Origin of the sequence: Streptomyces sp. NPDC058092 (genome assembly GCF_042884935.1) — a bacterium.
Taxonomy (GTDB): domain Bacteria; phylum Actinomycetota; class Actinomycetes; order Streptomycetales; family Streptomycetaceae; genus Streptomyces.
The window spans coordinates 268,848-319,727 of sequence record NZ_JBHVSY010000009.1 but is presented as its reverse complement, the minus strand read 5'-3'; the positions used below and the strand labels follow the sequence as shown (position 1 = coordinate 319,727).

Sequence of the window (50,880 nt, the reverse complement as noted above, 5' to 3'; positions counted from 1 at the left end):
TCGTGGGCTCGTATATGTGTATAAGAGACCGCTCCTCAATCGCCGGAGGGGCTCGGATGTGCCGGAGGCCCGCCCGGAACGTGGGTTCCGGGCGGGCCTCCGACGGGCTTGGGCTACCGCTCCGTCTTGCGGAGGCGGAACGTCAGGGACAGGCCCTCGTCCTCGAACGGGGCGCCGTACGCCGTGTCCGCCTCGCCCTGCGCGTAGTCCAGGGCCAGGACCTCGTCCGCGATCAGGGTCGCGTGCTCGGTCAGGGCCTCCACCGTGGCGGGGGAGGCCGACGTCCAGCGGACGGCGATGCGGTCCGCGACGTCCAGGCCGCTGTTCTTGCGGGCCTCCTGGATGAGGCGGATCGCGTCACGGGCGAGGCCCGCGCGGCGCAGCTCCGGGGTGATCTCCAGGTCCAGGGCGACCGTCGCGCCCGAGTCGGACGCCACCGACCAGCCCTCGCGCGGCGTCTCGGTGATGATCACCTCGTCGGGGGAGAGGGCGACCGTCTCGCCGTCCACCTCGACCGACGCCGTGCCCTCGCGCAGGGCCAGCGACAGGGCCGCCGCGTCCGCGTTCGCGACCGCCTTGGCCACCGCCTGGACGCCCTTGCCGAACCGCTTGCCGAGCGCACGGAAGTTCGCCTTCGCGGTCGTGTCGACCAGCGAGCCGCCGACTTCGGAGAGCGAGGCCAGCGAGGAGACGTTCAGCTCCTCCGTGATCTGGGCGTGCAGCTCGGGGGAGAGGGACTCGAAGCCCGCCGCCGCGACCAGGGCCCGCGACAGCGGTTGACGGGTCTTGACGCCCGACTCGGCACGGGTGGCCCGGCCCAGCTCGACCAGGCGGCGCACCAGCGCCATCTGGGTGGAGAGTGCCGGGTCGATCGCCGCGAGGTCCGCCTTGGGCCAGGCGGAGAGGTGGACCGACTCGGGGGCGTCCGGAGCGACCGGAACGACCAGGTCCTGCCAGACCCGCTCGGTGATGAACGGGGTGAGCGGGGCCATCAGCCGGGTCACCGTCTCGACGACCTCGTGCAGCGTGCGCAGCGCCGCCTTGTCGCCCTGCCAGAAGCGGCGGCGCGAGCGGCGTACGTACCAGTTGGACAGGTCGTCGACGAACGACGACAGCAGCTTGCCGGCGCGCTGGGTGTCGTACCCCTCCAGCGCCTGCGTGACCTGGTCCACCAGGGCGTTCAGCTCGCTCAGCAGCCAGCGGTCCAGGACCGTGCGGTCCGCCGGGGCCGGATCGGCCGCGGACGGCGCCCAGGAGGACGTGCGGGCGTACAGGGCCTGGAAGGCGACCGTGTTCCAGTACGTCAGGAGGGTCTTGCGGACGACCTCCTGGATCGTGGTGTGGCCGACGCGGCGCGCCGCCCACGGGGAGCCGCCCGCCGCCATGAACCAGCGCACCGCGTCCGCGCCGTGCTGATCCATGAGGGGGATCGGCTGCAGGATGTTCCCGAGGTGCTTGGACATCTTGCGGCCGTCCTCGGCGAGGATGTGGCCCAGGCAGACCACGTTCTCGTACGACGACTTGTCGAAGACCAGCGTGCCGACCGCCATCAGCGTGTAGAACCAGCCGCGGGTCTGGTCGATGGCCTCCGAGATGAACTGCGCCGGGTAGCGGCTCTCGAAGATCTCCTTGTTCTTGTACGGGTAGCCCCACTGCGCGAACGGCATCGAGCCCGAGTCGTACCAGGCGTCGATGACCTCGGGGACGCGGTACGCCTCCAGCTGGCAGTTCTCGTGCGAGCACGTGAACGTGATCTCGTCGATGAACGGGCGGTGCGGGTCGAGACCGGAGAGATCGGTGCCCGTGAGCTCGCTCAGCTCGGCGCGCGAGCCTACGCAGGTGAGGTGGCTGTCCTCGCAGCGCCAGATCGGCAGCGGGGTGCCCCAGTAGCGGTTGCGGGACAGCGCCCAGTCGACGTTGTTGTTCAGCCAGTCACCGAAGCGACCGTGCTTGACCGAGTCCGGGAACCAGTTCGTCTTCTCGTTCTCTTCGAGGAGCCGGCCCTTGATGGCGGTCGTACGGATGTACCAGGACGGCTGCGCGTAGTAGAGCAGCGCGGTGTGGCAGCGCCAGCAGTGCGGGTAGCTGTGCTCGTACGGGACGTGCCGGAAGAGCTTGCCGCGGGCGGCCAGGTCCTCGGTGAGCGCCTCATCGGCCTTCTTGAAGAAGACGCCGCCGACCAGCGGCAGCTCCTCCTCGAAGGTGCCGTCGGGGCGGACCGGGTTCACGACCGGGAGGCCGTACGCCTTGCAGACGACGAGGTCGTCGGCGCCGAAGGCGGGGGACTGGTGGACCAGACCCGTACCGTCCTCGGTCGTCACGTACTCGGCGTTGACCACGTAATGCGCCTCGGCCGGGAAGTCCACCAGGGTGAACGGCCGCTCGTACGTCCAGCGCTCCATCTCGCGGCCGGTGAAGGTCCGACCGGTGGGCTCCCAGCCCTCGCCCAGCGCCTTCTCGACGAGCGGCTGCGCGACGACGAGCTTCTCCTCGCCGTTCGTCGCGACGACATAGGTGACGTCGGGGTGCGCGGCGACGGCGGTGTTGGAGACCAGGGTCCAGGGCGTGGTCGTCCAGACGAGGAGCGAGGCGTCGCCGGCCAACGGGCCGGAGGTGAGGGGGAAGCGTACGAAGACCGACGGGTCGACGACTGTCTCGTACCCCTGCGCCAGCTCGTGGTCGGAGAGGCCGGTGCCGCAGCGGGGGCACCAGGGGGCGACGCGGTGGTCCTGGACCAGCAGGCCCCTGTTGAAGATCTCCTTCAGCGACCACCACACCGACTCGACGTACTCGGGGTCCATCGTGCGGTACGCGTCGTCGAGGTCGACCCAGTAGCCCATCCGGGTCGTGAGTTCGGTGAACGCGTCCGTGTGGCGGGTCACGGACTCGCGGCACTTGGCGTTGAACTCGGCGATGCCGTACGCCTCGATGTCCTTCTTGCCGTTGAAGCCCAGCTCCTTCTCGACCGCGAGCTCGACCGGCAGTCCGTGGCAGTCCCAGCCGGCCTTGCGGCCGACGTGGTAGCCCTGCATGGTGCGGAAGCGGGGAAAGACGTCCTTGAAGACGCGGGCCTCGATGTGGTGGGCGCCGGGCATGCCGTTGGCGGTGGGCGGGCCCTCGTAGAAGACCCACTCGGGACGGCCCTCGGACTGTTCGAGGCTCTTGGCGAAGACCTTGCTCTCGCGCCAGAAATCGAGCACGGCGTGCTCCAGCGCGGGCAGGTCGACCTGGGCGGGTACCTGGCGGTACTGCGGCGATGTCATGGGCGGACTTCCTCCGGCGGACGTTTTCCACTTCCGTCGGAGGGACGAGAGCCTCATCGACTCCCGCGGTACCACCCTCCTTGGCCCCGGGCGTGCGCCCGTGGCCCCCTCATTGGGGTCGCGATGCCGGTTCTACTTGCCTTGCGGCGTTCTTCCGACGGCTCCGGGTGATCTTCACGACGCGCTCGCCCCCGGGCTCCCACCGTCCCCGGGTCGCTCCTGGCTGCGTACGACGCTACTCGTCCCATCCACGCCTCTCGCTCAAGCCAGTGTACGGGCCCGTACGGGCGACGGCCGACCGGTTTAATCCGTGGGGCGGGGCGTGACCCGATTGGGCAGACGTGTACGTACGGACTCCGGGCGGGCGGCCGGGAGGCGGATTACCCGGCGGGGAGCTGGGCACAACGGATTCAGGCGCGTCGGTATCCGGACACGGGGAGGGGCGATCCGGCGGCGTGCCCCGTTGCCGCGGCGCTGGGGTCGATTTATCGTCCCAGCACGATTCGCGTGCAAGATCACAATATGTGAAGGGGCCGCGGCCATGGTGGTGAAGAAGACCGCCGAGAAGAAGTCGGCGTCAGCGGGATCCACGGGTGCGGCGGCCGGGAAGAAGGCGGCCGTGAAGGAAACGGCCGTGATGAAGGCTGCGAAGAAGGCTGCTGTGAAGAAAGTGGCTGAGAAGAAGGTGCCGGCCAGGAAAGCCCCGGCAGGCAAGGACGCGGGGAAGAAGACCGCGGCCGAGAAGAATGCGGTGCCTGCCGCACACGCGGGCGCCGGGCATGCGGCGCCGGCCAAGAAGACAGCTGCGAAGAAGACCGCGGCCCAGAAGGCCGCCGCAGCGGTCATGGTGGCGGCCGAGGCCGCCGAGCAGACGGGAGCCCACACGGTGGTAGCCAAGAAGAGCGCGGCCCGGACCCGCACGGCCGGCAAGGGCGCGGCGCCCGTGCCCCCGGCCCGTGGAGTCGTCACGACAGCCCCCGGCGAGCTGGCGGTCCGGCCGGGCGAGGATCCCTGGACGCCGCAGGAGGTCGAGGAGGCGCGGGCCCTGCTGAGCAGCGAGATCATGCGGCTGCGCAGCGAGCTGGAGGCCGCGAGCGCCGCACTCGCCGGGCTGATGCGCGACTCCGGCGACGGAGCGGGTGACGACGAGGCGGACACCGGCACCAAGAACATCACCCGCGAGCACGAGATGTCGCTCGCCGCCAATGCCCAGGAGATGCTCGACCAGACCGAGCGGGCGCTGGCCCGCCTCGACGCCGGGACGTACGGACTGTGCGAGGTCTGCGGCAATCCGATCGGCAAAGCACGGATGCAGGCGTTCCCCCGCGCGACGCTCTGTGTCGAGGACAAGCAGAAGCAGGAGCGCCGCGGTTGATCCGGGGCCGTGTGTCGTACCCTCGTCCTCAGTCAGGAACCTAGGTTGAGGGACTCACGTGGCAGAGGCGGAGCGCATCATCGGTACGCCGGACATCCCCGATGCTGAGGGGACCGAAGGAGACGAGGCCGAGGACCGGGGCGAGGAGACGGCCCCGAGCAGGGGCAAGCGGAAGATCATGGTGCTCTTCGGCGTGGCCGTCTTCGCCTATCTGCTCGACCTGATCAGCAAGATGATCGTGGTCGCGAAGCTGGAGCACCACCCGCCGGTCGAGATCATCGGCGACTGGCTGAGGCTCGACGCGATCCGCAACGCGGGCGCCGCGTTCGGCATCGGCGAGGCCTACACGATCATCTTCACCTTCGTCGCGGCGACGGTCATCGTGGTGATCACACGTCTCGCCCGCAAGCTCTACAGCCTGCCGTGGGCCATCGCGCTCGGCCTGCTGCTCGGCGGTGCGCTCGGCAACCTCACCGACCGTGTCTTCCGCGCTCCCGGCACCTTCCAGGGCGCGGTGGTGGACTTCATCGCGCCCGCGCACTTCGCCGTCTTCAACCTTGCCGACTCCGCGATCGTCTGCGGCGGCATCCTGATCGTGATCCTTTCCTTCAAGGGCCTGGACCCCGACGGCACCGTGCACAAGGACTAGCGGGCGCAAGGCATACTCGACAGGTGAGTACGTATCCCGAGGTCCGCACCCTGCCCGTACCCGACGGTCTGGAGGGCGAGCGTGTCGACGCCGCCATTTCCCGGATGTTCGGTTTCTCCCGCACCAAGGCCGCCGACCTGGCCGCTGCCGGGAAGGTACAGGTGGACGGTGCGGTGGTCGGGAAGTCCGAGCGGGTACGGGGCGGCGCCTGGCTGGAAGTCGAGATGCCACAGGCGGCCGCTCCGGTGCAGATCGTCGCCGAGCCCGTCGAGGGCATGGAGATCGTGCACGACGACGACGACATCGTCGTGATCGTGAAGCCGGTCGGGGTCGCCGCCCACCCGAGTCCCGGCTGGACCGGCACGACCGTCATCGGCGGTCTCGCCGCGGCCGGGTACCGGATTTCGACGTCCGGCGCCGCCGAGCGCCAGGGCATCGTCCACCGCCTCGACGTCGGCACCTCCGGCCTGATGGTCGTCGCCAAGTCCGAGCGGGCCTACACCCTGCTGAAGGCGCAGTTCCGCGACCGGGTCGTCGAGAAGAAGTACCACGCGCTGGTGCAGGGCCACCCGGACCCGATGAGCGGCACCATCGACGCCCCCATCGGACGCCACCCCATCCACGACTACAAGTGGGCCGTCACGGCCGAGGGCAAGCCCTCCGTGACGCACTACGACCTCATCGAGGCCTACCGCTCAGCCAGCCTCCTGGACATCAAGCTGGAGACGGGGCGCACGCACCAGATCCGGGTGCACATGTCCGCGCACCGTCACCCCTGTGTCGGTGACCTCACCTACGGCGCCGACCCGACGATCGCCAAGCGCCTCGGCCTGACGCGGCAGTGGCTGCACGCCGTCCGGCTCGGCTTCGAGCACCCGTCCGACGGCAGCTGGGTGGAGTTCGCCAGCGTGTACCCGGACGATCTCCAGCACGCCCTGGACACGATCGCGGCGGAGAGCGAATGACCGGCACGCCCGCTCCGTACACCACCCGTACCGTCGTCGACGAACAGGACCGCGCCGCCTGTTTCCAGGTCCGCAAGGACGTCTTCGTCGGTGAGCAGAACGTGCCCGAGGAGATCGAGTACGACGCCCACGACGCGGACGCGGTGCATGTGATCGCCGTCGCGGCGGACGGCTCGGCGCTCGGCACCGGGCGGCTGCTGCACGGTCCGGCCGCCGCCAGGACCGGCGGCGATCCCACCGTCGGCTCGCTCGGCCGGCTGGCGGTGATCAAGCGGGCGCGCGGTCTCGGCGTCGGCGTGGCGCTGGTCCGGGCCATCGAGGACGCGGCCCGGGACCTCGGCCTGGCGGCCGTCGACCTGCACGCCCAGACCCATGCGCTCGGCTTCTACGAGCGGCTCGGGTACGCGGCGTACGGCCCCGAGTTCCCGGACGCGGGGATTTCGCACCGGGCGATGCGGCGCGCCCTGTAGTCGACGGCCCGTACCCGTATAGTCGGGCGGACCGGTTCGGTCCGGCAGGCCCCAGCGCGTCCACGTCCCGTTCGACGGCACGTCGTGCGGGCCCGTCCCGGGGTGGCGCGTGCCGTGCGGGGTGACCACCGCCGTGCCACCGCGCGGCGGAGCGACCGTGATCCGGCCGGGTCCGGTCTCCCGCCGGCGCGGCGGGCGCCCGTGCGCGTCCTGTACGTCGATCCGGCCCGCGATGGAGTGGTCCAGGGGCAGCGGGGCGCCCGCCTCGCTGTGCACCCGTACCCAGCGCGTGGCACCGCCGGAGCGGTCCGCGTCACGAGGAAGGCGCCCTGGACGCGCAGCGACGCGATCGACGCGTCCGCCCAGCGGTCCGAGACGGACGGGAAAGTACCCGATGGGGAGGCGGGAGAAGCCGATGCAGCCGCGCCACTGGCCGCGCTGGCCCTGCGCCTGACTGTGACTGAGCATCAGTTTCAGGGTGTTCGCGGTCGTTCCCGCGTACAGCTGGGCACCGAGGTGGCCGTTGGCGAGGAAGGGGGCCTGCTGCCGGCCGGTGGGGAGCGTGCGCCAGGTCATGGCGGCGTCGCGGACGGTCCTCTCGTACAGGTCGGCGCCCGGCCGGCCGGGCGTTACGGGGGAGGAGGCGGCCGATGCGGTACGGGAGCCGGCGAGTTGGAGCGCGGATGTTCCGGCAGCGGCGGCGCCGACGAAATGCCTTCGGGAGAACGCGGTCACGTGGTTTCTCCTGCCAGTCATGTATGGGGCGTGGGTTCCTGTCCCTGAATGACGCACGCCGCGTTACTGCCCGCCCCGGGAAGGCCGCGGAAGGGGGCTGACCGTCAAACATCGGAGGAATGGCCGGTCAGGGGGCGGTACAGAGGGGTGTGTTGTCTGGATTGCGGGCCTTGCGTGGCAGGCTTGAAGTCCAGATCGGCCGGCCAAAGAGGTCGGCTCACCGTGTTCCGGAAGGCACCTCGTGGACCAAATGGCGCTGCTCCTCCTGCTGTTGCTCGGAGCTGTGGTCACGGTGCCACTGGGGGAGCGTCTCGGACTGCCCGCGCCGGTGCTGATGACGCTCGCCGGAGTCGGCATGGCGTTCCTCAGCTTCGTGCCGAATGTGGACATCCCGCCCGAGATCATTCTTCCCGCGCTGCTGCCGCCGCTGCTCTACGCCTCCGTGCAGCGCACCTCCTGGCGGCAGTTCGCCGCCAATAAACGACCGATCTTTCTACTGGCCGTCGCGCTGGTCTTCATCACGACGGCCGCCGTCGCCGCGGTGGCCAACGCGATCGTTCCCGGGCTGCCCATCGCCGCCGCCGTGGCGCTCGGCGCGCTCGTCGCCCCGCCCGACCCGGTCGCGGCGACGGCCGTCGCGGGCTCGGTCGGGCTGCCGCGCAGGCTCGTCTCCATCCTGGAGGGCGAGGGGCTGTTCAACGACGTGACCGCGATCGTGCTGTACCACGTGGCGATCGCCGCCGCGGTGAGCGGCACGTTCTCGCTGCCGAAGGCGTTCGGGCTGCTGATCCTCTCCGCCGTCGTCGCCGTGGTGGTGGGTCTCGTGCTCGGCTGGATCACCATCAAACTCATGGGCCTGCTCGGCGATGCCACCCTCCAGGTCGGCCTCACCCTGCTGGTGCCGTTCGTGAGTTACGTGCTCGCGGAGGAGCTGATGGGGTCGGGTGTTCTCGCCGTCCTGACCACCGCGCTCTTCCTCGCCGAGCACACCGCCGACGCCGACGACGTCCTCGGCCGCCTCACGGGCCGTTCCTTCTGGGAGATCGTCGACACCCTCGTCACCGGGGTGGCCTTCGGGCTGATCGGCCTCGAACTGCACAACGTCTTCGGCACGGCCGGCGGCCGCGAACTCCGGATGTTCGGCTGGGGGCTGGCCGTCGTGGCGGTCGTCGTCGGCGTGCGCCTGCTGTATCTGCTGCCCGCGACCTGGCTCGCCAAGCGGCTGCACACCCGGCGCGACGTCAGCGAGGAGATCCCCACCAGCTGGCGGGAGACCGTCGTCATGTGGTGGTCCGGGATGCGCGGAGTGGCCTCGGTCGCGCTGGCGCTCGCGATTCCGCTGAAGACGGATGACGGGAAGCCGTTCCCGGGGCGCGACGAGATCATCTTCATCGCCTTCGCCGTGATCATGGCCACGCTCGTCGTCCAGGGGCTCACCCTGCCGTGGCTGGTCCGCAAGCTCCGGGTCAAGGCGGACACCGACGCCGAGGAGGCCCTGGAGAAGGACCTCGCGATCCGAGCCGCGAAGGCCGCGAAGCAGCGGCTCAAGGAGATCGAGGCGGTCGAGGAGTTCCCGGACGAGGTATCGGAGCGGCTGCAGCGGCTCGCGTACGACGTGGGGGCGCGGATCAGCCCCGACATGGTCGACGACGAGCGCCGCGAGGCGTACGCGAAACGCGCCGAGCGCTTCAAGGCGGTCAGCCGCGTCCAGCGCGAGATGATGTCGGCCGCCCGTCACGCGGTGCTCTCGGCCCGCAACGAGGCGGGTACGGACCCGGAGGTCGTCGACCGGGTGCTGCGACAGCTGGACGTACGCAGCCTGCGGTGAGGCGGGGCCCCGCCGGGCGGCGCCCCGCGCCCGGTCAGCCGCGCCCGGTGCGGGGGGACCTGTCCCAGCCCGCCGGACCCCCGTCCGCCGGTTTCCCGTCCGCCGGGCCGGGTGGGTCCGGCCACTCGTCGCCCGGCGGAAGCGCCGCGGGAGCCGTCGCGATCCGCGGCAGCGCGTACGGGTGGTGATCGCGCAGCCAGCCGATGAGCTGCTCCCGTACGGCACAGCGCACCGTCCAGATGTCGTCCGCGTCCTTCGCCGTGACCACCGCGCGGACCTGGATCGTCGACGGAGTGGTGTCCGTGACCGCCAGGGACCAGTCGCGTCCGTCCCAGGCGGCACACTCGCCCAGGATGTCCCGCAGCTGCTTGCGCATCGCGGCGACCGGGGCCGAGTGGTCGAGGTGGAAGAAGACCGAGCCGGTCATCTGCGCGCCGCCGCGCGACCAGTTCTCGAACGGTTTGCTGGTGAAGTACGAGACGGGCATCGTGATCCGCCGCTCGTCCCAGGTCCGTACCGCGAGGAAGGTCAGGGTGATCTCCTCGATCGTGCCCCACTCGCCGTCCACCACCACCGTGTCGCCGATCCGCACCATGTCGCCGAACGCGATCTGCAGCCCCGCGAAGAGATTGCCGAGCGTCGACTGGGCCGCGATGCCCGCGACGATGCCCAGCACACCGGCCGAGGCCAGCATCGAGGCGCCGAACGTCCGCATCGCGGGGAACGTCAGCAGCATCGCGCCGACGGCGACCGTCGCCACGATCGCGGTGACCACCCGCTGGATCAGCGTCACCTGCGTACGGACCCGCCGCACCCGCGCCGGATCGCGGGTGTTCGCCGCGTACCGGGCGTAGACGGAGTCGACGACGGCCGTCGCGATCCGTACCACCAGCCAGGCCGACGTCCCGATCAGCACCAGCGTCAGGAACTGGCCGACCCCCGCCCGGTGGTCCTTGACCACATCGAGCCGGGTCCGGGTGTACGTGCCCCGCAGCAGCGCCGTGCACAGAGTCAGCTGGAGCGGGATCCGGCAGCGCCGCAGCAGACCCCACAACGGTGTCTCGTGGTGCCGGCCGTCGGTCCGTCTGAGCAGCAGATCGACCAGCCAGCCGACCAGCAGCGTGATCACGACCGAGCCGCCGACGACGACCAGCGGACGCAGCACGCTCTCCATCCCGTCGTTTGCCATGCTTCCGACCGTAACTGGCACCATGGGCCTCATGAACATCATGCTTTTCCACTCGACGTACGGTCTGCGGCCGGCGGTGCACGCGGCCGCCGCCCGGCTGCGCGCCGCCGGGCACGAGGTGCAGGTGCCCGATCTCTTCGAGGGGCACACCTTCGAAACCGTCGAGGAGGGCCTGGCCTTCAAGGAGGAGGTGGGCAAGGACGAACTGCTCAGGCGGGCCGTGCTGGCCGCCGCGCCCTATTCGGACCGGGGTCTGGTGTACGCCGGATTCTCCTTCGGCGCCTCCACCGCGCAGACCCTGGCGCTCGGCGACGAGAAGGCGCGCGGCCTGCTGATGTTCCACGGCACCTCGGACATCGCCGAGAACGCCTCGGTGGACGAGCTGCCCGTACAGCTGCACGTCGCGGACCCGGACCCGTTCGAGACGCACGACTGGCTGAACTCCTGGTATCTGCAGATGCAGCGGACCGGCGCCGATGTCGAGATCTACCGCTACCCCGGCGCGGGCCATCTGTTCACCGATCCCGAACTGCCGGACCACGACGCGGCATCGGCCGCGCTGGCCTGGAAGGTCGCGCTCGGCTTCCTTGCCACGCTGTGACCGCGACCGCGCGAAGGGCCCCGCGTGTGCGGGGCCCTTCGGACGGTACGGGGCGGATCAGCCGCGGTAGGCGGTCCAGCTGTCACTCATCCGCTGCACCTGGCCCGGGGTGAACTGGGTCATGCAGGAGTCGTACGTGTAGTCCATGAAGTTATGGATCGGGTCGACCCCCGTCTTGTTGGTGCAGGTGTCGCGCCCGGTCGGGCAGGCGTACGCGGGGCTCGCCTCGGCCGGAGTGTCGGCCACGTAGTCGCCGTTGCCGTTACAGCCGCCCTGGAAGGTGTGGTAGAGCCCCATCCAGTGGCCGACTTCGTGGGTCGCGGTGTCACCCTCGTTGTAGTTGGTGGCGGAGCCGCCGGGCAGCGAGGCGTCGAGCATGACGACGCCGTCGTCGGAGGGGTTGGACTTGTAGGAGCTGGGGAAGGTGGCCCAGCCCAGCAGGCCGCCGCCGAGGTTGGCGGTGTAGATGTTGAGCGCGTTCGCGCCGCCCTTGCGCAGCGTCGACTTCATGGCCTTCTCGGCGGCGGAGCCCGGCGAGACGCCGTTGTACCAGGAGCTGTTGTCCGTGTAGTCCGTGCCGGCCAGCGAGAACTGGAAGCCGGAGTTGGTGTTGCCGCTGCCCTGGCCGCCGTAGGCGGCGTTCAGGACGCTCATCTGGCTGCTGACGGCGGACGCGCTGAGCTTGCCGGTCGTTCCGGAGTGCACCACGTGGAAGTAGACCGGGATGGTCGCTCCGGCGGCGAGCGTGGAGCCGCTGAGCCGGCGCTCCGCGAGTCTCTCCTTGAGCTGGGCGTCCATGGCCTTGGCCTGGGCCGCGGTGAGCTCGTTGGGGTCCGCGGCGTGCTTGGGGCCCGAGGGGCGGGCCTCGCGCGCGGTGGCGGAAGTGCTTGCCTCGCTCGCGCACTTCTCGGCGGATGCGGCTGATACGGCGGATGCGGCTGATACGGCGGATGCCGAGGAGGTGGACGCCTTCGCGGCGGCGGAGCCGGAGGACACGGAGAGCGGTGCCAGGGCCAGGGTTCCGGCCAGAACGGCGGTGCCGATCGCACGGTTACGTATACGCGGCGATATACGGGCAAGAGCGCGCACAGAGACTCCTCGCGGACGTGTGGGGGAGGAATTTCCTCACCCGCCGCCGGGAGATTACGTGCGCATGTCAGATGTTGAGGAGAATCGATCAGGCCCAATCGATCGTGCGGCAAACCGGGGAAACGAGGAGAAATATTTCTGTGCGTTCCAGAGTTTGAGACGCCTGCGTAACGTGTCGCGTTACCCCCGCGGGTGGTGTGTCCCCATTGGAGCAGGGGGACACGCCACCCGCCGTAGCGATGTAATGTGCCGTCAACATGGGCCGGAGTGGCCGAAAACAGCCCCTCAGCGCACGGGGCGGTCCACCCGCTCGACCTTCTGCGTCCCGCTGAGCGTCCGGTACGAGCGCGTCCACGCGGAGGTCGCATCCCGCTTCGCCTTGTCGGAGACCGCGTAGTAGTCCATCTGTGAGCGCTCCGCGGTCACATCGAGGACTCCGTAGCCGTGCGAGTCCATGTCGACCCACTTCACATGGCGGTTGGCGGCCTTCACCGCCGCGCTCGCGACCAGCGAGACGGTCTGCGGTGCGACATGCAGGAGGTCGTCGAGATTGTCGGAGGTCACCGACGTCACCACGAACTCGGTGGCGGCCGACGCCGAGAGCGGATACGTCGCCGCCTTCACCGGTACGTCATTGGCCCACGCCATGTGGATGTCGCCGGTCAGGAAGACCGTGTTGGTGATCGACCGGTCCCGCAGATGGGCGATCAGTTCCTTGCGGTCGTCCGTGTAGCCGTCCCACTGGTCGACATTGACGGCCAGACCCTCCGTGGGCAGCCCCAGCAACCCGGCCAGCGGCCCCAGCAGATGCGCGGGTACGGAACCGAACGCGACCGGCGAGATCATCACCGACGTACCGACCAGCTTCCAGGTGGCGTCCGAGCCGGCCAGGCCCGACTTCAGCCAGTCCAGCTGCGCCCGGCCGGTGATCGTGCGGTCCGGGTCGTCGACGGCGCCGTTGCCGATCGTCGACTGCTGGGAACGGAAGGTGCGCAGATCGAGGAGGTGGAGATCGGCCAGGCTGCCGAAGCGCAGCCGCCGGTAGACCGTGCCCTCGGTGGAGGCGCGGACCGGCATCCACTCGAAGTACGCCTGCTTGGCGCCCGCGGCCCGTTCGGCCCAGGAGCCCTCCGTGTCCGGTGTGTGGTTCTCGGCCCCGCCCGACCAGGCGTCGTTGGCGAACTCGTGGTCGTCCCAGATCGCGATCACCGGGTGGGTGGCGTGCAGGGTCTGGAGGTCGGTGTCCGTCTTGTAGTTGCCGTGCCGGGTGCGGTAGTCGGCGAGGGTGAGGATCTCGTGCCTCGGCTCGTGGGGCCGCACGACGTACTTCGCCGCCGGGTAACTGCCCGACGCGTACTCGTAGATGTAGTCGCCGAGATGCAGCACCGCGTCGAGATCGGCGCGGGCGGCGAGGTGCCGGTACGGGGAGAAGAACCCGGCCTCCCAGTTGGCGCACGAGACGACCCCGAAGCGCACGCCGGGCGTGGCCGCTCCGGCCGCCGGCGCGGTACGGGTGCGGCCCGTCGGCGAGAAGACCCCCGTACCGTCGCCCGCCGAGAAGCGGAACCAGTACACGGTGGCCGGGCTCAGCCCCCGCACATCGGCCTTCACGGTGTGGTCGGAGGCCGCCCGTGCGACGGTGGTGCCGCGCGCGACGACCCGGGCGAACTCCTTGTCCTCGGCGACCTCCCAGCGCACCGCCGTATCGGCGCCACGGCCGGAACCGGGCACGGCGTCGGGGGCCGGAGTGACGCGGGTCCACAGGAGTATGCCGTCGGGGAGCGGGTCGCCGGAGGCGACGCCGTGCAGGAAGGCGGGCCCGTCCGCGGCGCGCGCGGTGGTGGCGGCGCCCAGCACGGGGGCCGCGACGGCGGTGGCGGCAGCGGCCTTGACGACCGTGCGGCGGCTGGGGGCGGAAAGCGGCGAGGCAAGGTGTCGACTGGTCATGGGGCAGAACCCTACTGACCGGTATGCCCAACGGGCAGGCGAACCAAGGAAGTTCGCCTGCCCGTCCAAGGCCCGCCGGCGGGCGTTCGCCGCTCGGCCAGGGCAGGGAGGGCCGTCAGCCCTTCAGTGCGGCGGTGATCGCGGTGTTGAATTGGTCCACCGTCATCGGAGCGTTCTCGCTCTGCCCGTCGGTGAGCGCCTTGCCGTCCATCTTCAGCGTCGGAGTGCCCTTCACGCCGCTCTTTTCGAACGCCGCGGACATCTTCATCGCCCAGTTGTCGTACGTACCGTCCTCGACGTCCTTCTGGAACGCCTTGTTGCCCTTCAACGCGTCCACCGAGTCGGCGACCTTGATCAGATACGCGTCGTCCTTGAACTTGTCGTCGGTCTCCTCCGGGTGGTACTTCGCGGAGTAGAGCGCGTACTTGTAGTCGAGGAAGGCCTCCGGGCTGACATTGAGCGCCGCGCCGAGCGCACTCAGCGCGTTCTTCGAGCCCTCGCCGTTGCTGGCGTCGTCGATGAACGTGGCACCGATGTACTTGATCTTGTACTTCCCGGCGTCGACGTCCTTGTGCACCGTCTCGCCGAGGGTCTGCTCGAACGAGGCGCAGACCGGGCACCGCGCGTCCTCGTACAGCTCCAGGGTCTTCTTCGCGGTCGACTTGCCGATGACGACGGTCGTGCCGTTCTCGCCGGAGGTGTTCTTGGGCGCCGTGACGTTCTTCGCGTCCTTGGCCGCTTCCCAGCGGGACGGCTTGTTCAGCTGCATGATGCCCCAGGTGCCGGCGCCCACGATCGCCAGCACACCGACGACCGAGACGCCGACGATGATCTGCCTGCGGGTCTTGTCCCTCCTGGCCTGGCGCTCGCGCTCGGCGCGCAGACGCTCGCGGGCCGCCGCCTTGTTGGCCTGGCTGTTGCGCTTGCTCATGTTCGTCTCTCCAAGATGTGGGTGGTACGTCGTCGGGGATGTGCGTGCTCAGGCGATGGCGCAGGCCGAGCGCGGCGGTCCCCTCCGTCCCACGGAGTGCACGAGCAGACGGGCGTGTACGAGCAGGTGCGGGCCGTGTCCGGCGGGGCGCACCCTGCGGCGTACGGAGCGGCGGGCCGTACCCACCACGGCGACCGCGGTCAGCAGCGGCCGGAACGCCAGGACGGCGACCGCGCCCAGCAGGCCGACGAGCGCGGACTCGCCGCGCCGGAGCCAGGCCGCGGCGAGCAGCCCGACCGTCACATGGGCGGCCAGCAGCAGCCACGGCACCGCGGGGCCGGGGGAGGCCAGCAGCGCGGCCGCCGTGTGCCCGGCGCCGGTCACCGAGGCGAGCGGGGTGCCGACATCGCCGGCCGGTGCCGCACCGGCGCCGATGTCACCGCCGCCGCACAGCACATCGACACCGACCGAGCGCAGCGGCCCCGCTATCGGGCCGCCCGCCGCGCCGTAACAGAGGTGCTGGCCGGTGGTGAACACGGTGTCGGCGGCCAGTTCCAGCGGGACCAGCAGCCCGGCGATCGCCCCGAAGCCGCGCTCCCGGCCGGCCAGCGCGTACGCCACGGCGAAGACCAGGCCGGCCAGCAGGGCGACGACGGTCAGCGGCAGCGAGACCTGGGAGAGCAGCACATGGGACCCGGCCGAGAGCGTCACGACGAGCGCTGTGAAAAGCGCCGCGCGAACGACTCTGAGCTGCGTCCCGGATATGTCCATCGTTGAGGAGTGTCGCATGTGAACCTGTCAGCGCCCCTCCGAAGGGGGCGGCTGCGTGCGGAGCCCTACAGTCCGGGGATCCGGCTGTTGCGGAAAAGGTCCACGAAGATCTGGTGGTCGGCGCGGGCCCGGGCGCCGTAGCTGTGGGCGAAGTCCACCAGCAGGCCGGCGAAGCCCTCCTCGTCCGCCGCGATCGCCGCGTCGATCGCCCGCTCCGTGGAGAACGGCACCAGTGAGTGGCCGCTCTCGTCGTCCGCCGCGGAGTGCATCGTGGCCGTCGCCCGGCCGAGGTCGGCGACGACCGCGGCGATCTCCTCCGGCTCGTCGATGTCGGACCAGTCCAGATCGACCGCGTACGGAGACACCTCGGCGACCAGCTGCCCGGCCCCGTCCAGCTCGGTCCAGCCGAGCCACGGGTCGGCGTGCGCCTGCAGGGCGCGCTGCGAGATGACCGTGCGGTGGCCCTCGTGCTGGAAGTACTCGCGCACGGCCGCGTCGGTGACGTGCCGGGAGACCGCGGGGGTCTGCGCCTGCTTGAGATAGATCACCACATCGTTCTCCAGGGCGTCGCTGTTGCCCTCCAGAAGGATGTTGTACGAGGGCAGCCCGGCCGAACCGATGCCGATGCCGCGACGGCCGACGACATCCTTCACCCGGTAGGAGTCGGGGCGGGTCAGGCTCGACTCCGGCAGCGTCTCCAGATAGCCGTCGAAGGCGGCCAGCACCTTGTAGCGCGTCGCCGCGTCCAGATCGACCGAGCTGCCGCCCGGCGCGAAGCGGCGCTCGAAGTCCCGGATCTCCGTCATCGAGTCCAGCAGCGAGAACCGGGTCAGCGACCGGGCGTCACGCAGCGCGTCCAGCAGCGGGCCCTCGGCCGTGTCGAGCGTGAAGGGCGGCACCTCGTCGTTCTTCGCGCCCGTCGCCAGCGCGTGGATCCGCTCGCGGTAGGCCGCCGCGTAGATCCGGACCAGTTCGGTGATCTGGTCGTCGCCCAGCGCCTTCGCGTACCCGATCAGCGCGACGGAGGCGGCGAACCGCTTGAGGTCCCAGGTGAAGGGGGCTACGAAGGCTTCATCGAAGTCGTTCACATTAAAGACCAGGCGGCCATTGGAATCCATGTACGTGCCGAAGTTCTCGGCGTGCAGATCGCCGTGCACCCACACCCTGCTGGTTCGCTCGTCCAGATAGGGGTCCGCGTTCCTCGTCGAGCTGAGATCGGCGTAATACAGGCAGGCGGTGCCCCTGTAGAACGCGAACGGTGATGCGGCCATCTTGCGGAACTTGACCCGGAAGGCTGTCGGGTCTGCGGCCAGGAGCTCTCCGAAGGCAGTCTCGAAGACCGCGAGGATCTGCTCCTCGCGGTCGGTGTCCGAGACTTCGAAAGTGCTGCGCATTGCCGGCCTGCTTCCTTCGTTGATGACAGGGCCTTCCTGTCTGCCCTCCTGCTGAGAACGCCGGAGGCGCGGCATCAGTGCCCGGACCCGGAAAGCGCGGCCACAGGCACTGATTCGGGTGATGTGTGGGGGATTCCACCTCGGATGGGTGGGAAATGCGCGCGGCCGCACAGTCGATGTGGGACGCCTGGAATGTGTGGTCTCCCGAGGAGCGTGGAAGCTACCGGGCCGGCTGCCGGGTTCGTGCCGTGGTCGGCTTGCCGCCACGCCCACGTGCGAGGGTGGAGGCTGCTGACCGCTGCGTCTGTGATCTCGGCAACCTCATTGTTTTCGACGGTGCGCGCTCCGAGTGACAGGCCGCGGAGTATCGGTGTCGCGACGTAGACTTCGACGCTGTCCCCCTCACCCGCCCTGCTCGCCCGGAGGCCACAAACCGTGTCGTCGAAGCCGCCCTTTACGCACCTTCACGTCCACACCCAGTACTCGCTGCTGGACGGTGCCGCGCGGCTCAAGGACATGTTCGCTGCCTGCAATGAAATGGGCATGTCGCACATCGCGATGACGGACCACGGCAACCTGCACGGTGCCTACGACTTCTTCCATTCGGCGCAGAAGGCGGGCGTGACGCCGATCATCGGGATCGAGGCGTACGTCGCTCCGGAGTCGCGCAAGCACAAGCGGAAGATCCAGTGGGGCCAGCCGCACCAGAAGCGCGACGACGTCTCGGGTTCGGGTGGTTACACCCACAAGACGATCTGGGCGTCGAACGCGACGGGGCTGCACAACCTCTTCCGGCTCTCCTCGGACGCGTACGCCGAGGGCTGGCTGCAGAAGTGGCCGCGGATGGACAAGGAGACCATCTCCCAGTGGTCCGAGGGCCTGATCGCCTCCACCGGCTGCCCCTCGGGCGAGGTGCAGACCCGGCTGCGGCTCGGCCAGTTCGACGAGGCGGTCCAGGCGGCCTCCGACTACAAGGACATCTTCGGCGAGGACAAGTACTTCCTGGAGCTGATGGACCACGGCATCGAGATCGAGCGCCGGGTCCGTGACGGACTCCTCGAAATCGGCAAGAAGCTGAACATCCCGCCGCTGGTGACCAACGACTCGCACTACACCTACGCGCACGAGGCCACGGCCCACGACGCGCTGCTGTGCATCCAGACCGGCAAGAACCTCTCCGACCCGGACCGCTTCCGCTTCGACGGCACCGGTTACTACCTCAAGACGACCGACGAGATGTACGCCGTCGACTCCTCCGACGCCTGGCAGGAGGGGTGCGCCAACACGCTGCTGGTCGCGCAGCAGATCGACACCGGCGGCATGTTCGAGAAGCGCGACCTGATGCCGAAGTTCGACATCCCGGACGGGTTCACGGAGATCACCTGGTTCCAGGAGGAAGTGCGGCGCGGGATGGAGCGCCGCTTCCCGGGCGGTGTCCCCGACGACCGGCAGAAGCAGGTCGAGTACGAGATGGACATCATCATCCAGATGGGGTTCCCGGGCTACTTCCTCGTGGTCGCCGACTTCATCATGTGGGCGAAGAACAACGGCATCGCGGTCGGTCCCGGCCGAGGTTCCGCGGCCGGTTCGATCGTGGCGTACGCGATGGGCATCACCGACCTCGACCCGATCGAGCACGGACTGATCTTCGAGCGGTTCCTCAACCCCGAGCGCGTCTCCATGCCCGATGTCGACATCGACTTCGACGAGCGCCGGCGCGTCGAAGTGATCAGGTACGTGACGGAGAAGTACGGCGCCGACAAGGTCGCCATGATCGGCACGTACGGCAAGATCAAGGCGAAGAACGCCATCAAGGACTCCGCCCGCGTCCTCGGCTACCCGTACGCGATGGGCGACCGGCTCACCAAGGCCATGCCCGCCGACGTCCTCGGCAAGGGCATCGACCTCAACGGCATCACCGACCCCAAGCACCCGCGCTACAGCGAGGCGGGCGAGATCCGGGGGATGTACGAGAACGAGCCGGACGTGAAGAAGGTCATCGACACCGCGAAGGGTGTCGAGGGCCTGGTCCGGCAGATGGGCGTGCACGCCGCGGGCGTCATCATGTCCAGCGAGCCGATCGTCGACCATGCCCCGATCTGGGTGCGGCACACCGACGGCGTCACCATCACGCAGTGGGACTACCCGCAGTGCGAGTCGCTCGGCCTGCTGAAGATGGACTTCCTGGGCCTGCGCAACCTGACCATCATGGACGACGCCGTCAAGATGGTTGAGTCCAACAAGGGCGTGAAGCTGGACCTGCTCGGCCTCCCGCTGGACGACCCGAAGACGTACGACATGCTCTGCCGCGGCGACACGCTCGGCGTGTTCCAGTTCGACGGCGGGCCGATGCGTTCCCTGCTGCGCCAGATGCAGCCCGACAACTTCGAGGACATTTCCGCCGTCTCGGCCCTGTACCGGCCGGGCCCGATGGGCATGAACTCGCACACGAACTACGCCGAGCGCAAGAACGGCCGCCAGGAGATCACCCCGATCCACCCGGAGCTGGAGGAGCCCCTCAAGGAGGTCCTCGGCCTCACCTACGGCCTGATCGTGTACCAGGAGCAGGTGCAGAAGGCCGCCCAGATCGTCGCCGGGTACTCGCTCGGCGAAGCCGACATCCTGCGCCGCGTGATGGGCAAGAAGAAGCCCGAGGAACTGGCGAAGAACTTCGTCCTCTTCGAGGCCGGGGCCAAGGAGAAGGGCTTCTCCGACGCCGCGATCAAGGCCCTGTGGGACGTGCTGGTCCCGTTCGCCGGATACGCGTTCAACAAGGCACACTCCTCCGCGTACGGTCTGGTCACCTACTGGACCGCGTACCTGAAGGCGAACTACCCCGCCGAGTACATGGCGGCGCTGCTGACCTCGGTCAAGGACGACAAGGACAAGTCTGCGGTCTATCTCAACGAGTGCCGTCGCATGGGCATCAAGGTGCTGCCGCCCAATGTGAACGAGTCGCTGTCGAACTTCGCCGCGCAGGGCGACGACGTGATCCTCTTCGGCCTCACGGCCGTCCGGAACGTGGGTCAGAACGTCGTCGACTCAGTCATCCGGTGCCGCAAGGCGAAGGGGAAGTACAGCTCCTTCCCCGACTTCCTCGACAAGGTCGAAGCGGTCGTCTGCAACAAGCGCACCGTCGAATCGCTGATCAAGGCCGGCGCCTTCGACGAGATGGGCCACACCCGCAAGGGCCTGGTCGCCCACCACGAGCCGATGATCGACAACGTGGTGCAGGTCAAGCGCAAGGAGGCCGAGGGCCAGTTCGACCTCTTCGGCGGCATGGGCGAGGAGGAGAGCGACGAGCCGGGCTTCGGGCTCGACGTGGAGTTCTCCGACATCGAGTGGGAGAAGTCCTACCTGCTGGCCCAGGAGCGCGAGATGCTCGGCCTGTACGTCTCCGACCACCCGCTCTTCGGCCTGGAACACGTGCTGTCCGACAAGGCCGACTCCTCGATCTCCCAGCTGACCGGTGGGGAGCACTCCGACGGTGCCATCGTCACCCTCGGAGGCATCATCTCCGGCCTGCAGCGCAAGATGACCAAGCAGGGCAACGCCTGGGCCATCGCCACCGTCGAGGACCTGGCCGGATCCATCGAGTGCATGTTCTTCCCCGCCACCTACCAACTGGTCTCCACCCAGCTCGTCGAGGACACCGTCGTCTTCGTCAAGGGACGCCTCGACAAGCGGGAGGACGTGCCCCGGCTCGTCGCCATGGAGATGCAGGTCCCCGACATCTCGTCGGCCGGCACCAACGCCCCCGTGGTCCTGACCATCCCCACGGTCAAGATCACCCCGCCGATGGTCAGCCGCCTCGGCGAGGTCCTCAGCAACCACCGGGGCGACACCGAGGTGCGGATCAAGCTCCAGGGCCCCCGCAAGACCACGGTGCTCCGGCTCGACCGGCACCGTGTGAAGCCCGACCCGGCGCTCTTCGGCGACCTGAAGGTGCTGCTCGGACCGTCCTGCCTGGCCGGCTGAGCCGGTTCACGGCCGACGTACGAGAGGGGCGCCCCGCGAAAGCGGGAGCGCCCCTTTCGGCCACCCGGCCTGAGGCCGGGACCGGAGATCTGCCCGGTCAGTTGTGGCCGAAGCGCCGCTGGTGCTTACGGGCGACATCAGCAGGGCTGCCCTGGGCCTGCGACTGAGGCTGTATCTGCGACTCGTAAGCAGTCGACTTGGGCTCTTCCGCACCGCGCTCCGGGCGGGACGACGCGCGGTTCTGCTGGCTGCTCTGCTTGCGGTTCTTGTTCTTGGCCATGGTGTTCCTCCTACGGGGACTCTCGGGGCCAGGACCGCGTTCAGATTCACATAGTGGGTTAAAGCGTGCATGTTGGATCATTACCGTGCGTAGTGAGGGGGTATCATGCGCCGTTTTCCGGATTCGCCACGCCGATGATCGAGTTCCGGCCGTCAACCCCTGCGCGGTCGGGCAGACTCGAAGGAAACCCTTGGCAAGGACCACACCCGAACTTCTGGAAGAGGGTGGAACGCGTGGACCGTTGCGTCGTCCTGGTGGACGCCGGCTACCTCCTTGGTGCAGCCGCGAGTCTGCTGGCCGGAGAGCCCGCCCGTTCCCGCATCACCGTCGACCACGCGGCCCTCATCCGGGGCCTGCGCGAGCTGGCCGAGGCCGACACGCAGCAGCCGCTGCTGCGGATCTACTGGTTCGACGGCGCCCCCGACCGCGTACCGCAGCCTGAGCACCGCAGACTGCGGGTGATGCCCCGGGTGACCGTCCGGCTCGGGGCTCTGACCCGCAGTGACGGGCGCTGGGCCCAGAAGGGCGTCGACGCCGCGATGCACGCCGAGCTCACCGAACTGGCCAGGAATCGTGCCTGCTCCGACGTGGTGCTGGTGACCGGCGACGGCGATCTGCTGCCCGGACTGATGTCCGCCAAGGAACACGGCGTCGCCGTCCACCTATGGGCCGTCCAGGCCGCCGACGGCGATTACAACCAGTCCGAGGACCTGGTCGCCGAGGCCGACGAACGAAGGGTGCTCGACCGGGCCTGGATCACCCAGGCCGTACAGGCCAAGGAGACCGGCGGCGTCTGCTCCCCGCCGCCCGCGCCCCGCCCGGAGATCGCCGCGATCCTCTCCGCACCGCTGCCCGAGGCGGCCCTCGCCGCCTCCGCCGAGCGGGCCTCGGAGGCCCGGGCGGCGGCCGACACCGACGGCACCGTCCCCGCTTCGGCGGAGAGCACCACCACCCCCGCCGACCGGCCCGGCCCCGGCGGAAGGGGCGTCCCCACCCCCAAGGACCTGGCGGGCAGCCTGCGCGGCCCCGGCACCCAGGCCGTCCAGCCCTCGCCCGCCAACGCGACCCTGCGCTGGTCCTCCGACAAGGGCTGGATGGACCGCGGCGGCCTGGGCGAGCCCGCCGAAACCGCGTCCCTCCCGACACTGGCCCAGCTCACCAGCGCCGAGCAGCGCTGGGCGGACCGCGAGGAGGACATCACCACCGTCGGCGGCGACCCCTTCGAGGTGGGCCAGGTCTTCGCCCGCCGCTGGATGGAGCGGCTGCCGGAGACCACCCATCTGCAGAAGCTGTCGACCATGTACCCGCGCATCCCGCACCGCATCGACGGCGAGCTCCTGCGGTACGCGGCACGGTTCGGCCTCCTCGCCCACAAGGACGACCAGATCGACGAGCACGACCGTTACGCGATCCGGGCGGGATTCTGGCGGGAGATCGACGTACGGGCCGCGGCCGAACACACCCCCGTGACGGAGCGGACGGGGCCGTTCGCCGACTGACGCCACGGCGGGCCCGCGGGCGGGCAGCCCGGTCGGCGATCGCCCCAACGGTGCCCGGCCGGCACGGCCCCGGGCGCGATCCGGGGCATCCGACCCCGTACTCTCGTACCTCGTGAGTACGGGCACAGCACAGGCGCAGACCGGGACCGTGTGCGCGGTGCGTGATCTGGTCAAGACCTATCCCGCCGCCCGCGGCCGCCGCGGTGCGCCCGGCACCCCCGAGGTGCGCGCCACCGACGGGATCAGCCTGGATGTGCGGCGCGGCGAGATCTTCGGACTCCTCGGCCCCAACGGCGCCGGAAAGTCCACCCTGGTACGGCAGCTCACCGGGCTGATGCGGCCCGACTCCGGCAGTGTCACCGTGCTGGGCCACGATCTCGTACGCCATCCCGAGCGGGCCGCCCGGCTGATCGGGTACCTCGGCCAGGAGTCCACCGCCCTCGACGAACTGACCGTGTCGCTCGCCGCCGAGACCACCGGACGGCTGCGCGGCCTGCCGGTACGGGACGCCCGCGCCGAACGCGACGCCGTACTCGACGAACTCGGCCTCACCGAGATCGCGGCACGCCCCCTGAAGAAGCTCTCCGGCGGACAGCGGCGGCTCGCCTGCTTCGCCGCCGCGCTGGTCGGCGAGCGGCCGGTGCTGGTGCTGGACGAGCCGACGACCGGGATGGATCCCGTCGCACGGCGCGCCGTCTGGGCTGCCGTGGACCGGCGCCGGGCCGAACGCGGCGCGACGGTGCTGCTCGTCACCCATAACGTCATCGAGGCCGAGACGGTCCTCGACCGGGTCGCCGTGATCGAACGCGGCCGGGTCATCGCCTGCGACACGCCGACCGGGCTCAAGGAGCGGGTCGCGGGCGAGGTCCGGGTCGAGCTGGTGTGGCGGGAACGGGCGCCCCTGGACGTACCCGAAGTGGCCGCGCTGCGCGGCTCGGCCCAGGAGTCCGGGCGGCGCTGGGTGCTGCGGCTCGGCCCCGACGAGGCACGGGCGGCGGTCGCCGCCGTGACCGGCGGCGCGGCCTTCGCGGCACTCGACGACTTCACGCTGGCGACGCCCAGCCTGGAGGACGTCTACCTCGCGCTCGGCGGGGACGCGACCAAGGGGCTGGTGAAGGCATGACCGGAGTGGGCGGGGCGCGCGGGGCGACCGGGACGAGCGGGGCGGCCGGGCGCGCGTGCGTGGCTCGGCAGGGAGCGAACAGGAGCAGCGCCAGGTGACGAGCATCGTTCCCGCGCAGGCGGTGACCGGACCTGCCCGGGCGGCCGAGGGCGGCCGTGCCGGCCGCGAGGACGACGGCCACCACGGGGCGGCCCCCGCGCCGCTCGCGCCGCGGGCCCGGCTGTTCCCCTCGCTCGCGGCCGTCTACCGCGCCCAGCTGTCCCGGGCCAGGGTCGCCCGTATCCCGCTGCTCTTCGTCGCGACCTTCCAGTCCGTCGGGATCATGGTGCTGATGCGCGGGGTCGTGGACGACGGCTCCGAGGCGCGGGCCGTCGTCGCCGGTTCCAGCGTCCTCGTGGTGGCCTTCGTCGCGCTCAACCTGCTCGCCCAGTACTTCGGGCAGCTGCGGGCCGGCGGCGGGCTCGACCACTACGCGACCCTGCCGGTGCCGCCCGCCGCGGTGGTGCTCGGCGCGGCCGGAGCGTACGCCTCCTTCACCGTTCCCGGCACGATCGTCACGGCCGTGGCGGGGAGCGTGCTGTTCGGGCTGCCGCTGACGCATCTGTGGGTGCTCGTCGCCGTCATTCCGCTCTCCGGGGCGGCGCTCTCCGGGCTCGGCGCCGCGCTGGGGCTGCTCGCGCCCCGGCAGGAGCTGGCCACGCTGCTCGGGCAGCTGGGCATGTCGGCGGCGCTGCTGCTCGGCGTCCTGCCGGCCGACCGGCTGCCCGCGCCGATCGGCTGGGCCCGCGATCTGCTGCCCTCGACGTACGGTGTCGAGGCGCTCTCACGGTCCTTCGACGCCCACCCCGACTGGGCGGTCGTCGCGCTGGATCTCGCTGTCTGCGCCGTTGTCGGCGTCCTCTCTCTGGCCGTGGCCACCTGGGCGTACCGCAGGGCAGCGGTCCGGTGAGGCGTGGCACAGGGACGCCTGGCACGATGGCACGGTGACAGCACCTCTGACGCCGCCGCACCAGCCCTCGTCCAACGGCTCCTGGCAGACCCCGCCGAAATGGGGTGGGCCCGGTGGTCCTGGTGGCCCCGGCTCCGGGGCCCTGGCGGAGTCCCAGGGGGAGAACGACCACGGGTCGGATCTGCGGCGGGCCGCTGTCGTCACCGTGCTCGTGACCGTCTCCGGTATCGGGCTCGGACTCCTCTGGGTGTGGCTGGCCCCGCGGGTTCCGCTGATCTCCGACGGCACGGCCGTCTTCCTCAGCGACAGCGAGGGCGAGGAGGCGATCGGCGCCGACGGTACGTTCGTGCTGCTCGCGCTGGCTTTCGGCGCGCTCTCCGCGGCGCTGGTCTTCTGGTTCCAGCGGCGTGGCGGCATCGCCCTCGTGGTGGGGCTCGCACTGGGCGGGCTGTTCGGTTCGCTGCTCGCCTGGCGGCTGGGGGTGTGGCTCGGACCGAACCAGGACGTGGTCGCGCACGCGCGGGCGGTCGGCAAGGGCGTGGTCTTCGACGCGCCTCTTCGGCTGCGGGCGAAGGGGGCCGCGTTGCTGGTGTGGTCGATCGGGGCGATGGCGGTTCATCTCGGGCTGACCGCGTTGTTCGGGCCGCGGGATCCGGAGCCGGAGTGGGGGGCGTTTCCGGGGTGGGCCGCGGCTGGGCCCGTGCCGGGGGCGGGACCCGGTGCTTCGGGTGCGGGTGGAGGTGTGCCGCCGGCTGGGGCCTAGGCGGGATATGGGTGCGGGTGGGAGCGTGCCGCCGGTCTGGTGCCCCGCCCGGCAGGCTTTGCCCCGCCGCGACGCCCGGCGTCGGTCGCGGCGGATGAAGCCGTGTGAGCGGCAGAGGGCCTGCCCGACGATTCCCCTGGACCGGCCGGATGGGTGAGACCCGTGGATCGGCCGGATGCGGGGCGCGATGTGCGTTCGGATTTCGTTCCAGGAAGCTCTTTCTGCTGAATCGGCGCTAATCTCCCCTCTATTCATGCGCATGTCATGGTCCGTGCGGAGTGGGGGAGTGGTTCGTGTCGGCGAGCTGGGCGGACATTCAGCCTCTGGACGAGGACGATCCGGTACGTCTCGGCGCGTACCCCCTGATCGGCCGTCTCGGGGCGGGCGGAATGGGGCGCGTCTACTTAGGGCGTTCCCTTACCGACGGTGGGCTGGTGGCAGTCAAGACGCTCCTGGCGGAAGGCGAGATCAGCCCCGTTGATCGCCGGCGGTTCGCCCGGGAGGTGAAGGTCGCCCGTCGTGCGGAAGGGGCGCGCACCGCCCGTGTACTGGGCTCGGACCCCGAGGCGGAACGGCCGTGGCTCGCCACCGAGTACATACCCGCGCCCTCCCTGGCCGAACTGGTTCTCCACGCGGGCCCACTGACCGGTACAGCCGCCCGTTGGGTGACACGCGGTGCCCTGGAGGCACTGGCCGAGCTGCACCGGCACGGCATCGTGCACCGCGACGTGAAGCCGCAGAACCTGCTGCTGCCTCTCGGCGGGCCGCGGCTGATCGACTTCGGGATCTCCCACGCCACAGACCTGACACGTACGCAGCTCACCCTGGGAACAGTGGCGTTCACGTCACCCGAGCAAGCGCGTGGCGAGCCGTCCACCACCGCATCAGACATGTACTCGATCGGTGCCACCCTCTTCCACCTTGCGGTGGGAAGGGCTCCCTACCCGCCCGATGTCGAGATGTTGCCGCTGCTGACATATGTCGCGGAGGCGCGGGTGGACCTGACCGGGCTCCCCGACGAACTCGGTCCGGTGGTCCGAAACTGCCTGGCGTCGGATCCCGGCGACCGGCCTCAGGTGACCGACCTGTTGGAGCGTTTCACCTTCGAACTGGCCGAGATGCCGACGGCGCCGGATGCGGGAGGCTGGCTGCCCACGCCCTGGACCCGGATCATCGAAGCCTACGCACGCCGGGGCCACGAACTGGTTGCCGACCCGGGCGCGGTCGTGCGTGCGGCAGCGGACGGACACCCGGTGCGACCGGCCGAAGAGGCCGGTCCCCCACAGACCCGGCCCCTGACCACGGACTGGGAAGCCGCGCCCGGCACATCGCCACACCCCGGCGGCGCCCCCGACCACGCCGACCGAACCGCCGCTCACGCGGACCCGGAGGGGACAGCCGAGCACGCGGATTCGGACGCGCCGCACGGTCGGGGCGCGCGAGTCTTCGTCCGCGTGGTGCAGACGGTGATGGCTGCCGTGCTGCTGACCCTGGCCGCCCTGGGCGTGTACGGCTACTACGCGGCGCGTCAGGCCGGACAGCCGGACGCAACCGACCGCGCCTTCTCCGGGATGCGGGTCGGCGAATGCGTAGGGACCGGCCTCGGCCCTGATCTGGGATGGCTCTCCCGCATGCCGCAGCGGGCCCCCTGTCTCGCGGACGACGCCGACTGGCGCGTCGTCGCCGTCGACAAGGGCGGGCCCGCGGACCGCTGCTACCCCTCGTACCACACGATGCCGTGGCTCCACACCAGCACGGCCGGCACCACCGGCCTGTGTCTTGAGCGAATTTTTCACCGGGGGGAGTGCGTCCTCGGCGCTGAGCCCACCCCAGGCAGCACCGTCGCTGTCACGCTTCTGAAGCCCGACCCTGTGTTCGCGACCACCGTGAGCTGCTCGGATACGGCGCCGGCCGACTACGCGGTGCTGCACGTCCTGGAGTTCGGGCCGGTCGAGTCGGGCTGCCCGGCACGGACGAGGGTCCTGTACAGGTTCCCCGACCGAGGGAAGGTTCTGTGTCTGACACCGGCGTGATCCTGCACCCGCTGCACCGGTCCGATCCCGCCGTGCTGGGCCCGTACCAGCTCATCGGGCGCCTCGCTTCAGGCGGTATGGGCCGTGTGTACCTCGCGGTCCGCCCCGGCGCACCGGGCCTGGCCGCGGTCAAGACTCTGCTGGCGGAGGGCGAGGTGCAGCGGGAGGACCGGACCCGCTTCGCCCGCGAGGTCGCGGTGGCCCAGCGGGTGGCCGGACCGCACACCGCCTGCGTGCTGGATGCCGATCCGCACGTTCTTCGGCCCTGGTTGGCCACGGAGTACATCGCGGCCCCTTCCCTGGGCGAACTGGTCACGCGCTGCGGTCCCGCTCGGCCCGCGGCCGTCGCCCACGTCGCCGGTGCCTGTGCCGTCGCTCTGGACGCGCTTCACGCGGCCGGGGTGATCCACCGCGATCTGAAGCCACAGAACATCCTGCGACCGTCCGACGGGGTCAGGCTCATCGACTTCGGCATCTCGCACGCCACCGACCTGACCCGTACCAGGGTGACGCTCGGCACCATCGCGTACATCGCGCCGGAGCAGGCGCGCGGTGAACCCGCGACGCCCGCGTGTGACGTGTACTCCCTGGGGGCGACTCTCTGCACCCTGGCCAGTGGCCGGCCCCCGTACGCCGAAACCGGCGACCCTGTGCGTCTGCTGGCCCTGGTCTCCCGCGGAGCAGTCAGCCTCGACGGTGTCCCCGATGCCTTGCACCCGGTCGTCCGCGCATGCCTGGACCCCGATCCGGCGAACCGCCCACGGCCCGCGGAACTGCGCGCGATGGTCGAGGGACGTGCCCTCACGGACCGGTCGCACGGGCTGCACGATTTACGTGTCCCGGACGGCTGGGCCGAACTGATCTCCGGTTACCGGCGACGTGGGCACGAACTCAGCGAGCAGTACGCCCCCGAAGCAACCAGAACGGCCGCAGACCCTGAGCCCGCACGCCGCGTCGCCGGACTGACGTCGCGGGGGTGGCGGGCCGCGGGGAGCTTCATCGGGAACCTCACGGCGCTGATCCTGCTCGGCCTCGGAGGGCTCGCCGTCCTTGCCACGATCGTCGTCTTCGTGGTGGTCGTCGTCATCGAGTAGCGCCCCCGCCGGGGGCCTCGACGAGGAAAGCGCCGGGCGGCCCACCCCTGCGCGAGGCCGCTCGGGTGGCCTACCCCCGGCCGATCCCCGCGAACACCGCCCCCGTCAGCGACGCCAGGTCCACAGGGGCCAGTTCGACCTCCAGGCCGCGGCGGCCCGCCGAGACGCAGATGGTCTCGTGGGACCGTGCCGACGCGTCCAGCACCGTACGCAGCCGCTTCCGCTGGCCCAGGGGGGAGATGCCGCCCCGTACGTAGCCGGTGGTGCGTTCCGCCGCCGCGGGGTCTGCCATCGTGGCCCGTTTGCCGCCCACCGCGGAGGCCAGCGCCTTGAGGTCGAGGGAGCCGGCCACCGGGACGACCGCCACGGTGAGGGTGCCGTCCACCTCCGCGACCAGGGTCTTGAAGACCCGGTCGGGGGAGACGCCCAGGGCCTCGGCCGCCTCCTCGCCGTAGGAGGCCGACGCCGGGTCGTGGTCGTAGGAGTGGACGGTGAACGCCGTGCCGGCCGCGGTCAGCGCGACCGTCGCCGGGGTGCCGCCGGGCTGTTGCTGCTTCTTCGGCTTCTTCGCCACGGGGGAGGGTCCTCGGGTCGGTCGGCTGTCGGTCGGTCAGTTGGGGTGGATGGGGGGACGCGTCAGGTCGGCCGCGGGCAGGGACGGCAGATGCCGGATGACGGCGGTCTCGGAACGCAGCAGCGTCAGTTCCTCGCGCAGCCGGGTCGCGGTGTCGGGTGCCTGGAGCAGCCGCTGCTTCGACGGGATGTCGAGTACGGCGGCCGCCGCGACCAGGTACGAGACGACGGAGGGGTCGTCGGGCAGGTTCGCGCCCGTCGTCAGGGACCGTTCGCTCGCCCCGGCCAGCCGCTTCTGGTAGCTGCGGAAGGCCCGCAGGACGCCCTCGGCGAGTGCGCCCGCCTCCTCGCCGGGTTCCTCGTCCAGCTCGTCGAGTTCGGCCGTCAGATAAGGGCCGCTCGCGTCCACGGAGAGCAGCTTGGCGCGGGTGGTGCCGGTCGCGAGGACCTCGAAGCTGCCGTCCGGCCGTTCCCGGATCTTCGCCGCGTCGGCGATGCAGCCGACCCGGTGGAAGGTCTGGATCGGGTCGGGGCCGAAGCCGTCCGCGGGGCCGCGCTCGACGGGGGTGCTCGTCGGATCCGGCATTCCGGCGGCCGTCGGGGCGATCTCGTGGCCGTCGCGGATCGCGACCACGGCGAAGCGGCGGGGCTCGTCGTCGTCGGTCTTCAGCAGCTCGCGCATCATGGCGCGATAACGCTCTTCGAAGACGTTGAGCGGCAGCACGAGGCCGGGGAACAGCACCGCGTTCAGCGGGAACAGAGGCAGGCGAGCGGTGGTCACAACGGTCAAGCGTAATGGCCGCGGGGCCGGCCCCGGTCGGCCCGGCCCGGCAAAGTTGTCACACGGGCCACCCGAAGCCACGCGTCGTTCCTCGCGTCGAAGAACCGGCCGAGCGGATCGTCGGAGACGGACGACCACGGGAACGACGCCGCGTGGGGTCCGATCCGCCGGAACTGTTCCAGCGCCTCGCCCCAGCGGCCCCGGGCGACCAGCACGAACGCCAGCAGGTTGCGGACCTCGGCGGGCCAGGGGTCGCCGGGCGCGAACGAGGCGGACAGCGTGATCGCCAGATCCGCCGCCGCGTCGATCCGTTCCTCCTGCACCGAGGTGGTACGGGCGTGCGGTCCCTCGATCAGCAGGGCGAAGGCGGCCCGCAGCGGCAGCGCCTGCACCAGTGAGCCGGGCAGCGAGTCCTCGGCGGCCCGCTCGGCGAAGTCGAAGCATTCGCGGTGCGAGCCGTACCAGGCGGCGGAGAGGTAGCGCAGCGCCGCGACATGGCAGCCGTAGTGGTGCGAGGAGCGCTGGATCGCCTGCTCCCACAGCGCCTCGAAGGTGGTGTGCGTGGCGTGGGTGCCGCGTGCGTGGTCGAGCGCGAGCCGCCAGGGCACCGGGTCGCGCGGATCGCTCTCGGCCGCAGCGGTGATCAGTGGCCCCACCTCGCGCAGCTGCTCGGCCCGGACGGGCGACTCCCAGGCCCGGCGGACCGCCAGCTCCGCCTTGACGAGCAGCGCGTCCGGATCGTGCGGCGCGGCGGCGAGCCAGTCGGTCAGCCAGCCGTCGCGGTTGCGGGCGAACGTGACGAGCCGGCCGAGGTAGCGGTCCCGGTTCTCCCACTCGGCGCCGTCCCGGGTGCCGGCGAGGAGTTTCGCGGCTGGTTCGTACTCCCCGGCGGCGGCGGCGACGAGCGCCGGGGAGAGCCGCTCGTCGGGGGCGTCGAGCAGCACCACGTCGTCCGCCGGCAGTCCGGCGGACCCCTGCGGGGAGCGCCGGATCATGCGCGCGGTACGGAGCAGAGCGCGAAGGAATGGCATGGCGCAGACCATTGAAAAGCGCTGGTCGGGACGGCGCCAGAGGGGCACTGTGAAGCTTTGGTGCCGAGTGAATGGGTTGTATCGGGCTTGGTCAATAGAAGGTAAAGGAAAGCCTGGGAATCTGGCTTGTTCCCGCTGATCCGGCGAGACGTCTCCGGTACTTCGGTCGTGGCTCGGCCGGTCGTTCGACCGTGGCCCCCCGCCGTGAAGGCCACGACGGAGGCCGCCGCGAAGGCCGCGGCCGAGGCAACCGCGACGGCCGCCCCGCGACGGGCCTCGGGGTGGCCGGGCTGCCGCCCGAAGCCCCGGTCGTGGCCGGATCCGGTCAGCCCCGGCGCAGCAGCCGTGACGCGCCGGCCGCGACCGTCGTGGCCAGTATCCAGCCGAGCAGGACGAGCACGGCCGACCCCCACTGCCAGCTGCCCTCCATCCGCCAGTAACCGTCCTGACCGAGATTGATCACCGGCACCAGCAGGTCGAGCGCGTACAGCGCCGGGTTCCACTCCGGATGCTCGTCGTGTTTGATCGCCGCCGGGACGTACCGGGAGAAGGCCAGCGCGCCCGCCGCCCACAGCACCGCCATCCACACCGCGGCCCGGCCCGGCCGGTAGCCGTACGCCACCGTCCAGTCCTGCAGGAAGCCCCAGAGCTTCGCGGCGGGCGGCAGCGTCTCGCGCCGCCGGCGCTGCTTGGCCAGCAGCACCTCGCGGGCGTCCGCGTCCTCCCCGCAGCTGCGCAGTACCGTCGCGAGGCGTTCGTACGGCTCCGGTACGTACTCCGGAGTCGCCGCCGCCACCCACTCCAGGCGCCGGGAGAGCGGGAAGTGTCCGTACGGGACGAGGTTCTCGTACACGAAACCGCCCATCGCCAGGCCGCCGGGCCCCGGCCAGCTGGTGGACACGTCGATCAGCGTGACGACCTTCGCGCCGTTCAGCACGACCCGGCCCTCCTCGGGCCGCTCCGCGTTGAACCGCAGCTCCGGCGTGACGATCCGGCGCAGCGACAGCTCCTCGTGCCGGGCCAGCACGAACCGTGCCTTGTGCAGATCGACCGCGTCGCCGAACCGCCCGTCGTCCAGGCGCACCCCGCCGCGGCACTCGAAGATCTGTGCACGCGTCCCGCGCGCCGGGGTCGGGGCCATGACGATGCCGTACGGGGGCGTGGTGCCCTGGTTCCCCGTGTCGATGCTGACCCACGCCTCGCTCATGTACAGCGTCCGCTCCACCGTCAGCTGCGGGGCGTTCAGCGCGCGCCGGCCCTCCCTGCCCCGCAGCCGGCTGCCGCGCAGACTCAGCGAACCGCCGACCTTCGCCCCGCGCAGGCTCAGCTCGCCGCGCGCCTCGATCAGCTCCGCCTGGAGGTCCTGGGCGACCGCCAGCCCGTCGGCGGCCAGGGCGCGCCCGCCCCGGTCCGGCCCGATCTCGATCTGGTTGATCAGCAGATCGGTGCCGATCTGGGCGTCGGTGAGCCGGATCCCGCGCTTGACGCGGCAGCGCGGCAGATGCAGATCGCCCTCGGTGCGCAGCCGGGCCGCCTCCAGCCGCGGCATCGCGCAGCCGACGATCCGCAACGTTGTGAAATGGCATTCGGGCAGCACCACCTCGTTCTCGAAGCGGCAGCCGGTCATCTCGACGTACGGCGCGACGCGCCCGCCCGCGAGATCGAGTGTCCCGGTGATCCGTACGCCCCGGAGCTTCAGCGCGGCGACCCGGCCGGGCCGCGGCGGCGGCCCGGACAGCAACAACCGGGCGACGACGCGCCCGTCCACACTGCGCTCCGGTCCCCAGACGCGCGGCGCGAACGGATCGTCCTGCGCAGGGTCGCGGGCGCGCAGATCGTAGGTGCTGCCGTTCCGGAAGGCCTGCCACATGCCCAGCTCGGCCGCGCTGAGACCGTCCGGAAAATCGCCGTCGTGCGGTTCGGTCACGGGGTGCCCCTTCCGCTCGGAGCTGTTCTTCCCTCTGGGTGACGACGTGAACGCTATTGGTCAGCAGTGACACCCGGGAGATGTATCAGCCAGTGATACGGGCGACCGGACGCCGCGGGCGGTCTGCGAGAATTGCGGTGTGATCTCTCGAATCGATCTGCGCGGCGAGGCCCTCCCCGAGGGTGGAGCCCTGCGCGACCTGCTGCCCCGTGCCGAGTTCGACGTGGAAGCCGCCCTGGAGACGGTGCGGCCCATCTGCGAGGACGTACGCCATCGTGGCTCGGCGGCAGTGATCGAGTGGGGAGAGAAATTCGACGGCGTACGGATCGACTCGATCCGCGTTCCGGCCGCGGCGATCGCCGCGGCGCTGGAAGGGCTCGACCCCGCCGTACGGGCCGCGCTGGAGGAGTCGATCCGCCGCGCCCGCCTCGTCCACCGCGAGCAGCGCCGCACCACGCACACCACCCAGGTCGTCCCCGGCGGCACCGTCACCGAGAAGTGGGTGCCGGTCGAGCGCGTCGGGCTGTACGTACCGGGCGGGCGCTCCGTCTACCCCTCGTCCGTCGTCATGAACGTCGTACCGGCCCAGGAGGCGGGCGTCGAGGGCATCGCCGTCGCGTCCCCGCCGCAGAAGGCCTTCGGCGGCCTGCCGCACCCCACCATCCTCGCCGCCTGCGCCCTGCTCGGCGTCGACGAGGTGTACGCGGCGGGCGGCGCCCAGGCCGTCGCGATGTTCGCGTACGGAACGGCCGAATGTCTTCCGGTGAACCTCGTCACCGGCCCCGGCAACATCTATGTCGCCGCCGCCAAGCGCCTCCTCAAGGGCCGGATCGGCATCGACGCCGAGGCGGGCCCCACCGAGATCGCGATCCTCGCCGACTCCACCGCCGACCCGGTGCACGTCGCCGCCGACCTGATCAGCCAGGCCGAGCACGACCCGATGGCCGCCGCCGTCCTCGTCACCGACTCCGAGGAACTGGCCGCCGCCACCGAGGCCGAGCTGAAGCCGCAGGTCGCCGCGACCAAGCACGTCACCGACCGGATCGAGCCCGCGCTGGCCGGCCGCCAGTCCGCGATCGTCCTGGTCAACGACCTGGAGGACGGCCTCAAGGTCGTCGACGCGTACGCCGCCGAGCACCTGGAGATCCAGACCGCCGACGCCGCCGCCGTCGCCGACCGGGTCCGCAACGCCGGAGCGATTTTCGTCGGCCCGTGGGCCCCGGTCTCGCTCGGCGACTACTGCGCCGGCTCCAACCACGTCCTGCCCACCGGCGGCTGCGCCTGCCACTCCTCGGGCCTCTCGGTGCAGTCCTTCCTGCGCGGCATCCACATCGTCGACTACACCCGCGACGCGCTCGCCGAGGTCACCCACCATGTCGTGACCCTCGCCGAGGCGGAGGACCTGCCCGCCCACGGCGCCGCGCTCAAGGCCAGGTTCGGCGGAGAGGTTCCACAGCAGTGACGCACAGCAACACCCCCCGCAAGACCACCCGCATCGACGAGCTCCCGGTCCGCGACGAGCTGCGCGGCAAGTCCCCGTACGGGGCCCCGCAGCTCGACGTACCGGTGCGGCTGAACACCAACGAGAACCCGTACCCGCTGCCCGACGCGCTCGTCGACCGGATCGCCGAGCGCGTCCGCGAGGCCGCCCGCGACCTCAACCGCTACCCCGACCGGGACGCCGTCGAACTCCGTACGGAACTGGCCCGCTACCTCAGCCGCACCGCCGGCCACGACGTCGCCCTCGCCAACGTCTGGGCCGCCAACGGCTCCAACGAGGTGCTCCAGCAGCTGCTCCAGACCTTCGGCGGCCCGGGACGTACCGCGATCGGCTTCGAGCCCTCGTACTCCATGCACGCCCTCATCGCCCGTTCCACCGGCACCGGCTGGATCTCCGGACCGCGCAACGAGGACTTCACCATCGATGTCGACGCGGCCCGGAAGGTCATCGCCGAGCACCGGCCCGACGTCGTCTTCATCACCTCGCCCAACAACCCCACCGGCACCGCCGTGGACGCCGACACCGTCCTCGCGCTGTACGAGGCGGCCCAGGCGGCCAGGCCGTCGATGGTCGTCGTCGACGAGGCGTACGGCGAGTTCAGCCACCACGCGTCGCTGCTCCCGCTGATCGAGGGCCGGCCGAACATGGTGCTCTCGCGCACCATGTCGAAGGCGTTCGGCGCCGCCGGGCTGCGCCTGGGCTACCTCGCCGCCGACCCCGCCGTCGTCGACGCGGTCCAGCTGGTGCGGCTGCCGTACCACCTGTCCTCCATCACCCAGGCCACCGCGCTCGCCGCCCTGGAGCACACCGATACGCTGCTCGGATACGTCGCCCAGCTCAAGAGCGAACGCGACCGGATCGTCACGGAGCTGCGCGCGCTCGGCTACGACGTCACCGACTCGGACGCCAACTTCGTCCAGTTCGGCCGCTTCGCCGACAGCCACACCGCCTGGCAGCGGATCCTCGACCGGGGCGTCCTGGTCCGGGACAACGGCGTACCGGGATGGCTGCGGGTCTCCGCGGGCACCCCGGCAGAGAACGATGCGTTCCTCGACGCGGTACGCACGCTTGTAAATGAGATCGCCAAGAAGGAGCACGACGCATGACTCGCGCGGCCCGCGTAGGAAGAGTCGAACGCACCACCAAGGAAACCTCGGTCCTCGTCGAGATAGACCTCGACGGCACCGGCAAGGTCGATGTGTCGACCGGGGTCGGCTTCTACGACCACATGCTCGACCAGCTCGGCCGGCACGGGCTCTTCGACCTCACGGTCAAGACCACCGGCGACCTGCACGTCGACTCGCACCACACCATCGAGGACACCGCCCTCGCGCTCGGCGCCGCGTTCAAGCAGGCACTCGGCGACAAGGTCGGCATCCACCGCTTCGGCAACTGCACCGTCCCGCTGGACGAGTCGCTGGCCCAGGTCACCGTCGACCTGTCGGGCCGCCCGTACCTGGTGCACACCGAGCCCGAGAACATGGCGCCCATGATCGGCGCGTACGACACGACGATGACCCGGCACATCCTGGAGTCCTTCGTCGCCCAGGCGCAGATCGCCCTGCACGTCCACGTGCCGTACGGGCGCAACGCCCACCACATCGTGGAGTGCCAGTTCAAGGCGCTCGCCCGTGCCCTGCGCTACGCCAGCGAGCACGACCCGCGCGCTGCCGGAATACTTCCCTCCACGAAGGGCGCGCTGTGACCGGCCTCAACACCATCCTGATCCTGGTCGGCCTGTTCCTGGCCGGCGGGGTCTACTCCTTCTCGAAGCAGCAGATGCCCAAGGGAGTCATCGTCCTGCTCGGGCTCGCTTCCGTGATGTGCCTGGTCGCAGGCGTCATGCGGATCCAGGGACTCTGGGACTGAGGTAGGACTTGTGAGCGACCAGAAGAACGACCGGATGACGAGCGGCAAGAAGAAGGTCGTCGTCTTCGACTACGGCTTCGGCAACGTCCGCTCCGCCGAGCGGGCCCTCGCCCACGTCGGCGCGGACGTCGAGATCACCCGCGACTACGAGAAGGCGATGAACGCCGACGGGCTGCTGGTGCCCGGCGTCGGCGCGTTCTCCGCCTGCATGGAGGGGCTGAAGAAGGCCCGCGGCGAATGGATCATCGGCCGCAGGCTGGCCGGCGGCCGCCCCGTCATGGGCATCTGCGTCGGTATGCAGATCCTCTTCGAGCGCGGCATCGAGCACGGCGTGGAGACGGAGGGGCTGGACGAATGGCCCGGTACCGTCGCCCCGCTGAAGGCCCCGATCGTCCCGCACATGGGCTGGAACACCGTGCGGTCCCCCGAGGACTCCCAGCTCTTCGCAGGTCTCGACCCCGAGGCCCGGTTCTACTTCGTGCACTCCTACGCCGTGCACGACTGGAGCCTGGAGGTCACCAACGCCAAGATCCGCGCGCCCCGGGTCACCTGGGCCACCCACGGCGAGCCGTTCGTCGCGGCCGTGGAGAACGGCGCCCTGTGGGCCACCCAGTTCCACCCCGAGAAGTCCGGCGATGCCGGCGCCCAGCTGCTGACCAACTGGATCGAGACGCTGTAATGCCGAAGCTTGAACTCCTCCCCGCCGTCGACGTCCGCGACGGCCAGGCCGTTCGCCTCGTCCACGGCGAGTCCGGCTCCGAGACCTCCTACGGCGACCCGCTGCAGGCCGCTCTCGCCTGGCAGCAGGCAGGCGCCGAATGGCTGCATCTCGTCGACCTGGACGCCGCGTTCGGCACCGGTGACAACCGGGCGCAGATCGCCGAGGTCGCCCGCTCCATGGACATCAAGGTCGAGCTCTCCGGCGGCATCCGCGACGACGCCTCGCTGGCCGCCGCCCTCGCCACCGGCTGCACCCGGGTCAACCTCGGCACCGCCGCCCTGGAGACCCCTCAGTGGGTCGCCAAGATCATCGCCGAGCACGGTGACAAGATCGCCGTCGGCCTCGACGTCCGCGGCACGACGCTGCGCGGCCGCGGCTGGACCCGCGACGGCGGCGACCTCTACGAGACGCTCGCCCGCCTCGACTCCGAGGGCTGCGCCCGTTACGTCGTCACCGACATCGCCAAGGACGGCACGCTCCAGGGCCCCAACCTGGAGCTCCTGAAGAACGTCTGCGCCGCCACCGACAAGCCCGTCGTCGCCTCGGGCGGCGTCTCCTCGCTGGACGACCTGCGGGCCATCGCCTCGCTCGTCCCGGAGGGCGTCGAGGGCGCGATCGTCGGCAAGGCGCTGTACGCGAAGGCGTTCACCCTCGAAGAAGCGCTGCAGGTGGTCTCCGGATGAGCGACTCCGTCAACCGCATCTCCTCCGGCGCCCCCTGGGAGGACAAGTTCGGCTACTCCCGCGCGGTCGAGCTGCCGAACGGCCTCGTCCTGGTCGCCGGCTGCACGTCGGTGGAGAACGGGCAGATCTCCGCGGGCGGCCCCTACGAGCAGACCGTCACCTCCTTCAAGGTCGCCTTCGACGCGCTGAAGCAGCTCGGTCTGGGCCGCGAGGACGTCGTCCGCACCCGGATGTACGTCACGCACGCCCGGGACGTGGACGAGGTCGGCCGCGCCCACAAGGAGCTCTTCGACGATGTCCGCCCCGCGGCGTCGATGATCATCGTGTCCGGTTTCGTGGACCCGAGCCTGGTCGTCGAGGTCGAGGTCGAGGCCTACCGGGCAGGTGTGCGATGACTCTCGCGGTACGCGTCATCCCGTGCCTGGACGTCGACAAGGGCCGGGTCGTCAAGGGCGTCAACTTCCAGAACCTGCGCGATGCGGGCGACCCCGTCGAGATGGCGAAGCTGTACGACGCCGAGGGCGCCGACGAGCTGACCTTCCTGGACATCACCGCGTCCAGCGGCGACCGGGAGACCACCTACGACGTGGTGCGCCGCACCGCCGAGCAGGTCTTCATCCCGCTCACCGTCGGCGGTGGCGTACGCACCGCCGACGACGTCGACAAGCTGCTGCGGGCCGGCGCGGACAAGGTCGGCGTCAACACCGCGGCCATCGCCCGCCCCGACCTCATCCGGGAGATCGCCGAGCGCTTCGGCCGCCAGGTCCTGGTGCTCTCCGTGGACGCCCGGCGCACCCCCGCGGGCACCTTCGAGGTCACCACGCACGGCGGCCGCAAGGGCACCGGCATCGACGCCGTCGAGTGGGCGCACCGGGCCGCCGAGCTGGGCGCGGGCGAGATCCTGCTCAACTCCATGGACGCCGACGGCACCAAGGACGGCTACGACACCGAGATGATCGCGGCGGTACGGCAGCACGTGACCGTCCCCGTCATCGCCTCCGGCGGCGCGGGCCGGCTCGCGGACTTCGCGCCGGCCATCGCGGCGGGGGCCGACGCGGTGCTCGCCGCGTCCGTCTTCCACTTCGGCGATCTGCGGATCTCCGAGGTCAAGGGCGCTCTCAGGGAGGCCGGACACCCGGTCCGCTGACCGCGGCACTCATCGATCGCCGGACGGAGCCGTTTTTCGGCCCCGTCCGGCGATCGCCGTTCCGGGGCCCGCTCCTTTCCGACCGCGGCGACAACGCCATCCGGAACTCCGCAACTTTTATTGCGCAAGAAAGATTGCGCAACTTTCCTTTTCTATCTACGGTGAAGGGCATGGCAAGCAATGAATCGCGCCGGATCTCGGATCTGGAGACCCTGAAGGCGTTCGGGCACCCCCTGCGGATGAAGCTCTACCGGGCCCTCTACATCTCCCGTAAGGCCACCGCCTCCCAGCTCGCCGAGCAGGTCGACGAGGCGGTCTCGCTGGTCAGCTACCACCTGCGCAAACTCGCCGACCACGGTCTGATCGAAGAGGCCGAGCAGCAGGGCGCGGACGGGCGGGAGCGCTGGTGGCAGCCCGCCTCGAAGAGGCTGAACCTGCACAACGAGGACTTCAACGACGCGCCCGAGAAGGTCGCGACGCATGCCGCTGTCGGCCGGCTCGTGTTCGACCAGCACGTCGAGCTGTACCGCCGCTACATCGACTCGGCCCAGAGCTGGCCACTGAAGTGGCGCAGCGCCGCCTCCGGCTCCGAGTACCTGGCCCGGCTCACCGCCGAGGAGCTCACCGCGCTCAGCCGTGAGATGCACGAGCTGATCGACCGGTACGAGGAGCGGGGCCGCGCCCGCGATGAGGCAGGAGACACGGAAGACCGCGAGAACGTCGCCCTGCACCTGTACGCATTCCCGTTCCGCAGCTGAGCCGACGCCCCGAGAGGACCCCCCTCATGACCGTCACCGCCACGGCCACGAAATCTCCCGAACGACCCGCACACCGCGACGGCAACGTGCTGCGCTGGCTCGGTGCCTACGCCGCGTCGATGATCGGCGACAGCGTCTACTACATGGCGCTCGCCTGGGCCGCCGCCCGCACCGGCAACGCCTCCCAGACCGGACTCGTCCTCGCCGTCGGCTCCATACCCCGGGCCGTGCTGTTACTCGGTGGGGGAGTGCTCGCCGACCGGCTCGGCCCGCGCCGCGTCGTCATCGGCAGCGACGCCGCCCGTTGCCTGGTCGTCCTGGGCCTGGCGGGCGCGCTGCTGTTCACCTCGCCCGCTCTGTGGATGCTGATCGCCGTCGGTCTGGTCTTCGGTGTGGTCGACGCACTGTTCCTGCCCGCCGTCGGTGCACTGCCGCCCCGGATCACCGCCGCCGGACAGCTGGCCCGCGTCCAGGGACTGCGCGGACTCGCCTCCCGTGCCGCCAACGTCGTCGGGGCCCCGCTCGGCGGTGTCGCGGTGGCCGTCGGCGGCCCGAGGCTCGCGTTCGCCGCGGCCGGGCTGCTCTTCGCCGTATCACTGCCGCTGCTGCTGTCCCTGCGGATCAGCCCACTGCCCGCCCAGCAGGAGAGCACCGAACCGTCCGGCAACGCCTGGCACGAACTGGCCGACGGGTTGCGGCACATCCGCCGCCACCCGGTGCTCGGACCGCTGATGCTCGCCGTCGCCCTCAGCGAACTGGGCTTCACCGGACCGCTCAACCTCGGACTGATCCTGCTCGCCCGCGAGCGCGACTGGGGCGCCTCCGGGATGGGCTGGATCGTCGCCGCGTTCGGGATCGGCGCCGGTGCGTCGGCCCTGGTGCTTGCCGTGCGGGGCCGGGTGCCGCGAGCCGGGCTCGTGATGTGCCTGACGGTGCTGATCGGCGCTGTCGCCATAGGAGCCCTGGCGTACGTCCCCTCGGTGGGCCTCGCCGCCTTCGTCGCCGTCTGCATCGGTCTCTTCGCCGGCCTCGGCGGCTCCTTGTGCGGCGCCCTGATGCAGACCGTCACCGACCCCGCCTACCTGGGGCGGGTCACCTCGGTCTCGACGCTCTTCACCCACGCGATCGCCCCGCTCAGCTTCCCGGTCACGGGAGTGGCCGTCGCGGCCTGGGGGACGGGCCCGGTCTTCGTCGCCAGTGCCGCGGTGGCCGCGACGGGGGCGGTGGCCGCGCTGGCCTTCACCCGGCTGCGCCGCGCGGAACTCCCCCGCTGACCCGGACCCGTACGCCTCGGGGCCCGTCCGACCCCGATCCGCCGGACAGGCCCTACATCCCCAGCTCCGCCGTGTGCAGCCGGGCCACCGCCTCCTGGTCGCCCGCCAGCTCCACCGTCGCCGCGTCCTGCCGGCCGAACGCGAAGAGCAGCAGCTCGCCCGGCTCGCCGGTGACCGTCACCACCGGGGTGCCCTTGTGCGCCACCGCCGTCTGGCCGTCGGGGCGGCGCAGCACCAGCCCCACCGGGGACTTGCGGCCCAGCAGCCGGGCCGTCCTCTCGGCGCGCGACCAGAGCACGTCGGCGAAGACCGGGTCCAGCTCCCGCCGCGACCAGTCCGGCTGGGCCCGGCGGACATCCTCCGTGTGGATGTAGAACTCGACGGTGTTGGCGGCCTCGTCGATCTGCTTCAGACCGAACGGAGACATCCGTGGCGGCCCGGTGCGGATCAGCTGGATCAGTTCCTCGTACGGTTTCGCCGTGTACTCCTCCTGCACCCGTTCGAGTCGGTTTCTCAGCAGTCCCAGCACCAACCCGCCCGCCGCGTCCGGCCGACGCTCCCGGACCACCACATGGGCGGCCAGGTCCCGGGTCGTCCAGCCGTGGCACAGGGTCGGGGCTTCCGGTCCCGCCGCCTCCAAAAGGTCGGCGAGCAGAAGTCGTTCACGCTTCGCATGGGTCGACATGGTCGCCAGCGTACGACCGTCGCACGCGGTCCGCCCAGTGGACGCAACCCCGAACCGCTCCCGCGCCCACGGCACAATGGGCGCATGACCAGCGCGCCCACGCCCAGCTCCCCGCCGCCGTCCGGCAACCTCGACCCGGCCATCGCCGCCCGCCTCAAGCGCGGCGCCGACGGCCTCGTCCCGGCCATCGCCCAGCAGTACGACACCGGCGAAGTGCTGATGCTCGGCTGGATGGACGACGAGGCACTGCACCGCACCCTCACCACCGGCCGCTGCACCTACTGGTCCCGCAGCCGTCAGGAGTACTGGGTCAAGGGCGACACATCGGGCCACATCCAGCAGGTCAAGTCCGTCGCCCTCGACTGCGACGCCGACACCGTCCTCGTCAAGGTCGACCAGACGGGTGCCGCCTGCCACACCGGCGACCGCACCTGCTTCGACGCCGACGTCCTCCCGCTCGCGCAGTAGGGTCAGCCGCCATGGATCTCGATACCTTCCGCAAACTGGCCGTCGACCGGCGCGTCATCCCCGTCAGCCGCCGCCTCCTCGCGGACGGCGACACCCCGGTCGGGCTCTACCGCAAACTCGCGGGCGAGCGCACCGGCACCTTCCTCCTCGAATCCGCCGAGAACGGCCGCACCTGGTCGCGCTACTCCTTCATCGGGGTACGCAGCGCCGCCACCCTCACCGCACGCGACGGGCAGGCCCACTGGCTGGGCACCCCGCCCGTCGGCGTCCCCGTCGACGGCGACCCGCTGCGGGTCCTGCGCGCCACCATCGAGACCCTGCACACCCCGCACGACCTGGTCGTCGACGACGGACTGCCCCCGTTCACGGGCGGCATGGTCGGCTACCTGGGCTACGACATCGTGCGCCGCCTGGAGAAGATCGGCGACAGCGTCGAGGACGACCTCCACGTTCCCGAGCTGACGATGCTGCTCACCTCGGACCTGGCCGTGCTCGACCACTGGGACGGCAGCGTCCTGTTGATCGCCAACGCGATCAACCACAACGACCTCGCGACCGGCGTCGACGAGGCGTACGCGGACGCCGTCGCCCGTCTCGACGCCATGGAGCAGGACCTCTCCCGCCCGGTCGAGAACGCCCCCGCCACCCTCCCGCCGTCCGAGCTCCCCCCGTACACCGCACTGTGGGGCGGCGAGGCGTACCAGGACGCCGTCGAGGACGTGAAGGAACGCATCAGGGCCGGCGAGGCCTTCCAGGTCGTCCCCTCCCAGCGCTTCGAAACCCCGTGCACGGCAAGCGCGTTGGACGTCTACCGGGTGCTGCGCGCCACCAACCCGTCGCCGTACATGTACCTCTTCCGCTTCGACGGCTTCGACGTCGCCGGCTCCAGCCCGGAAGCCCTCGTCAAGGTCGAGGACGGCCGCGCCATGGTCCACCCGATCGCCGGTACCAGGCACCGTGGTGCCACCCCGCAGGAGGACCAGGCCCTCGCCGAGGAACTCCTCGCCGACCCCAAGGAACGCGCCGAGCACCTGATGCTCGTCGACCTCGGCCGCAACGACCTGGGGCGGGTCTGCGAACCCGGCACCGTCGAGGTCGTCGACTTCATGTCGATCGAGCGGTACTCGCACGTCATGCACATCGTCTCCACCGTCACCGGCCGCGTCGCCGAGGGCCGCACCGCCTTCGACGTCCTCACCGCGTGCTTCCCCGCGGGCACCCTCTCCGGCGCCCCCAAGCCCCGCGCGATGCAGATCATCGAGGAGCTCGAACCGACCCGCCGCGGACTGTACGGGGGCTGCGTCGGCTACCTCGACTTCGCCGGGGACTCCGACACCGCCATCGCCATCCGTACCGCCCTGCTCCGCGACGGCACGGCGTACGTCCAGGCCGGAGCGGGTGTCGTCGCCGACTCCGACCCGGTGGCCGAGGACACCGAGTGCCGCAACAAGGCCGCGGCCGTGCTCCGGGCGGTGCATACGGCCAACCGGCTCCACGGCGCCTGAGGCGGTAAGGGATAGTGGAGTACGTGAGTGCTGTCCCCGTACCCCAGCCCCGTGCCCGAGCGGCCACCGCGCCCGACGCGACGGGAAGCCGCCGCAGCCTGGCCGCCGGCCTGCTCCTCGGGGCGGCCGGCGCCACCGTCGTCCTCCTCGCCTCCGGCCAGACGTGGGCCGAGGGCCGGGCGGCCGTCGGCGGCGGCTCCCTGCCGCTGACCGCCGACGGCCAGGACGTCACCGGCCTCCCGGCGGCCCTCGCCATAGTCGGCCTGGCCGCCCTCGTCGCCGTCTTCGCCGTCCGCAGCGGCGGGCGGCTGATCGTCGCCGGACTCCTCGCCCTCAGCGGCCTCGGTGCCGGACTGAGCGCCTACCTCGGCGCCTCCGACAGCGCCGCACTCGACGAGAAGGCCGCCCAGACCACCGGTGACGCCTCGGCGACCATCGAGGCCCTCAGCCACACCGCGTGGCCCTACGTCACCGCGGCCGGCGGCCTGCTGATCCTCCTCGCCGGACTGCTCGCCCTGCGGTACGGGAAGCTCTGGCCCACCATGTCGGGACGGTACGAACGGGACGGCACTCCCCGTCCCCGCAAGACCGCCCGCACCGCCCCGGACCCCGACCGGCCGGAGGACCTGTGGAAGGCCCTGGACCGCGGCGAGGACCCGACGCGCGAGGCATGACCCCCCAGCTCACGTCCTATCCGCACGTACGGGACAATGACGTCGAGCTTTCTACACAGCGGCACCAACAGCGGCACCAGCTTTGCGTACAGCGATACCAACAGCGCATCACCAACAAGGAGCAACTCATGGCGGGCAGCAACCACGGACACACCCCGGCCGCCTGGACCGGTGTCATCATCTCCTTCATCGGCTTCTGCGCCGCAGGCGTCTTCATGGTCGCGGCGAACCTGGTCGGCTTCTGGGCCAGTATCGCCGTCATCCTCCTCGGCGGGGTCGTCGGCCTCGCGATGAAGGTCGCGGGCCTCGGCATGCCGAAGGAGTCGGCGGAGATGGCCGAGGCCAGGGCGCGGGCCGGACAGGCCCAGATCTCCTGACCCACGCAGCACGCGTACGAATCGCGAGGCGCAGCCCGGCCCGGCTGCGCCTTTCCGCATCAGCGGGGACAATCACCGAGTGGACGCAACGCCTACTCCAGCCGCCGCATCCCGGGCGCCGGGCTCCCTGCCCGCCCCGGGCCACCCGCCGACGCCACCGACGTCCGGACAGCCACCGACGCCCGGACAGCAGCTACCGCGCTCCGGACAGCCGCCGACGCCCGGACAGCAGCCGCCACCGACGTCCGGTCACCCGTACCCGCCGGTCTTCCCGCCGGCCCCCGTCCCCGCCTCGCGCGTCCGGCGGCTCGCCACCCCGGTGGGAGTGATGGCCGTCGTCATCGGCGCCTTCGGCTACGTCGGTGCCGTCGACCCCAATGAGCCGGGCCACTACCCGGTCTGCCCGCTGCTCCGGTTCACCGGCCTGTACTGCCCGGGCTGCGGCGGGCTGCGCAGCGCGCACGCCGTCGCGCACGGCGACATCGCCGCCGCCCTCGGCTCCAACGCGCTCGCCGTCGTCGGCTACGGGATCTTCGCCGTCCTCTGGGTGGTCTGGATGTCCCGCACCGCCCGGGGACGGCCCATGAGCATCGCCGCGAAGCCCGTCGTCTGGTGGGGGATCGGGGCGGTGCTGCTGACTTTCTCGGTCGTCCGAAACCTGCCGTTCGGCTCGGCGCTGGCGCCTTGAATGCCCAGGTACTGGGACATTCGCCCACTGGATTCGAGCCCTCCGGCCTCCTGCGGATAGCATTGACATGGCTGATCCTGTTCCCTCATCACCGTCCCGGAAGGGGGCCGCTCGCGTGAGTGTGCTCGACGAGATCATCGACGGCGTACGCGCCGACCTCGCAGAGCGGCAGGCGCGTGTAAGCCTCGACGAGCTGAAGGAACGCGCGGCGCGCGCTCCGGCGGCGAAGGACGGAGTCGCCGCCCTGCGCGGCGAGGGCGTGACCGTCATCTGCGAGGTCAAGCGCTCAAGTCCCTCCAAGGGGGCCCTTGCCGCGATCGCCGACCCGGCCGCGCTCGCCGCGGACTACGAGGCGGGCGGCGCGTCCGTCATCTCGGTCCTCACCGAGGAGCGCCGCTTCGGCGGTTCGCTCGCCGACCTGGAGGCCGTCCGCGCCAAGGTCGACATCCCGGTCCTGCGCAAGGACTTCATCGTCACCTCGTACCAGCTCTGGGAGGCCCGCGCCTACGGCGCCGACCTCGCCCTGCTGATCGTCGCCGCCCTCGACCAGGAGGCCCTGGTCTCCCTGATCGAGCGCGCCGAGTCCATCGGCCTGACGCCGCTGGTCGAGGCGCACGACGAGGAGGAGGCGGAGCGCGCCGTGGACGCCGGGGCGAAAATCATCGGCGTCAACGCGCGCAACCTGAAGGACCTCAAGGTCGACCGCTCCACCTTCGAGCGCGTCGCCCCCGAGATCCCGGACCACATCGTCAAGGTCGCCGAGTCCGGCGTCCGCGGTCCGCACGACCTGATCGCGTACGCCAACGCGGGTGCCGACGCGGTGCTCGTGGGCGAATCCCTGGTCACCGGCCGCGACCCGCGGGCCGCCGTCGCCGACCTGGTCGCCGCGGGCGCCCACCCGGCACTCCGGCACGGACGGAGCTGACCGCAACCGTGTCCGCCCACCGTCCCGCGCCCCGTGTCCGGCCGGGCCTGCGCCCCGCCGGTACGACGGCCGCCCGGGATCCGCACGCGCCGCTGGCGCGCGGCTGCCGCCCCCGCGGCTGCCGCGCCCCGGCCCGACGTGTGCACGGCAGGCGCGTGCGTTACGTGATCGGCGACGAGCCCGGCCAGGTCAACGGCATGCGATGGCGCACAGGGTCCGCGCTGTAGCGAGCCCCGGCCGACGTACCCGCACCACTCCTGCCGTACGTACGACCGCACCGCCCGACCGCCCCGGTCGCGGCGGCGCTCCGCTCACGGCGCATACGGTGAACCCACCCATTGCAATGTCGAGGAGCACGTCGGATGTCATCTGACTTCTTCATCCCGGACCCGGAGGGTCTGATCCCCAGCGCCGAGGGGTACTTCGGTGCGTTCGGCGGCAAGTTCATCCCGGAGGCGCTCGTCGCCGCCGTGGACGAGGTCGCCGTCGAGTACGACAAGGCCAAGGCCGACCCCGGTTTCGCCGCCGAGCTCAACGAGCTCATGGTCAACTACACCGGCCGCCCCAGCGCGCTGACCGAGGTCCCGCGCTTCGCCGAGCACGCGGGCGGCGCCCGGATCTTCCTCAAGCGCGAGGACCTGAACCACACCGGCTCACACAAGATCAACAACGTGCTGGGCCAGGCGCTGCTCACCCGGCGCATGGGCAAGACCCGGGTCATCGCCGAGACCGGCGCCGGCCAGCACGGCGTCGCCACCGCCACCGCCTGCGCGCTCTTCGGCCTCGAATGCACCATCTACATGGGTGAGATCGACACCGAGCGCCAGGCGCTGAACGTGGCGCGGATGCGGATGCTCGGTGCCGAGGTCATCGCCGTGAAGTCCGGCTCCAGGACCCTGAAGGACGCCATCAACGAGGCGTTCCGCGACTGGGTCGCCAATGTGGACCACACGCACTACCTCTTCGGCACCGTCGCGGGACCGCACCCCTTCCCCGTCATGGTCCGCGACTTCCACCGCGTCATCGGCGTCGAGGCCCGCCGCCAGATCCTGGAGCGGACCGGCCGGCTGCCGGACGCCGCGATCGCCTGTGTCGGCGGCGGCTCCAACGCCATCGGGCTCTTCCACGCCTTCATCCCGGACGCCCGCGTCCGGCTGATCGGCTGCGAGCCCGCCGGACACGGAGTGGAGACCGGCGAGCACGCGGCGACCCTGACCGCGGGCGAGCCCGGCATCCTGCACGGCTCGCGCAGCTACGTCCTCCAGGACGACGAGGGCCAGATCACCGAGCCGTACTCCATCTCGGCCGGTCTCGACTACCCGGGCATCGGCCCGGAGCACGCGTACCTCAAGGACATCGGCCGCGGCGAGTACCGCGCGGTCACCGACGACGCCGCCATGCAGTCGCTGCGCCTCCTCTCCCGCACCGAAGGGATCATTCCGGCCATCGAGAGCGCCCACGCGCTGGCCGGAGCCCTGGAAGTCGGCAAGGAGCTCGGCAAGGACGGACTGCTCGTGGTCAATCTGTCCGGCCGCGGCGACAAGGACATGGACACGGCGGCCCGCTACTTCGGGCTGTACGGCGAGACCGACGGAACCGTCGAGGCCGATGTGGCCGACGGGGAAGAGGAGATCACCAAGTGAGCGGCAACGTGGAGTTGTTGAGCTCCTCCCTCGCGACGGCGAAGGCGGAGAACAGGGCCGCGCTCATCGCGTACCTCCCGGCCGGCTTCCCGACCGTCGACGGCGCGATCGCCGCCGTGAAGGCGGTCGTGGCGGGCGGTGCGGACATCGTCGAGGTGGGGCTGCCGCACAGCGACCCGGTGCTCGACGGTCCGGTCATCCAGACCGCCGACGACATCGCCCTGCGCGGCGGCGTGAAGATCGCCGACGTGATGCGTACGGTCCGCGAGGCGTACGAGGCGACCGGGGTCCCGATCCTCGTCATGACGTACTGGAACCCGATCGACCGGTACGGCGTCGAGCGCTTCACGGCCGAGCTCGCCGAGGCGGGCGGCGCCGGGTGCATCCTGCCCGACCTGCCGGTCCAGGAGTCCGAGCTGTGGCGCGAGCACGCCGACAAGCACGGTCTCGCGACCGTCTTCGTCGTCGCGCCGAGCAGCAAGGACGAGCGCCTCGCCACCATCACCGCGGCCGGCTCCGGCTTCGTCTACGCGGCTTCGCTGATGGGCGTCACCGGCACCCGTGAGTCCGTCGGCGAGCAGGCCCAGGACCTGGTGGCGCGCACCCGCGCCACCACGTCCCTCCCGGTCTGCGTCGGCCTCGGCGTCTCCAACGCCCGACAGGCCGCCGAGGTCGCGGGCTTCGCCGACGGGGTGATCGTCGGATCCGCCTTCGTCAAGGGCATGCTCGACGCCGCTGACGAGGAGGCGGGCCTGGCCGCGGTCCGCTCCTTGGCGGGCGAACTCGCCGAAGGCGTTCGAAAGCGCTGAATCGGGTGTAACCCAAACGGGTGGACCTGGACCGGGGAGGCACGCACGTGCCTCCCCGGTTCGTTGCTGCGGGTGTGAGTGAGAAGAACGAACAGGGAAAAAGGGCCGCGCGAGACCGGCTCGTCCAGCAGCGAGAGCGCGAGAAGGCGCGTGAGCGCCGCAGGCGCACGCTGATCGTCAGCAGCGCCGTGGTGGGTGTGCTGGGCCTGGCCACGGTCGTCGGCGTGATCGCCGCGAACACGAACGGCAAGGGCGGCAAGGGCAAGACGGCGGGCCCCGTCGTCGCCCCGTCCGGCGCGACCGGCAAGGACAGCCTCGCCATCCGGGTCGGCGCGGACAATGCCCCGTCCACGCTCACCATCTGGGAGGACTTCCGCTGTCCGGTCTGCGCCCAGTTCGAGAACGCGTTCCGGGACACCGCCCACCAGCTGGAGACCAGTGGACAGGTCAAGATCGAGTACCACCTCGCCACGCTCATCGACGGCAATCTCGGCGGCAGCGGCTCGCTGCGGGCGGCCAACGCGGCGGCCTGCGCACAGAACGTCGGCAAGTTTTCCGCGTATCACGACGTCCTGTACCGCAACCAGCCGCCGGAGACCGACGACGCCTTCGGTGACAACGCCAAGCTGATCGAGCTCTCCAAGAAGGTCCCGGGGCTCGACACCTCCGCCTTCCGTAGCTGTGTGGAGGACGGCAAGCACGACAGCTGGGTCCAGAAGTCCAACACGGCGTTCCGGAACGGCGGATTCCAGGGCACGCCGGCCGCGCTGCTCAACGGAGAGCCGATCTTCCCGAAGAAGGGGAACGAACCGATCACCTCGGCGAACCTGAAGAAGTGGGTCGCCGAGGCCAACAAGGGCAAGAAGCCGGGCACGGTCACCCCGGCTCCGTCGGGCTCCTGACCGGTGTCCGGCAGGGGGAAACGCAGGGGGACGGATGACCTGCCCGTTACCCAGACGTTGCCGGGTGGGTTGCCGTACGCCCCACCCGGCAGGGTAGCGTCGACCCTGCCATGGACCTTGCCTACATTCCCAGTCCGTCGACCGGCGTGATCGATCTCGGCCCGATCCCGCTCCGCGGCTACGCGTTCTGCATCATCATCGGTGTCTTCGTCGCCGTCTGGTTCGGCAACAAGCGCTGGATCGCCAGAGGCGGCAGAGCCGGCACTGTCGCCGACATCGCCGTCTGGGCCGTGCCCTTCGGTCTTGTCGGTGGTCGGCTCTACCACGTCATCACCGACTACCAGCTGTACTTCAGCGAGGGTGAGGACTGGGTCGACGCCTTCAAGATCTGGCAGGGCGGCCTCGGCATCTGGGGTGCGATCGCCCTCGGCGCCGTCGGTGCCTGGATCGGCTGCCGTCGGCGCGGGATCCCGCTGCCGGCCTGGGCCGACGCGCTCGCCCCGGGGATCGCCCTGGCCCAGGCCTGCGGCCGCTGGGGCAACTGGTTCAACCAGGAGCTGTACGGCAAGCCGACCGATGTGCCGTGGGCGCTGAAGATCAGCGAGGGCCCCAACCGGGTCGCCGGCACGTACCACCCGACGTTCCTGTACGAGTCGCTGTGGTGCATCGGTGTCGCCCTGCTGGTGATCTGGGCGGACCGCCGCTTCAGGCTCGGACACGGCCGGGCGTTCGCGCTGTACGTCGCCGCGTACTGCGCGGGACGGGGCTGGATCGAGTACATGCGGGTCGACGAGGCCCACCACATCCTGGGCGTACGCCTCAATGTGTGGACCGCGGGGATCGTGTTCGTGCTGGCGGTGCTGTACATGGTGATCTCGGCGAAGGTACGGCCGGGACGCGAGGAGATCGTGGAGCCGGACGCGGTGGACGCCGGAGGCGTCGAGGACGCGGGTGACGCCGAGGACGCGAGTGACGCCGAAGGCGTCGATGCCGCGAAGGACGGCGTCGCGAAG

At 70.8% G+C, this 50,880-nt stretch carries 47 protein-coding genes (1 of these 47 cut by a window edge); 34 read left to right on the top strand and 13 right to left on the bottom strand.

The genetic code is table 11. The features are described 5' to 3' along the window. Positions 1-113: 113 nt before the first annotated feature. Positions 114-3,263: an isoleucine--tRNA ligase gene (ileS, locus tag ACFVV1_RS18075; protein ID WP_389990168.1), complete on the bottom strand. Its 3,150-nt coding sequence runs from the start codon at positions 3,261-3,263 to the stop codon at positions 114-116. 541 nt (positions 3,264-3,804) lie between these two features. Between ileS and ACFVV1_RS18070 the strand changes: the two genes are divergently transcribed. The 5 genes from ACFVV1_RS18070 to ACFVV1_RS18050 all read left to right on the top strand — a co-directional run bounded on the left by ACFVV1_RS18070 (position 3,805) and on the right by ACFVV1_RS18050 (position 9,285). Next, a complete protein-coding gene (locus ACFVV1_RS18070; RefSeq protein ID WP_389990167.1) occupies positions 3,805-4,638 on the top strand; it encodes a TraR/DksA family transcriptional regulator in 834 nt (277 codons plus the stop codon). A gap of 58 nt (positions 4,639-4,696) precedes the next feature. Further along, the gene (lspA, locus tag ACFVV1_RS18065) at positions 4,697-5,287 is read left to right on the top strand and encodes a signal peptidase II (RefSeq protein ID WP_389990166.1); all 591 of its coding nucleotides are present in this window, start codon (positions 4,697-4,699) and stop codon (positions 5,285-5,287) included. Between the two features lie 23 nt (positions 5,288-5,310). Continuing rightward, positions 5,311-6,252, top strand: a complete 942-nt coding sequence (locus ACFVV1_RS18060; RefSeq protein WP_389990165.1) for an RluA family pseudouridine synthase — start codon at positions 5,311-5,313, stop codon at positions 6,250-6,252. Beyond that, the gene (locus ACFVV1_RS18055) at positions 6,249-6,722 is read left to right on the top strand and encodes a GNAT family N-acetyltransferase (protein ID WP_389990164.1); all 474 of its coding nucleotides are present in this window, start codon (positions 6,249-6,251) and stop codon (positions 6,720-6,722) included. The genes ACFVV1_RS18060 and ACFVV1_RS18055 overlap by 4 nt, the downstream gene beginning before the upstream one ends. 976 nt (positions 6,723-7,698) lie before the next feature. After that, positions 7,699-9,285: a Na+/H+ antiporter gene (locus ACFVV1_RS18050; RefSeq protein ID WP_389990163.1), complete on the top strand. Its 1,587-nt coding sequence runs from the start codon at positions 7,699-7,701 to the stop codon at positions 9,283-9,285. A 34-nt stretch (positions 9,286-9,319) separates the two neighbouring features. Here ACFVV1_RS18050 and ACFVV1_RS18045 read toward each other — a convergent pair whose 3' ends face one another. After that, on the bottom strand, positions 9,320-10,459 hold the full coding sequence (locus tag ACFVV1_RS18045; protein ID WP_389990186.1) for a mechanosensitive ion channel family protein: 1,140 nt from the start codon (positions 10,457-10,459) through the stop codon (positions 9,320-9,322). A gap of 37 nt (positions 10,460-10,496) precedes the next feature. On the opposite strand from ACFVV1_RS18045, the gene ACFVV1_RS18040 reads away from it, so the two are divergent. Next, complete coding sequence (locus ACFVV1_RS18040; protein WP_383750801.1) at positions 10,497-11,075, top strand: dienelactone hydrolase family protein; 579 nt, start codon at positions 10,497-10,499, stop codon at positions 11,073-11,075. A gap of 57 nt (positions 11,076-11,132) precedes the next feature. On the opposite strand, the gene ACFVV1_RS18035 is transcribed toward ACFVV1_RS18040, so the two are convergent. From ACFVV1_RS18035 to ACFVV1_RS18015, 5 genes are all read right to left on the bottom strand, one after another. Further along, positions 11,133-12,164, bottom strand: coding sequence for a zinc metalloprotease (locus ACFVV1_RS18035; RefSeq protein WP_389990162.1), 1,032 nt, complete (start codon positions 12,162-12,164; stop codon positions 11,133-11,135). 285 nt (positions 12,165-12,449) lie between these two features. Continuing rightward, entirely contained in the window at positions 12,450-14,111 is a 1,662-nt protein-coding gene (locus ACFVV1_RS18030; protein WP_389990161.1) for an alkaline phosphatase D family protein, read from the bottom strand. Positions 14,112-14,226: 115 nt separating this feature from the next. Continuing rightward, positions 14,227-15,042 carry a DsbA family protein gene (locus ACFVV1_RS18025; protein WP_389990160.1) on the bottom strand — a complete coding sequence of 272 codons (816 nt, stop codon included), beginning with the start codon at positions 15,040-15,042 and terminating at the stop codon, positions 14,227-14,229. Between the two features lie 48 nt (positions 15,043-15,090). Next, positions 15,091-15,813 (bottom strand): hypothetical protein, encoded by a 723-nt coding sequence (locus ACFVV1_RS18020; protein WP_389990159.1) that lies wholly within the window; start codon positions 15,811-15,813, stop codon positions 15,091-15,093. Between the two features lie 65 nt (positions 15,814-15,878). Continuing rightward, positions 15,879-17,207 carry a DUF2252 domain-containing protein gene (locus tag ACFVV1_RS18015; RefSeq protein ID WP_389990158.1) on the bottom strand — a complete coding sequence of 443 codons (1,329 nt, stop codon included), beginning with the start codon at positions 17,205-17,207 and terminating at the stop codon, positions 15,879-15,881. Between the two features lie 435 nt (positions 17,208-17,642). Here ACFVV1_RS18015 and dnaE point away from each other — a divergent pair, with 435 nt between their 5' ends. After that, positions 17,643-21,185 (top strand): DNA polymerase III subunit alpha, encoded by a 3,543-nt coding sequence (dnaE, locus tag ACFVV1_RS18010; protein WP_389990157.1) that lies wholly within the window; start codon positions 17,643-17,645, stop codon positions 21,183-21,185. A gap of 97 nt (positions 21,186-21,282) precedes the next feature. Here the strand turns inward: dnaE and ACFVV1_RS18005 are convergent, their stop codons facing one another. After that, positions 21,283-21,465, bottom strand: coding sequence for a hypothetical protein (locus ACFVV1_RS18005; protein ID WP_351258585.1), 183 nt, complete (start codon positions 21,463-21,465; stop codon positions 21,283-21,285). 224 nt (positions 21,466-21,689) lie between these two features. Here ACFVV1_RS18005 and ACFVV1_RS18000 point away from each other — a divergent pair, with 224 nt between their 5' ends. The 6 genes from ACFVV1_RS18000 to ACFVV1_RS17975 all read left to right on the top strand — a co-directional run bounded on the left by ACFVV1_RS18000 (position 21,690) and on the right by ACFVV1_RS17975 (position 28,926). Continuing rightward, positions 21,690-22,964, top strand: a complete 1,275-nt coding sequence (locus tag ACFVV1_RS18000; protein WP_389990156.1) for an NYN domain-containing protein — start codon at positions 21,690-21,692, stop codon at positions 22,962-22,964. A gap of 148 nt (positions 22,965-23,112) precedes the next feature. Continuing rightward, positions 23,113-24,087, top strand: a complete 975-nt coding sequence (locus ACFVV1_RS17995) for an ABC transporter ATP-binding protein (RefSeq protein WP_389990185.1) — start codon at positions 23,113-23,115, stop codon at positions 24,085-24,087. 94 nt (positions 24,088-24,181) lie between these two features. Beyond that, the gene (locus ACFVV1_RS17990; protein ID WP_389990155.1) at positions 24,182-25,036 is read left to right on the top strand and encodes an ABC transporter permease; all 855 of its coding nucleotides are present in this window, start codon (positions 24,182-24,184) and stop codon (positions 25,034-25,036) included. Between the two features lie 34 nt (positions 25,037-25,070). Next, the gene (locus ACFVV1_RS17985; protein ID WP_389990154.1) at positions 25,071-25,799 is read left to right on the top strand and encodes an ABC transporter permease; all 729 of its coding nucleotides are present in this window, start codon (positions 25,071-25,073) and stop codon (positions 25,797-25,799) included. Positions 25,800-26,092: 293 nt separating this feature from the next. Continuing rightward, entirely contained in the window at positions 26,093-27,832 is a 1,740-nt protein-coding gene (locus ACFVV1_RS17980; RefSeq protein ID WP_389990153.1) for a serine/threonine protein kinase, read from the top strand. Beyond that, the gene (locus ACFVV1_RS17975; protein WP_389990152.1) at positions 27,814-28,926 is read left to right on the top strand and encodes a serine/threonine-protein kinase; all 1,113 of its coding nucleotides are present in this window, start codon (positions 27,814-27,816) and stop codon (positions 28,924-28,926) included. Before ACFVV1_RS17980 ends, ACFVV1_RS17975 begins: the two co-directional genes overlap by 19 nt. A 70-nt stretch (positions 28,927-28,996) precedes the next feature. Here the strand turns inward: ACFVV1_RS17975 and ybaK are convergent, their stop codons facing one another. The 4 genes from ybaK to ACFVV1_RS17955 all read right to left on the bottom strand — a co-directional run bounded on the left by ybaK (position 28,997) and on the right by ACFVV1_RS17955 (position 33,238). Next, positions 28,997-29,500: a Cys-tRNA(Pro) deacylase gene (gene ybaK / locus ACFVV1_RS17970; protein ID WP_389990151.1), complete on the bottom strand. Its 504-nt coding sequence runs from the start codon at positions 29,498-29,500 to the stop codon at positions 28,997-28,999. A gap of 36 nt (positions 29,501-29,536) precedes the next feature. Beyond that, positions 29,537-30,280 (bottom strand): LON peptidase substrate-binding domain-containing protein, encoded by a 744-nt coding sequence (locus ACFVV1_RS17965; RefSeq protein ID WP_389990150.1) that lies wholly within the window; start codon positions 30,278-30,280, stop codon positions 29,537-29,539. 5 nt (positions 30,281-30,285) lie between these two features. Continuing rightward, the gene (locus ACFVV1_RS17960) at positions 30,286-31,323 is read right to left on the bottom strand and encodes a hypothetical protein (protein ID WP_389990149.1); all 1,038 of its coding nucleotides are present in this window, start codon (positions 31,321-31,323) and stop codon (positions 30,286-30,288) included. Positions 31,324-31,636: 313 nt separating this feature from the next. Further along, positions 31,637-33,238: an oxidoreductase gene (locus tag ACFVV1_RS17955; protein WP_389990148.1), complete on the bottom strand. Its 1,602-nt coding sequence runs from the start codon at positions 33,236-33,238 to the stop codon at positions 31,637-31,639. Positions 33,239-33,377: 139 nt separating this feature from the next. Here ACFVV1_RS17955 and hisD point away from each other — a divergent pair, with 139 nt between their 5' ends. From hisD to ACFVV1_RS17905, 10 genes are all read left to right on the top strand, one after another. Then, entirely contained in the window at positions 33,378-34,700 is a 1,323-nt protein-coding gene (hisD, locus tag ACFVV1_RS17950) for a histidinol dehydrogenase (protein ID WP_389990147.1), read from the top strand. After that, the gene (locus ACFVV1_RS17945; RefSeq protein WP_389990146.1) at positions 34,697-35,845 is read left to right on the top strand and encodes a histidinol-phosphate transaminase; all 1,149 of its coding nucleotides are present in this window, start codon (positions 34,697-34,699) and stop codon (positions 35,843-35,845) included. The genes hisD and ACFVV1_RS17945 overlap by 4 nt, the downstream gene beginning before the upstream one ends. Further along, positions 35,842-36,444 (top strand): imidazoleglycerol-phosphate dehydratase HisB, encoded by a 603-nt coding sequence (gene hisB / locus ACFVV1_RS17940; RefSeq protein ID WP_389990145.1) that lies wholly within the window; start codon positions 35,842-35,844, stop codon positions 36,442-36,444. Before ACFVV1_RS17945 ends, hisB begins: the two co-directional genes overlap by 4 nt. Then, positions 36,441-36,608, top strand: coding sequence for a hypothetical protein (locus ACFVV1_RS17935; RefSeq protein ID WP_389990144.1), 168 nt, complete (start codon positions 36,441-36,443; stop codon positions 36,606-36,608). The genes hisB and ACFVV1_RS17935 overlap by 4 nt, the downstream gene beginning before the upstream one ends. Positions 36,609-36,642: 34 nt before the next feature. Then, positions 36,643-37,287 carry an imidazole glycerol phosphate synthase subunit HisH gene (gene hisH, locus ACFVV1_RS17930; protein WP_389990184.1) on the top strand — a complete coding sequence of 215 codons (645 nt, stop codon included), beginning with the start codon at positions 36,643-36,645 and terminating at the stop codon, positions 37,285-37,287. After that, positions 37,287-38,012: a bifunctional 1-(5-phosphoribosyl)-5-((5-phosphoribosylamino)methylideneamino)imidazole-4-carboxamide isomerase/phosphoribosylanthranilate isomerase PriA gene (gene priA / locus ACFVV1_RS17925; RefSeq protein ID WP_389990143.1), complete on the top strand. Its 726-nt coding sequence runs from the start codon at positions 37,287-37,289 to the stop codon at positions 38,010-38,012. The genes hisH and priA overlap by 1 nt, the downstream gene beginning before the upstream one ends. After that, positions 38,009-38,407, top strand: a complete 399-nt coding sequence (locus ACFVV1_RS17920; protein WP_389990142.1) for a RidA family protein — start codon at positions 38,009-38,011, stop codon at positions 38,405-38,407. The genes priA and ACFVV1_RS17920 overlap by 4 nt, the downstream gene beginning before the upstream one ends. Continuing rightward, entirely contained in the window at positions 38,404-39,159 is a 756-nt protein-coding gene (gene hisF, locus ACFVV1_RS17915) for an imidazole glycerol phosphate synthase subunit HisF (protein ID WP_389990141.1), read from the top strand. The genes ACFVV1_RS17920 and hisF overlap by 4 nt, the downstream gene beginning before the upstream one ends. 170 nt (positions 39,160-39,329) lie before the next feature. After that, the gene (locus ACFVV1_RS17910; protein WP_389990140.1) at positions 39,330-39,917 is read left to right on the top strand and encodes an ArsR/SmtB family transcription factor; all 588 of its coding nucleotides are present in this window, start codon (positions 39,330-39,332) and stop codon (positions 39,915-39,917) included. Positions 39,918-39,943: 26 nt separating this feature from the next. After that, complete coding sequence (locus ACFVV1_RS17905) at positions 39,944-41,191, top strand: MFS transporter (RefSeq protein ID WP_389990139.1); 1,248 nt, start codon at positions 39,944-39,946, stop codon at positions 41,189-41,191. 52 nt (positions 41,192-41,243) lie between these two features. On the opposite strand, the gene ACFVV1_RS17900 is transcribed toward ACFVV1_RS17905, so the two are convergent. Continuing rightward, positions 41,244-41,876 (bottom strand): TIGR03085 family metal-binding protein, encoded by a 633-nt coding sequence (locus tag ACFVV1_RS17900; protein WP_389990138.1) that lies wholly within the window; start codon positions 41,874-41,876, stop codon positions 41,244-41,246. Positions 41,877-41,960: 84 nt separating this feature from the next. On the opposite strand from ACFVV1_RS17900, the gene hisI reads away from it, so the two are divergent. The 11 genes from hisI to lgt all read left to right on the top strand — a co-directional run. Then, positions 41,961-42,344 carry a phosphoribosyl-AMP cyclohydrolase gene (gene hisI / locus ACFVV1_RS17895; RefSeq protein ID WP_389990137.1) on the top strand — a complete coding sequence of 128 codons (384 nt, stop codon included), beginning with the start codon at positions 41,961-41,963 and terminating at the stop codon, positions 42,342-42,344. Between the two features lie 11 nt (positions 42,345-42,355). Next, positions 42,356-43,849, top strand: coding sequence for an anthranilate synthase component I (locus tag ACFVV1_RS17890; protein ID WP_389990136.1), 1,494 nt, complete (start codon positions 42,356-42,358; stop codon positions 43,847-43,849). 14 nt (positions 43,850-43,863) lie between these two features. Beyond that, positions 43,864-44,523 (top strand): TIGR02234 family membrane protein, encoded by a 660-nt coding sequence (locus tag ACFVV1_RS17885; protein WP_389990135.1) that lies wholly within the window; start codon positions 43,864-43,866, stop codon positions 44,521-44,523. A gap of 128 nt (positions 44,524-44,651) precedes the next feature. Then, positions 44,652-44,900 (top strand): HGxxPAAW family protein, encoded by a 249-nt coding sequence (locus ACFVV1_RS17880; protein ID WP_389990183.1) that lies wholly within the window; start codon positions 44,652-44,654, stop codon positions 44,898-44,900. 79 nt (positions 44,901-44,979) lie between these two features. Next, complete coding sequence (locus tag ACFVV1_RS17875) at positions 44,980-45,588, top strand: DUF2752 domain-containing protein (protein WP_389990134.1); 609 nt, start codon at positions 44,980-44,982, stop codon at positions 45,586-45,588. A 115-nt stretch (positions 45,589-45,703) separates the two neighbouring features. Continuing rightward, positions 45,704-46,513, top strand: a complete 810-nt coding sequence (gene trpC / locus ACFVV1_RS17870; protein ID WP_383976469.1) for an indole-3-glycerol phosphate synthase TrpC — start codon at positions 45,704-45,706, stop codon at positions 46,511-46,513. A gap of 8 nt (positions 46,514-46,521) precedes the next feature. After that, the gene (trpM, locus tag ACFVV1_RS17865) at positions 46,522-46,740 is read left to right on the top strand and encodes a tryptophan biosynthesis modulator TrpM (protein WP_389990133.1); all 219 of its coding nucleotides are present in this window, start codon (positions 46,522-46,524) and stop codon (positions 46,738-46,740) included. A 135-nt stretch (positions 46,741-46,875) separates the two neighbouring features. After that, positions 46,876-48,156, top strand: a complete 1,281-nt coding sequence (trpB, locus tag ACFVV1_RS17860) for a tryptophan synthase subunit beta (protein WP_389990132.1) — start codon at positions 46,876-46,878, stop codon at positions 48,154-48,156. Next, the gene (gene trpA / locus ACFVV1_RS17855; protein ID WP_389990131.1) at positions 48,153-48,965 is read left to right on the top strand and encodes a tryptophan synthase subunit alpha; all 813 of its coding nucleotides are present in this window, start codon (positions 48,153-48,155) and stop codon (positions 48,963-48,965) included. Before trpB ends, trpA begins: the two co-directional genes overlap by 4 nt. Before the next feature lie 74 nt (positions 48,966-49,039). After that, positions 49,040-49,867, top strand: a complete 828-nt coding sequence (locus ACFVV1_RS17850) for a thioredoxin domain-containing protein (protein ID WP_389990130.1) — start codon at positions 49,040-49,042, stop codon at positions 49,865-49,867. 110 nt (positions 49,868-49,977) lie between these two features. Next, positions 49,978-50,880, top strand: the 5' portion of a protein-coding gene (gene lgt, locus ACFVV1_RS17845; protein WP_389990129.1) for a prolipoprotein diacylglyceryl transferase. Its footprint extends 87 nt past the window's final position; the window shows 903 of its 990 coding nt (coding positions 1-903); the start codon lies at positions 49,978-49,980; its stop codon lies off the right edge, out of view.

Excerpts from the sequence above, each read along its gene's own strand:
- ileS (WP_389990168.1), bottom strand. The coding sequence starts at position 3,263 with ATGACATCGCCGCAGTACCGCCAGGTACCCGCCCAGGTCGACCTGCCC.
- ACFVV1_RS18070 (WP_389990167.1), top strand. The coding sequence starts at position 3,805 with ATGGTGGTGAAGAAGACCGCCGAGAAGAAGTCGGCGTCAGCGGGATCC.
- ACFVV1_RS18055 (WP_389990164.1), top strand. The coding sequence starts at position 6,249 with ATGACCGGCACGCCCGCTCCGTACACCACCCGTACCGTCGTCGACGAA.
- ACFVV1_RS18045 (WP_389990186.1), bottom strand. The coding sequence starts at position 10,459 with ATGGAGAGCGTGCTGCGTCCGCTGGTCGTCGTCGGCGGCTCGGTCGTG.
- ACFVV1_RS18040 (WP_383750801.1), top strand. The coding sequence starts at position 10,497 with ATGGGCCTCATGAACATCATGCTTTTCCACTCGACGTACGGTCTGCGG.
- ACFVV1_RS18030 (WP_389990161.1), bottom strand. The coding sequence starts at position 14,111 with ATGACCAGTCGACACCTTGCCTCGCCGCTTTCCGCCCCCAGCCGCCGC.
- ACFVV1_RS18025 (WP_389990160.1), bottom strand. The coding sequence starts at position 15,042 with ATGAGCAAGCGCAACAGCCAGGCCAACAAGGCGGCGGCCCGCGAGCGT.
- ACFVV1_RS18020 (WP_389990159.1), bottom strand. The coding sequence starts at position 15,813 with ATGGACATATCCGGGACGCAGCTCAGAGTCGTTCGCGCGGCGCTTTTC.
- ACFVV1_RS18015 (WP_389990158.1), bottom strand. The coding sequence starts at position 17,207 with ATGCGCAGCACTTTCGAAGTCTCGGACACCGACCGCGAGGAGCAGATC.
- ACFVV1_RS18005 (WP_351258585.1), bottom strand. The coding sequence starts at position 21,465 with ATGGCCAAGAACAAGAACCGCAAGCAGAGCAGCCAGCAGAACCGCGCG.
- ACFVV1_RS17960 (WP_389990149.1), bottom strand. The coding sequence starts at position 31,323 with ATGGTCTGCGCCATGCCATTCCTTCGCGCTCTGCTCCGTACCGCGCGC.
- hisB (WP_389990145.1), top strand. The coding sequence starts at position 35,842 with ATGACTCGCGCGGCCCGCGTAGGAAGAGTCGAACGCACCACCAAGGAA.
- hisH (WP_389990184.1), top strand. The coding sequence starts at position 36,643 with ATGACGAGCGGCAAGAAGAAGGTCGTCGTCTTCGACTACGGCTTCGGC.
- priA (WP_389990143.1), top strand. The coding sequence starts at position 37,287 with ATGCCGAAGCTTGAACTCCTCCCCGCCGTCGACGTCCGCGACGGCCAG.
- ACFVV1_RS17920 (WP_389990142.1), top strand. The coding sequence starts at position 38,009 with ATGAGCGACTCCGTCAACCGCATCTCCTCCGGCGCCCCCTGGGAGGAC.
- hisF (WP_389990141.1), top strand. The coding sequence starts at position 38,404 with ATGACTCTCGCGGTACGCGTCATCCCGTGCCTGGACGTCGACAAGGGC.
- ACFVV1_RS17910 (WP_389990140.1), top strand. The coding sequence starts at position 39,330 with ATGGCAAGCAATGAATCGCGCCGGATCTCGGATCTGGAGACCCTGAAG.
- ACFVV1_RS17905 (WP_389990139.1), top strand. The coding sequence starts at position 39,944 with ATGACCGTCACCGCCACGGCCACGAAATCTCCCGAACGACCCGCACAC.
- ACFVV1_RS17900 (WP_389990138.1), bottom strand. The coding sequence starts at position 41,876 with ATGTCGACCCATGCGAAGCGTGAACGACTTCTGCTCGCCGACCTTTTG.
- hisI (WP_389990137.1), top strand. The coding sequence starts at position 41,961 with ATGACCAGCGCGCCCACGCCCAGCTCCCCGCCGCCGTCCGGCAACCTC.
- ACFVV1_RS17890 (WP_389990136.1), top strand. The coding sequence starts at position 42,356 with ATGGATCTCGATACCTTCCGCAAACTGGCCGTCGACCGGCGCGTCATC.
- ACFVV1_RS17880 (WP_389990183.1), top strand. The coding sequence starts at position 44,652 with ATGGCGGGCAGCAACCACGGACACACCCCGGCCGCCTGGACCGGTGTC.
- trpB (WP_389990132.1), top strand. The coding sequence starts at position 46,876 with ATGTCATCTGACTTCTTCATCCCGGACCCGGAGGGTCTGATCCCCAGC.